50 protein-coding genes and 1 pseudogene (1 of these 51 running past the window's edge) are annotated in these 56,981 nt (G+C 68.2%); 21 read left to right on the forward strand and 30 right to left on the reverse strand.

Annotated elements, in window-relative coordinates; genetic code table 11:
• Positions 1–1,001, reverse strand: a 1,001-nt coding sequence (locus E5198_RS03585; RefSeq protein WP_136488651.1) for a PAS domain-containing protein, incomplete at its 3' end; no start/stop codon positions are given.
• Between the two features lie 350 nt (positions 1,002–1,351).
• Here E5198_RS03585 and E5198_RS03590 point away from each other — a divergent pair.
• Entirely contained in the window at positions 1,352–3,445 is a 2,094-nt protein-coding gene (locus tag E5198_RS03590) for a TonB-dependent siderophore receptor (protein WP_136488652.1), read from the forward strand.
• Between the two features lie 14 nt (positions 3,446–3,459).
• The gene (locus E5198_RS03595; protein WP_136488653.1) at positions 3,460–4,188 is read left to right on the forward strand and encodes a DUF4198 domain-containing protein; all 729 of its coding nucleotides are present in this window, start codon (positions 3,460–3,462) and stop codon (positions 4,186–4,188) included.
• Between the two features lie 49 nt (positions 4,189–4,237).
• Here E5198_RS03595 and E5198_RS03600 read toward each other — a convergent pair whose 3' ends face one another.
• The 4 genes from E5198_RS03600 to paaN form a co-directional block, all read right to left on the reverse strand.
• Complete coding sequence (locus E5198_RS03600; RefSeq protein ID WP_136488654.1) at positions 4,238–5,728, reverse strand: aldehyde dehydrogenase family protein; 1,491 nt, start codon at positions 5,726–5,728, stop codon at positions 4,238–4,240.
• A gap of 270 nt (positions 5,729–5,998) precedes the next feature.
• Positions 5,999–6,913 carry a transcriptional regulator FeaR gene (gene feaR / locus E5198_RS03605; RefSeq protein ID WP_136488655.1) on the reverse strand — a complete coding sequence of 305 codons (915 nt, stop codon included), beginning with the start codon at positions 6,911–6,913 and terminating at the stop codon, positions 5,999–6,001.
• Positions 6,914–6,961: 48 nt separating this feature from the next.
• Positions 6,962–7,555, reverse strand: coding sequence for a phenylacetic acid degradation protein PaaY (paaY, locus tag E5198_RS03610; RefSeq protein ID WP_136488656.1), 594 nt, complete (start codon positions 7,553–7,555; stop codon positions 6,962–6,964).
• A 68-nt stretch (positions 7,556–7,623) separates the two neighbouring features.
• Positions 7,624–9,306 (reverse strand): phenylacetic acid degradation protein PaaN, encoded by a 1,683-nt coding sequence (gene paaN / locus E5198_RS03615; RefSeq protein ID WP_136488657.1) that lies wholly within the window; start codon positions 9,304–9,306, stop codon positions 7,624–7,626.
• A gap of 421 nt (positions 9,307–9,727) precedes the next feature.
• Here paaN and paaF point away from each other — a divergent pair, with 421 nt between their 5' ends.
• From paaF to paaZ, 12 genes are all read left to right on the forward strand, one after another.
• Complete coding sequence (gene paaF / locus E5198_RS03620) at positions 9,728–10,501, forward strand: 2,3-dehydroadipyl-CoA hydratase PaaF (protein ID WP_136488658.1); 774 nt, start codon at positions 9,728–9,730, stop codon at positions 10,499–10,501.
• Between the two features lie 101 nt (positions 10,502–10,602).
• Positions 10,603–11,394 carry a 2-(1,2-epoxy-1,2-dihydrophenyl)acetyl-CoA isomerase PaaG gene (paaG, locus tag E5198_RS03625; protein ID WP_136488659.1) on the forward strand — a complete coding sequence of 264 codons (792 nt, stop codon included), beginning with the start codon at positions 10,603–10,605 and terminating at the stop codon, positions 11,392–11,394.
• Position 11,395: 1 nt separating this feature from the next.
• Positions 11,396–12,913, forward strand: a complete 1,518-nt coding sequence (gene paaH / locus E5198_RS03630) for a 3-hydroxyacyl-CoA dehydrogenase PaaH (RefSeq protein ID WP_136488660.1) — start codon at positions 11,396–11,398, stop codon at positions 12,911–12,913.
• Positions 12,906–13,379, forward strand: a complete 474-nt coding sequence (gene paaI / locus E5198_RS03635; RefSeq protein ID WP_136488661.1) for a hydroxyphenylacetyl-CoA thioesterase PaaI — start codon at positions 12,906–12,908, stop codon at positions 13,377–13,379. Before paaH ends, paaI begins: the two co-directional genes overlap by 8 nt.
• The gene (gene pcaF / locus E5198_RS03640; RefSeq protein ID WP_136488662.1) at positions 13,376–14,581 is read left to right on the forward strand and encodes a 3-oxoadipyl-CoA thiolase; all 1,206 of its coding nucleotides are present in this window, start codon (positions 13,376–13,378) and stop codon (positions 14,579–14,581) included. The genes paaI and pcaF overlap by 4 nt, the downstream gene beginning before the upstream one ends.
• A 122-nt stretch (positions 14,582–14,703) precedes the next feature.
• On the forward strand, positions 14,704–16,029 hold the full coding sequence (paaK, locus tag E5198_RS03645) for a phenylacetate--CoA ligase PaaK (RefSeq protein ID WP_136488663.1): 1,326 nt from the start codon (positions 14,704–14,706) through the stop codon (positions 16,027–16,029).
• 322 nt (positions 16,030–16,351) lie between these two features.
• Positions 16,352–17,344, forward strand: coding sequence for a 1,2-phenylacetyl-CoA epoxidase subunit PaaA (gene paaA / locus E5198_RS03650; protein ID WP_136488664.1), 993 nt, complete (start codon positions 16,352–16,354; stop codon positions 17,342–17,344).
• Between the two features lie 27 nt (positions 17,345–17,371).
• Entirely contained in the window at positions 17,372–17,653 is a 282-nt protein-coding gene (gene paaB, locus E5198_RS03655; RefSeq protein ID WP_090212460.1) for a 1,2-phenylacetyl-CoA epoxidase subunit PaaB, read from the forward strand.
• An 11-nt stretch (positions 17,654–17,664) separates the two neighbouring features.
• On the forward strand, positions 17,665–18,429 hold the full coding sequence (paaC, locus tag E5198_RS03660) for a 1,2-phenylacetyl-CoA epoxidase subunit PaaC (RefSeq protein ID WP_136488665.1): 765 nt from the start codon (positions 17,665–17,667) through the stop codon (positions 18,427–18,429).
• Positions 18,430–18,517: 88 nt separating this feature from the next.
• Complete coding sequence (paaD, locus tag E5198_RS03665) at positions 18,518–19,063, forward strand: 1,2-phenylacetyl-CoA epoxidase subunit PaaD (RefSeq protein ID WP_136488713.1); 546 nt, start codon at positions 18,518–18,520, stop codon at positions 19,061–19,063.
• A gap of 43 nt (positions 19,064–19,106) precedes the next feature.
• Positions 19,107–20,192, forward strand: a complete 1,086-nt coding sequence (gene paaE, locus E5198_RS03670; RefSeq protein WP_136488666.1) for a 1,2-phenylacetyl-CoA epoxidase subunit PaaE — start codon at positions 19,107–19,109, stop codon at positions 20,190–20,192.
• Positions 20,193–20,290: 98 nt separating this feature from the next.
• Entirely contained in the window at positions 20,291–22,327 is a 2,037-nt protein-coding gene (gene paaZ, locus E5198_RS03675) for a phenylacetic acid degradation bifunctional protein PaaZ (RefSeq protein WP_136488667.1), read from the forward strand.
• Positions 22,328–22,588: 261 nt separating this feature from the next.
• Here paaZ and E5198_RS03680 read toward each other — a convergent pair whose 3' ends face one another.
• A complete protein-coding gene (locus tag E5198_RS03680) occupies positions 22,589–22,945 on the reverse strand; it encodes a diacylglycerol kinase (protein ID WP_136488668.1) in 357 nt (118 codons plus the stop codon).
• A 229-nt stretch (positions 22,946–23,174) separates the two neighbouring features.
• Between E5198_RS03680 and ppk2 the strand changes: the two genes are divergently transcribed.
• The 5 genes and pseudogenes from ppk2 to E5198_RS21920 all read left to right on the forward strand — a co-directional run bounded on the left by ppk2 (position 23,175) and on the right by E5198_RS21920 (position 27,689).
• Entirely contained in the window at positions 23,175–23,981 is an 807-nt protein-coding gene (ppk2, locus tag E5198_RS03685; protein WP_136488669.1) for a polyphosphate kinase 2, read from the forward strand.
• 40 nt (positions 23,982–24,021) lie between these two features.
• Positions 24,022–25,743, forward strand: coding sequence for a SulP family inorganic anion transporter (locus E5198_RS03690; protein ID WP_168772468.1), 1,722 nt, complete (start codon positions 24,022–24,024; stop codon positions 25,741–25,743).
• Positions 25,744–25,891: 148 nt separating this feature from the next.
• Positions 25,892–27,220, forward strand: a complete 1,329-nt coding sequence (locus E5198_RS03695; protein WP_136488670.1) for a hemolysin family protein — start codon at positions 25,892–25,894, stop codon at positions 27,218–27,220.
• A 54-nt stretch (positions 27,221–27,274) separates the two neighbouring features.
• Positions 27,275–27,439 (forward strand): annotated as a pseudogene (locus tag E5198_RS21915) (archease); the annotation flags it as partial.
• Positions 27,440–27,545: 106 nt separating this feature from the next.
• Positions 27,546–27,689: an archease gene (locus E5198_RS21920; protein WP_256658967.1), complete on the forward strand. Its 144-nt coding sequence runs from the start codon at positions 27,546–27,548 to the stop codon at positions 27,687–27,689.
• Positions 27,690–27,701: 12 nt separating this feature from the next.
• Here E5198_RS21920 and E5198_RS03705 read toward each other — a convergent pair whose 3' ends face one another.
• On the reverse strand, positions 27,702–28,175 hold the full coding sequence (locus E5198_RS03705; RefSeq protein WP_136488715.1) for an ATP-dependent zinc protease: 474 nt from the start codon (positions 28,173–28,175) through the stop codon (positions 27,702–27,704).
• Between the two features lie 197 nt (positions 28,176–28,372).
• On the opposite strand from E5198_RS03705, the gene groL reads away from it, so the two are divergent.
• Both groL and E5198_RS03715 read left to right on the forward strand, forming a co-directional pair.
• Entirely contained in the window at positions 28,373–29,998 is a 1,626-nt protein-coding gene (gene groL / locus E5198_RS03710) for a chaperonin GroEL (protein WP_136488671.1), read from the forward strand.
• A gap of 4 nt (positions 29,999–30,002) precedes the next feature.
• Entirely contained in the window at positions 30,003–30,212 is a 210-nt protein-coding gene (locus tag E5198_RS03715; RefSeq protein WP_178084041.1) for a hypothetical protein, read from the forward strand.
• A 1-nt stretch (position 30,213) separates the two neighbouring features.
• On the opposite strand, the gene E5198_RS03720 is transcribed toward E5198_RS03715, so the two are convergent.
• The 23 genes from E5198_RS03720 to E5198_RS03830 all read right to left on the reverse strand — a co-directional run.
• Complete coding sequence (locus E5198_RS03720) at positions 30,214–30,651, reverse strand: lipocalin-like domain-containing protein (RefSeq protein ID WP_136488672.1); 438 nt, start codon at positions 30,649–30,651, stop codon at positions 30,214–30,216.
• Positions 30,648–31,505 carry an alpha/beta fold hydrolase gene (locus E5198_RS03725; protein ID WP_136488673.1) on the reverse strand — a complete coding sequence of 286 codons (858 nt, stop codon included), beginning with the start codon at positions 31,503–31,505 and terminating at the stop codon, positions 30,648–30,650. Before E5198_RS03725 ends, E5198_RS03720 begins: the two co-directional genes overlap by 4 nt.
• Positions 31,502–32,461 (reverse strand): VOC family protein, encoded by a 960-nt coding sequence (locus tag E5198_RS03730; protein ID WP_136488674.1) that lies wholly within the window; start codon positions 32,459–32,461, stop codon positions 31,502–31,504. Before E5198_RS03730 ends, E5198_RS03725 begins: the two co-directional genes overlap by 4 nt.
• Positions 32,462–32,481: 20 nt before the next feature.
• Complete coding sequence (gene iaaH, locus E5198_RS03735; RefSeq protein ID WP_136488675.1) at positions 32,482–33,930, reverse strand: indoleacetamide hydrolase; 1,449 nt, start codon at positions 33,928–33,930, stop codon at positions 32,482–32,484.
• Complete coding sequence (locus E5198_RS03740) at positions 33,927–34,688, reverse strand: aspartate/glutamate racemase family protein (RefSeq protein WP_136488676.1); 762 nt, start codon at positions 34,686–34,688, stop codon at positions 33,927–33,929. The genes iaaH and E5198_RS03740 overlap by 4 nt, the downstream gene beginning before the upstream one ends.
• Positions 34,689–34,702: 14 nt before the next feature.
• A complete protein-coding gene (locus E5198_RS03745; RefSeq protein ID WP_136488677.1) occupies positions 34,703–36,028 on the reverse strand; it encodes a M20 family metallopeptidase in 1,326 nt (441 codons plus the stop codon).
• A gap of 10 nt (positions 36,029–36,038) precedes the next feature.
• Positions 36,039–37,067, reverse strand: coding sequence for a ring-hydroxylating dioxygenase ferredoxin reductase family protein (locus tag E5198_RS03750; RefSeq protein WP_136488678.1), 1,029 nt, complete (start codon positions 37,065–37,067; stop codon positions 36,039–36,041).
• A gap of 291 nt (positions 37,068–37,358) precedes the next feature.
• Positions 37,359–38,762 (reverse strand): amidase, encoded by a 1,404-nt coding sequence (locus tag E5198_RS03755; RefSeq protein WP_136488679.1) that lies wholly within the window; start codon positions 38,760–38,762, stop codon positions 37,359–37,361.
• The gene (locus tag E5198_RS03760; protein ID WP_136488680.1) at positions 38,759–39,622 is read right to left on the reverse strand and encodes an alpha/beta fold hydrolase; all 864 of its coding nucleotides are present in this window, start codon (positions 39,620–39,622) and stop codon (positions 38,759–38,761) included. The genes E5198_RS03755 and E5198_RS03760 overlap by 4 nt, the downstream gene beginning before the upstream one ends.
• A gap of 61 nt (positions 39,623–39,683) precedes the next feature.
• On the reverse strand, positions 39,684–41,021 hold the full coding sequence (locus tag E5198_RS03765) for a Rieske 2Fe-2S domain-containing protein (RefSeq protein ID WP_136488681.1): 1,338 nt from the start codon (positions 41,019–41,021) through the stop codon (positions 39,684–39,686).
• Positions 41,022–41,356: 335 nt separating this feature from the next.
• Complete coding sequence (locus E5198_RS03770; RefSeq protein ID WP_136488682.1) at positions 41,357–42,808, reverse strand: NAD(P)(+) transhydrogenase (Re/Si-specific) subunit beta; 1,452 nt, start codon at positions 42,806–42,808, stop codon at positions 41,357–41,359.
• A gap of 1 nt (position 42,809) precedes the next feature.
• Positions 42,810–43,124 (reverse strand): NAD(P) transhydrogenase subunit alpha, encoded by a 315-nt coding sequence (locus E5198_RS03775; RefSeq protein ID WP_136488683.1) that lies wholly within the window; start codon positions 43,122–43,124, stop codon positions 42,810–42,812.
• A 36-nt stretch (positions 43,125–43,160) separates the two neighbouring features.
• Positions 43,161–44,285, reverse strand: coding sequence for a Re/Si-specific NAD(P)(+) transhydrogenase subunit alpha (locus E5198_RS03780; RefSeq protein ID WP_136488684.1), 1,125 nt, complete (start codon positions 44,283–44,285; stop codon positions 43,161–43,163).
• Between the two features lie 263 nt (positions 44,286–44,548).
• Complete coding sequence (locus tag E5198_RS03785; protein WP_136488685.1) at positions 44,549–45,307, reverse strand: SDR family NAD(P)-dependent oxidoreductase; 759 nt, start codon at positions 45,305–45,307, stop codon at positions 44,549–44,551.
• 197 nt (positions 45,308–45,504) lie between these two features.
• A complete protein-coding gene (locus tag E5198_RS03790) occupies positions 45,505–46,842 on the reverse strand; it encodes a Rieske 2Fe-2S domain-containing protein (RefSeq protein ID WP_136488686.1) in 1,338 nt (445 codons plus the stop codon).
• A 161-nt stretch (positions 46,843–47,003) separates the two neighbouring features.
• Positions 47,004–48,008 (reverse strand): AraC family transcriptional regulator, encoded by a 1,005-nt coding sequence (locus E5198_RS03795; RefSeq protein ID WP_136488687.1) that lies wholly within the window; start codon positions 48,006–48,008, stop codon positions 47,004–47,006.
• 324 nt (positions 48,009–48,332) lie between these two features.
• A complete protein-coding gene (locus E5198_RS03800; RefSeq protein WP_136488688.1) occupies positions 48,333–48,878 on the reverse strand; it encodes a cupin domain-containing protein in 546 nt (181 codons plus the stop codon).
• 78 nt (positions 48,879–48,956) lie between these two features.
• Positions 48,957–50,063 carry an alcohol dehydrogenase catalytic domain-containing protein gene (locus E5198_RS03805; RefSeq protein WP_136488689.1) on the reverse strand — a complete coding sequence of 369 codons (1,107 nt, stop codon included), beginning with the start codon at positions 50,061–50,063 and terminating at the stop codon, positions 48,957–48,959.
• A gap of 107 nt (positions 50,064–50,170) precedes the next feature.
• Entirely contained in the window at positions 50,171–51,442 is a 1,272-nt protein-coding gene (locus tag E5198_RS03810) for a DUF1329 domain-containing protein (RefSeq protein ID WP_136488690.1), read from the reverse strand.
• A 20-nt stretch (positions 51,443–51,462) separates the two neighbouring features.
• Positions 51,463–53,070 carry a DUF1302 family protein gene (locus E5198_RS03815; RefSeq protein WP_136488691.1) on the reverse strand — a complete coding sequence of 536 codons (1,608 nt, stop codon included), beginning with the start codon at positions 53,068–53,070 and terminating at the stop codon, positions 51,463–51,465.
• A gap of 62 nt (positions 53,071–53,132) precedes the next feature.
• Complete coding sequence (locus tag E5198_RS03820; RefSeq protein ID WP_136488692.1) at positions 53,133–55,508, reverse strand: RND family transporter; 2,376 nt, start codon at positions 55,506–55,508, stop codon at positions 53,133–53,135.
• A gap of 37 nt (positions 55,509–55,545) precedes the next feature.
• Positions 55,546–56,619, reverse strand: a complete 1,074-nt coding sequence (locus E5198_RS03825) for a YCF48-related protein (RefSeq protein ID WP_136488693.1) — start codon at positions 56,617–56,619, stop codon at positions 55,546–55,548.
• A gap of 213 nt (positions 56,620–56,832) precedes the next feature.
• Positions 56,833–56,981 carry the final stretch of a globin gene (locus E5198_RS03830; protein WP_372239864.1) on the reverse strand. Its footprint extends 241 nt past the window's final position, so only the last 149 of its 390 coding nucleotides appear in the window; its start codon lies beyond the right edge, outside the window; it ends in the stop codon at positions 56,833–56,835.

A 56,981-nucleotide genomic window follows, 5' to 3' on the forward strand; every position in this document is an offset into this window, starting at 1 on the left:
GCTTCCAGGCAGTCGGCGCGCGCCGGCGTCGGCCGCACTCCCGTCCACAGGCCGGCGCTGGCGGCGGCGCCAGCGGCCGCCGGCAGCTGCAGGGTGCGGCAGCAGAACTCGCCGCGCGCGGTCTGCACGCTGAGCGGAGCGCCCTGCTGCAGACGGCGCAGCAGGTTCTGGCTGTCGCCGCCGAGCAGCTCGGCGCAGCGCCGGCCGAGCAGCAGCTCGCGCGGCAGCTCGAGCAGCGCACAGGCCTGGTCGTTGGCGGCCAGCAGCGTGCCGTCCAGATCGAGGGCCAAGAGGCCCTGCCAGGGCGAGTCGAGGTACTGGCGGCGGCAGTGGAAGGCCATCACCAGTTGCTCGGGATGCAGGCTGGCGAACAGCCGGCTCTCGATCTGGCTGGCGGCCAGCATCAGGGTGGCGAGGTTGTCCTGCGGCTGCGCCATCAGGCCGACGCGGGTCAGGTCGAGCACCCCGACCACGCCGCCCTGCGGGTCGCGGATCGGCACCGAGGTGCAGGAGAACTGGCTGAGGCGGTCGAGGTAGTGCTCGCCGCAGTCGATCAGCGTCGGCCGCGCCTCGACCAGCGCGGTGCCGAGGGCGTTGGTGCCGCGCAGCGCCTCGCTCCAGCAGCTGCCGACGCGCAGGTCGTGCAGGCCGAAGCGCGCCAGTTGGGCGGTCTGCCCCTCGATGGCCAGCACGCGCGCCTCGCTGTCGCCGAGGATGATCAGCCCGCTGTCGCCGAGCTGGCGGGTCAGGTAGTCGAGCTGCGGGGTCGCGGCATCCAGCAGCAGGCGATTGACGGCGAGCACCTGCTCGGCGTCGGGCGCGGCGTCGCTGGCCAGCGCCGGCTCGTCGCAGCTCACGCCGAAGTCGAGGCTGCGCCGCCAGGAGGCGTCGATCTCGGCACGCAGGACGCCTTCGGGCAGTCGCCCGCCGGACCGCAAGGTCTGGCGGATCCTGCGCGAAGCCCCGATGAAGTCTTCTGTTGTTCTTGTCGACAGGGCCATGGGTACTCCAGCGAATCACGACTCGGAAGCCCGCCCCGGCAGGCGCCGGAGTGAGTGGAAACCACCCGCCGGCGCACCAGGTGTGGCCGGGGGAAACCATCGCCCGGGGAGCGGATGGCCGTCGTTCACTGCGCCCCCGGCGCCGGCAGGGCGCAGGGGAGCGGGCGGACAGCATTGCACGGCACCCCGTTGACGTAAAGGTCAACACGGTAGCCGTCCGGACTGCCCGAGTTGCAGCAAGTTCCGCGCCAGAGCGGCGATGCAGGGTGCGCGGAGCGGCACATCGACATTGCCTTTTATTTGATAATATTTATCATTAGATACATTATTACATCACCAAAGAGACCGCCATGCCGTTCACCCCACGCGCCGGACTGATGCTGACACTGTTCGCCAGCGCCCTCCCCGTCCACGCCGCCACCCCACTGGAGCTTGACAGCCTGACGATCGAGGACACCTGGGAAACCGCCGACGGCCCGGTGCAGGGCTATCGCGCCGGCCGCTCGGCCAGCGCCACGCGCACCGACAGCGCCATCGAGGAAATCCCCCAGGCGATCAGCGTGATCCCCGCCCAGGTGCTTGCCGACCTCGACAGCACCAGCGTGGAGCGCGCCCTGGACTTCGCCGGCGGCGTCGCCCGGCAGAACAACTTCGGCGGTCTGACCCTGTACGAGTACAGCGTGCGCGGCTTCGCCACCTCGGAGTTCTACAAGGACGGCTTCAGCGCCAACCGCGGCTACCCCAGCGCCCCGGACGCCGCCAACATCGAGCGCATCGAAGTGCTCAAGGGGCCGGCCGCCAGCCTCTACGGCCGCGGCGACCCGGGCGGCACGGTGAACATCGTCACCAAGAAGCCACAGGCCGAAACCTTCGCCCGCCTGCAGACCAGCGCCGGCAGCTGGGATCGCTACCGCACCAGCCTGGACGCCAACGCGCCGCTGGACGAGGCCGGCAATCTGCTCGGCCGTCTCAACCTGGCGGTGGAGGACAACGGCAGCTTCCGCGATCACGTCGACAACAGCCGCCAGTTCGTCGCCCCCAGCCTGGCCTGGCAGCTCGGTGCCGACACCCGCCTGCTGGTCGAGGGCGAGTTCTCGCGCAGCAACGTGGTGTTCGACCGCGGCATCGTCGCGCCGAACGGCCGGCTGGGCAGCGTGTCGCGCTCGACCTTCCTCGGCGAGCCAAGCGACGGCCACATCGACAACGACAACGACCAGCTGCAGGCCAGCCTCGAACATGTGCTCGACGACAACTGGCACCTGCGCCTGGCCAGCCACTACAAGACCGGGCGCATCGCCGGCTTCGCCTCGGAGAACCAGTCCCTGGCCGCCGACGGCCGCACCCTGACCCGGCGCTTCCGCGAGCGCGACACCACCTGGCACGACAGCATCAGCCAGCTGGAGCTGCACGGCCGCCTGGATCTCGCCGGCATCGAGCACCGCCTGCTGATCGGCGGCGAGTACGAGAACTTCCGCAAGAACGAACGGGTTACCGAGATCCGCCCGCGCAGCGCCATCGACATCTACCAGCCGGTCTACGGCCGTCCGCGCCCGGATGGTGCCCGCTCGGGCAGCGACTTCCACGAACGGGTGACCAGCCAGGCCCTCAACCTGCAGGATCAGCTCGACTTCGGCAACGGCCTGCACGGCCTGCTCGGCGTGCGCCTGGAGCGCTACGAGCAGACCATCGACAACCGGGTCAGCGGCAACAGCACTGACCAGCAGCAGGATGCCGTCACCTGGCGCAGCGGCCTGCTCTATCAACTGACCCCGCAGGTCGGCCTGTTCGCCAACGCCTCGACCTCGTTCAAGCCCAACAGCGGGCTGGACGCCAGTGGCCGCGCCTTCGACCCCGAGGAGGGCATCGGCTACGAGAGCGGCGTCAAGCTGGACCTGTTCGACGGCCGCCTCGGCGCCACCCTGGCCGCCTTCCATCTGACCAAGGAGAACGTGCTGACCGCCGACCCGGCCGACCCGAGCTTCAGCCACGCCGCCGGCGAGGCGCGCAGCCAGGGCATCGACCTGCAGTTCAGCGGCCAGTTGAGCGATGCCCTGCGCCTGATCGGCGCCTGGGCCTGGATCGACGCCGAGGTCACCAAGGACAGCAGCCTGCCCAGCGGCAGCCGCCTGCTCGGCGTGCCCGAGCACAGCGCCAGCCTGCTCGGCGTCTACGAGTTCCGGGACGGCTGGCTCAAGGGCGGCGATCTCGGCGCGGCGCTCACCCACGTCGGCACCCGCCTCGGCCAGAGCGGCAGCGACTTCGAGCTGCCCGCCTACACCACCGTCGACCTGCTCGCCCACTACCCGCTCGGCGAACGCGCACGGCTGGGCGTCAACCTCAACAACGTCTTCGACGAGAAGTACTACGAGCGGTCCTACAGCGCCCTGTGGGTCGCCCCCGGCGCACCGCGCAACCTGACCTTCAACCTGACACTCGACCTCTGACTAAGGAGTCCGCCATGCCCCGTACCCGCCACCTGCTGCTCGCCACCCTGCTCGGCAGCCTGATCGCCGGCCCCGTCGCCGCCCACGGCCTGTGGACCGAGCAGCGCCGCGGCCAGATCGAAACCATCTACGGCCACGGCGCCGAGGACAACGCCTTCAAGGCCGAGAAGATCAGCGGCGCCTGGGCCTTCGACCGCCAGGGTCGCCCGCTCGCCGTGGAGATCCAGCGCCTCGACGACCACGCCCGCCTCAAGCCCGCGGCCGCACCGGCGGTGCTCGCCGTGGCTCTGGACAACGGCGCCTGGTCGCAGACCCCGGAGAAGAAGTGGATCAATGCCGGGCGCAGCCAGGTGCCGGAATCGGTGCGCTCGCTGCACACCTGGAAGTACAGCCTGGCGATCCACGAGGAAGGCGCGCAGCTGCCGGACCTCGCCCCGCTGAAGATGGTCATCGTCCCCGAGCGCGACCCGCTCAGCGTCGGCGCCGGCCACAGGCTGCCGGTGCGCGTGCTGGTGGACGGCAAACCGGCCGCCGGCGTGAAGCTGATCGGCGACTATCGCTGCGCCCCGGACAGCGTCAGCGCGGAAACCGACGCCGAGGGTCGCGCCGAGGTGACGGTGCGCAACGAAGGCCTCAACGTCATCGCCGCCGAAGTCAGCCTGCCGGTGAAGGGCGACAAGGACATCGAGGAACGCGGCCTGTTCGCCTCGCTGACCTTCGTCGGCCAGGCCCATCACGAGTGAGCCCGCCTGCCGGCCCGCCACTGCACGGGCCGGCAGTCTCCAGCACCGATCAGTGCGCGATGCACACCGACTTGATCTCGGTATAGGCCTCGACCGCCGCGCGGCCGAACTCGCGGCCGACGCCGGACTGCTTGACCCCACCGAACGGCATGTTGGGGTCGAGCAGCACGTGGGCGTTGACCCACACGGTGCCGGCCTCGATGCGCGGCACCAGGTTCATCGCCTTGCTCAGGTCGTTGGTCCACAGGCTGGCGGCCAGGCCGTATTCGCTGTCGTTGGCCATGGCGATGGCCTCGTCCTCGTCGTCGAACGGCAGCACCGCGAGCACCGGGCCGAACACCTCGTCGCGGGCGATGCCCATGTCCTGGCGCACGTCGGCCAGCACGGTCGGCTGCACGTAGAAGCCGTCGAGCGCCGGCGCCTGGCCGCCGGTGACCACGCGGGCGCCCTCGGCGCGCGCCCTGTCGATGTGCTCGAGCACGCTCTGCTGCTGCTTGCGCGACACCAGCGGGTTGATCGCCGCGTCGGGGTCGAGGCCCGGACCGAGCGGCAGGCTGGCCACCGCGGCGCCCAGCTTGTCGACGAACTCGGCGTAGCGCGAGCGCTGCACGTAGAAGCGCGAGGCGGCGGCGCACACCTGGCCCTGGTTGAGCAGGCCGCCGAGCAGCGCGCCCTGCACCGCCTTGTCGAGGTCGGCGTCGGCCAGCACGATCATCGGGTTCTTGCCGCCCAGCTCGAGGGCGAAGCGGGTCATGTTCTGCATGGCGGCGATGCCGACGCCGCGGCCCACCTCAGTGGAGCCGGTGAACGACACCTTGCTGACCAGCGGGTGGCCGGCCAGGGCGTTGCCGATGCGGCTGCCGCGGCCGGTGACCAGGTTGAGCGCGCCGGCCGGCACGCCGGCCTCATGGGCCAGCTCGACCAGGCGCAGGGCCGACAGCGGCGTCTCGCTGGCCGGCTTGAGCACCACGGTGCAGCCGCAGGCCAGCGCCGGCATGGCCTTCCACAGGCTGATCATCAGCGGGAAGTTCCACGGGATGATGCCGGCCACCACGCCGACCGGCTCGCGGCGGGCGAAGGCGGTGTAGCGCGCACCCTGCGGCACCGGGATGGACACGTCGAGGGTCTGGCCCTCGATCTTGGTCGCCCAGCCGGCCATGTAGCGCATGAACTCGACGCTGGCGCCGACGTCGAGCATGCGCGAGATGTTGATCGACTTGCCCTGGTTGAGGGTCTCCAGCTGCGCCAGCTCCTCGCCGTGTTCCTCGACCAGCGCGGCGAAGCGCAGCAGGATGCGCTCGCGGTCGGCCGGACGCAGGCCGGACCACACGCCGTTCCTGAACGCGGCGTGCGCCGACTGCACGGCACGGTCGAGCAGCGCCTCGTCGGCCTCGGCGACCTCGGCGATGCGCTCTCCGGTGGCCGGGTTGACCACCGGGCTGCGCGGACTGTCGTCGACCAGCCACTGGCCGTCGATGAAGCAGCCGTGGCGGCGCTGGAGGAAGGCCGCAACCTGCGGCAGGACGTTGACGAGACTCATGCGGGTACCTCGATTCCGGAAATGCGCTGGCGCGCAGGAACGGACGGGCAGCCGCGGGCCGGCCCATCCTCATGGACGGGCCATTGTGCGCAGGCGTCGGCGGCGAAGCTGGTCCGTGCGTGCCAGGCACATTGCCGAGGCTGCCAGGCCGGCTGTACGGGCGAACTCATTCGCCATGGACCGCAGCGCGGCCCCGGAGGTTGCCCAAGGCAGGTCGGTGGCCTGCTTGGCGAATGAATTCGCCCCTACTAACGGACGCCAGGGCGACCGCTACTGGTAGCGCTTGCGGTACTCGCCGGGGGAAACGCCGAAGCGCGCCTTGAAGGCGCTGGAGAAGTAGCTGGCGTCGGAGAAGCCGAAGTCGTAGCCGAGCGCCGACAGCTTGAGTTCGCCGCCGCCATGGCGCAGCGCCTCGGCGCACAGGTCGAGGCGGCGGTTGCGGATGTACTGCGCCACCACCAGCTGGTGGCGGGCGAACAGCCGGTACAGGCCGCGCAGCGACACGCCGATCTCGCGGGCGATCAGCTCGGGGCACAGCTCGGCCTCGCAGATGTGCCGTTCGATGAACGCCTGGGCGCGGCGGAACAGCCGCGCATGCGGATCGTCGTCGCTGTCGCCGCCGGCCAGCGCCGGGCGCAGCAGGCTGACCAGCGCGTCGAGGGTCGCCTCGCTCTCCGCCAGGCTCAGCCCCTCCTGGCGCGCCGATTCGCGCACCAGGCCGTGGGCCAGCACCGCCACCGGGGTGTGCGCGGCGATCCGCGCGCAGCTGCGCACGCTGGAGAAGCGTAGGCTGCGCTCGACCACCTCGCGCGGCAGGATCAGGCTGAGCTGGCGCGAACCCTCGCCGTACTCGAACTCGCTGGGCCGCGCGGCGTCGATCAGGGTGATGTCGCCGGGGGCGAGGACGATGCGCTGGGTGTCCTGGGCCATCTGCGCGCGGCCCTCGAGCTGGAACACCGCGAAGTAGCCCTTGTCCTCGCCGGTGGCCAGTTCGCGCTCGGTACGGTACAGGCGCGCGTGGGCGATGTCGTTGAACGACATGCGCAGCGCGCCACCCTGGTACTGCTCGATGCGCCCGGCGAACTCCTCGCCCAGCGCCTTGGCGCAGAAGCGCCCGCACAGCTCGTTGACGCGCTGCAGCCAGCCGTCGAGCGCCTGGTCCACCGCCATGTGCTTCATGTTCATTCGCCACCTCCCGGCATGCCCAGCATATCGCACGCCAAGAATCGCCGGTCAGGATGCGCCCTTGGGCTTGACCTCGGAGGCCGGCAGGCTCGGCCGGTCGGCCTCCAGCTCGGCGAGCGGCGCGCACTCCTCCATCGCCTCGCGGCAGCGCTGCGCCAGTACCTGGTACTCGCGGGTGCCGGCCTGCTTCCAACGTACTTCCTTGTCGGTGAGCTGGCGGCTGACCCGCGCCGGCGCGCCCATCACCAGCGACTGCTCCTCGCAGGCGAAGCCGGCCTTGACGAAGGCGCAGGCGGCGACGATCGAGCGCGGCGCGATCTGCGCGTCGTCCATCACCACGGCGTTCATACCGACCATGGCGTCCTCGCCGATCTGGCAGCCGTGCAGCACCGCGCCGTGGCCGATGTGGCCGTTGCGGGCGACGCGGGTAACGCTTTCCGGGAAGCCGTGGATCACGCAGGTGTCCTGCAGGTTGGCGCCCTCATCGAGGACGATCCGGCCGAAGTCGCCGCGCAGGCTGGCCAGCGGGCCGACATAGCAGCCGGGACCGACGATCACGTCGCCGATCAGCACGGCGGTGGGATGGACGAAGGCGGTGGGATGGACCACCGGGGTGACCCCGGCGTAACGGTAGCAGGGCATGGGTATTCCTCTTCTTGTTGTTGTGCCCCCGTAGGGGCGAATTCATTCGCCCCTACGGGAAGGTCCGGTTATTCGACGGCGACGTGGCGGCGGCTCTGCACCACCACGAAGCGCCGCGCGACGAAGGCCGCGTCGGTCAGCGCGGCGTTGGCCGCCGGGTTGGCGCCGGTGCCGTGGAAGTCGCTGAATGCCGCCGACTGGTTGACGAACAGGCCGTTGTCCAGATTGACCGACAGCGCCACGCCGACATCCTGCGCCAGCTCCTCGGCCTGCGCCAGCACCGCCTCGTCGGTGGAGTACACCGCCAGGGTCAGCGCGCCCTTCTCGGCGAGGGTCTCGCGCACCAGCTGCAGGCTGTGCGCGGTGTCGTCGCTGGCGATGACGAAGCTGATCGGGCCGAAGCGCTCCTCCGCATAGGCTTCGCGCTGGCTGGCGTCGACCTTGAGCAGCAGCGGGGTGCACACGCGCGCCTCGGGGTACTCGGGATGCACGCGCGTCTCGCTGTCCAGCAGCACCTCACCGAGCGAGCGACAGGCGTCGATGCGCGCCAGGGTGGCCTCGGACTGGATGCAGCCGAGCACGCTGCAGGCGCGCTCGTTGTCAGACAGGAACTTGCTGACGGCGGTGGCCAGGGTCTGCGCCACCTCGTCGAAGCCGAGCACGCCCTCGGCGGTGCGGATACCGCCGCGCGGCACGTAGATGGCCTGCGGGGTGGTGCACATCTGCCCGGAGTACAGGCTGAGACTGAACGCCAGGTTGCGCGCCACCGCCTTGAGGTCGCTCACGCTGTCGATCACCACGCTGTTGAGGCCCGACTTCTCGGTGAACACCTGGGCCTGGCGGGCGTTGTCCTCCAGCCAGTTGCCGAAGGCGCTGGAGCCGGTGAAGTCGATCACCTTGACCCGCGGATCGAGGGCCAGCTGCTTGGCCACCGGCGCCTCCAGGGTATCCGGCACCAGGCTGACCAGCGCCGGGTCGAAGCCGGCCTCGGCCAGCACCTCTTGCGCCACGCGCACGGTCATCGCCACCGGCAGGATGGCGCCGGGGTGCGCCTTGACCAGCACCGGGTTGCCGGTGGCCAGGCTGGCGAACAGGCCCGGATAGGTGTTCCAGGTCGGGAAGGTCGAGCAGGCGATCACCAGGGCGATGCCGCGCGGTACGATGTGGAAGCGCTTGTCCACCACCAGCGGGTCGAGCTTGCCCTGCGGCTTGGTCCAGCGCGCCGTATCCGGCACCTCGCGCAGCAGCTTCCAGGCCTGGGCCACGGCCTCCAGGCCGCGGTCCTGGGAGTGCGGACCGGCGGCCTGGAAGGCCATCGGCAGGCCCTGGCCGGTGGTATGCACGGCGGCGTGGGCGATGTCGAAGCTCTGCGCGTTGAGGCGCTGGAGGATCTCCAGGCACACGCCGATCCACGCCCTGGGGCCGGCAGCGCGCCAGCTCGGCAGCTGCGCCTGCAGGTGGCTCAGCAGGGCGTCGAGGTCCGGCTGGTCGTAGGTGATGCCGAGGTCGAAGCCGTAGGGCGAGCGCTCGCCGCCGACGCGGGTCGAGGGCACCGGACAGTGCAGCTCGAAATGGCGGTCACGCAGCGCGGCGAAGTTGGCCGGGCCGGCGGCCGCGGCCTCCTCGCCGTAGGGACGCTGGCTTTCCGGATAGGGCGTCCAGTGGTCGCGGCTGGCGATGGCCAGGGTGGCGCGCTCGAGCAGCGGCTGGTGGCGGGCGAACAGGTCGAGTGCGGAGACGGTTGCGGGCACGGCGGCTTCCTCGTGGGGTGACGGGCCGGCCCGACAAACACGACATTTGTCTAATGCGCGGCCACTTTCTTGTATCACATCACCTTAACCGCGCCCGGCGGAGAAATCCATACGCCGGGCAAAGCCCTTGCAAATCAAGGAAATGGCAGTAAATCCGGCCTGTCAGGCGGCATTCCGGGCCGCCACGGGGCGCTATCGCCCACCCCTTCCGCTCGTCGGCCGGGGCACGCAAAGCGATAAAACAGACACGAGAAAGCAACTTTGCATTAGTTGATCTGTATCACTTTATGGGTATACTCGGCTCAAACGGCTGCCCCGTTAAAGTCCCGTCCTCCGCGCAGGAACGGGCCCCGGCAGCGACAACAATTCCAAGAACGAGCCCGGCGCCATCTGCCGGCGTGCACCGCGAGGATGTGCCTCCATGCCTCAGACCCTCAGCGTCCTGCCTCCCGAACAGGGCGTGCGCCTGATCACCCTGCAGCGCCCCGAGGCGCTGAATGCCCTCAACACCGAACTGCTCGGCGAACTCGCCGCCGAACTGGATGCCGCCGAAGCCTGCGCCGACACCCGCGCCGTGGTCATCACCGGCAGCCGCCGCGCCTTCGCCGCCGGCGCCGACATCAAGGAGATGGCCGAGCGCGACCTGGTCGGCATCCTCGAGGACCCGCGCCTGGCCCACTGGCAGCGCATCACCCGCTTCTCCAAGCCGCTGATCGCCGCGGTCAACGGCTTCGCCCTCGGCGGCGGCTGCGAGCTGGCCATGCACGCCGACATCCTCATCGCCGGCGAGGACGCCCAGTTCGGCCAGCCGGAAATCAACCTGGCGATCATGCCCGGCGCCGGCGGCACCCAGCGCCTGCTGCGCGCGGTGGGCAAGTCGCTGGCCATGCAGATGGTCCTCACCGGCGAGCCGATCGGCGCCCGCCGCGCCCTCGAGGCGGGCCTGGTCAGCGAGATCACCCAGCCCGAGCTGACCGTCGAGCGCGCCGTGGCCATCGCCCGCAAGATCGCCGAGAAGGCGCCGCTGGCCGTGCGCCTGGCCAAGGAAGCCCTGCTCAAGGCCGAGGACACCGACCTGGCCAGCGGCCTGCGCTTCGAGCGCCACGCCTTCACCCTGCTGGCCGGCACCGAGGACCGCAACGAAGGCATCCGCGCCTTCCAGGAAAAGCGCAAGCCGGCCTACAAGGGCCGCTGAGCGGTCCTTGTGCGACATGAACAGCAAGGGTCGCTGAGCGCGCCCGTCACGACCTGCACCGGGGCGCGCCGCGCGCCCTCCTCTAATAAGAGAGAGCCTTCATGAGCTTCGAACACATCCTCTTCACCATCGAGCAGGGCGTCGCCACCCTGACCCTGAACCGCCCGGCGCAGCTCAACAGCTTCAACGCGCAGATGCACAAGGAAGTCCGCGAGGCCCTCAAGCAGATGCGCCAGAATCCCGAGGCGCGCTGCCTGCTGATCACCGCCAACGGCCGCGGCTTCTGCGCAGGGCAAGACCTCAGCGACCGCAACGTGGCGCCGGGCGCCGCCATGCCGGACCTGGGCGAGTCGATCGAGAAGAACTACAACCCGCTGATCCGCACCCTGCGCGACCTGCCGATGCCGGTGGTGTGCGCGGTCAACGGCGTGGCCGCCGGCGCCGGCGCCAACATCGCCCTGGCCTGCGACATCACCCTCGCCGCCCGCTCGGCCAGCTTCATCCAGGCGTTCTGCAAGATCGGCCTGGTGCCGGACTCCGGCGGCACCTGGACCCTGCCGCGCGCGGTCGGCATGGCCCGCGCCAAGGCCCTCGCCCTGCTGGGCGACAAGCTCAGCGCCGAGCAGGCCGAGCAGTGGGGCATGATCTGGCGCTGCGTCGACGACGAGACCCTGCAGGACGAGGCGCTCAAGCTGGCCCGCCACCTGGCCGCCCAGCCGACCTACGGCCTGGCGCTGATCAAGCGCGCGCTGAACGCCAGCGCCAGCAACAGCTTCGACGAGCAGCTCGACCTGGAGCGCGACCTGCAGCGCCTGGCCGGGCGCAGCGAGGACTATCGCGAGGGCGTCGCCGCCTTCATGGAAAAACGCACCCCCGAGTTCAAGGGCCGCTGAAATGACCGCACTGAATAAAGACGCCGCCGTCGCGGTGATCGGCGCCGGCGCCATGGGCGCCGGCATCGCCCAGGTGGCCGCCCAGGCCGGCCATCCGGTCGCCCTGTTCGACACCCGCGAAGGCGCCGCCGCCCAGGCCATCGCCGGCATCGCCAAGCAGCTCGGCAAGCGCGTCGACGCCGGCAAGCTGGACGCCGCCGAGCGCGACACCGTGGTCGCCCGCCTGACCCCGGCCGCCCGCCTGGAAGATCTCGAAGGCAGCGCTCTGGTGGTCGAGGCCATCGTCGAGAACCTGGAGGTCAAGCGCGGCCTGTTCGCACAGCTGGAAGCGATCTGCGGCGACGCCTGCATCCTCGCCAGCAACACCTCCTCGCTGTCGATCACCTCGCTGGCCGCCACCCTCAAGCGCCCCGAGCGCGTCGCCGGCCTGCACTTCTTCAACCCGGCGCCGGTGATGGCGCTGGTGGAGATCGTCGCCGGCCTGGCCAGCGACAAGGCAGTGGTCGACTGCCTGTACGCCACCGCCAGGGCCTGGGGCAAGAAGCCGGTGCATACCAAATCGACGCCGGGCTTTATCGTCAACCGCGTGGCCCGGCCGTTCTACGCCGAGAGCCTGCGCCTGCTGCAGGAAGGCGCAGGCGACTGCGCCAGCCTCGACGCCCTGCTGCGCGACGCCGGCGGCTTCCGCATGGGCGCCTTCGAGCTGACCGACCTGATCGGCCACGACGTCAACTACGCGGTGACCTGCTCGGTGTTCGACGCCTACTACGGCGACTTCCGCTTCCAGCCCTCGCTGATCCAGAAGGAGCTGGTCGACGCCGGCCGCTTCGGCCGCAAGAGCGGCCGCGGCTTCTACGACTACGCCGAAGGCGCCGAGCGTCCGGCTCCGCAGAGCCTGCCGGCCGCCGCCAGGCCCGAGTGCGTGGTGGTGGAAGGCGACCTCGGCCCGGCCAGCGCGCTGATCGAGCGCATCGAAACCTGCGGCGTGCAAATCGTCCGCCGCGACGGCGCCGGCCTGATCCGTGTCGGCGAAGCGGTGCTGGCGCTCAGCGACGGCCGCCTGGCCGCCGAGCGCGCCCGCGACGAGGGCCTGCGCAACCTGGCCGTGTTCGACCTGGCCCTCGACTACGCCAAGGCGACCCGCCTGGCCGTGGCCTTCGCCGCCGGCAGCGACAGTGCCGCCCGCGAAGCGGTCGCCGGCCTGCTGCAGGCCGCCGGCCTCGAAGTCACCGAAGTGACCGACAGTCCGGCGCTGGTGGTGCTGCGCACCGTGGCGATGCTCGCCAACGAGGCCGCCGACGCCGTGCTGCAGGGCGTCGGCACTGCCGCCGACATCGACCTGGCCATGTGCGCCGGGGTCAACTATCCGAAGGGCCCGCTGGCCTGGGCCGACGCCATCGGCGTGGGCACCGTGCTGAGCGTGCTCGACAACCTGCAGCGCAGCTACGGCGAGGACCGCTACCGCCCGTCCCTGCTGCTGCGCCGCCTGCACTGCGCCGGGGAGCGTTTCCATGGCTGAGCATCTTCATAACGACGACAACGGCCAGCTGCCGCCGCAGGAACTGGCCGAGGCCTGCGCCGCCGCCATGTACGAGCGCGACCTGGCCGTGCGCCACCTCGGCATCGAGGTGCTGCGCATGGCGCCGGGCGAGGCCGACCTGCAGATGACCGTCAGCGAGATCATGATCCAGGGTCACAACAGCTGCCACGGCGGCTACCTGTTCACCCTCGCCGACTCGGCGTTCGCCTACGCCTGCAACAGCTACGACGACGCCTGCGTGGCGCTCGGCTGCAGCATCGACTACATCGCCCCCGGCCGCCTCGGCGACGTGCTCACCGCACGCGCCACCCAGGTCAGCCGCAGCGGCCGCACCGGCAACTACGACGTGCGCATCGAGAACCAGCACGGCCAGCTGATCGCCGTGTTCCACGGCAAGTCCTACAAGATCCGCGGCACCGTCCGCCAGCAGGAGAACCAGGCATGAGTGAAGCCCTGATCATCGACGCCATCCGCACCCCGATCGGCCGCTACGCCGGCGCGCTGTCCGCCGTGCGTGCCGACGACCTCGGCGCCGTGCCGCTGCGCGCCCTGATGGCCCGCAACCCGCAGGTCGACTGGACCGCCGTCGACGACGTGATCTTCGGCTGCGCCAACCAGGCCGGCGAGGACAACCGCAACGTCGCGCGCATGTCCTCCCTGCTCGCCGGCCTGCCGATCAACGTGCCGGGCACCACCGTCAACCGCCTGTGCGGCTCGGGCATTGACGCCATCGGCAGCGCCGCCCGCGCGCTGCGCTGCGGCGAGGCCCAGCTGATGATCGCCGGCGGCGTGGAATCCATGTCGCGCGCGCCGTTCGTGATGGGCAAGGCCGAGAGCGCCTTCTCGCGCTCGGCGGAAATGTTCGACACCACCATCGGCTGGCGCTTCGTCAACGCCATCATGAAGAAGGAGTTCGGCATCGACTCGATGCCGGAGACCGCCGAGAACGTCGCCGAGCAGTTCAACGTCTCGCGCGCCGACCAGGACGCCTTCGCCCTGCGCAGCCAGCAGAAGACCGGCGCGGCCATGGCGCGCGGCCGCTTCGAGCGCGAGATCGTCCCGGTGGAGATTCCCCAGCGCAAGGGCCCGGCCAAGGTCGTCGCCCAGGACGAGCACCCGCGTCCGGACACCACCCTCGAGATGCTGGCCAAGCTCGGCACGCCGTTCCGCGACGGCGGCAGCGTCACCGCCGGCAACGCCTCGGGCGTCAATGACGGCGCCTGCGCCCTGCTGCTGGCCAGCCCGCAAGCCGCCCAGCGCTTCGGCCTCAAGGCCCGCGGCCGCGTGGTGGCGATGGCCAGCGCCGGCGTCGAGCCACGCATCATGGGCATCGGCCCGGTGCCGGCCACCCGCAAGGTGCTGGAGATCGCCGGCCTGAGCCTGGCCGACATGGACGTGATCGAGCTCAACGAGGCGTTCGCCGCCCAGGGCCTGGCCGTGCTGCGCGAGCTGGGCATCGCCGACGACGACGCCCGCGTCAACCCTAACGGCGGCGCCATCGCCCTCGGCCACCCGCTGGGCATGAGCGGCGCGCGCCTGGTGACCACCGCGCTCAACGAACTGGAGGAGCGCCAGGGCCGCTACGCGCTGTGCACCATGTGCATCGGCGTCGGCCAGGGCATCGCCATGGTCATCGAACGCCTGTGATACCCGGCGCAGCGCGCCCCGCCCCGTGAGCGCGCTACGCTGATCGACGATTCGCAATAACAAGAAGAACGGGCGGCCTCGCCAGTCGCCCGTGGCTCCACACAAGAACAAAGAGAGACGCCATGAACGCCATGCACAATGCCTCTGCGCACACCGCCATCATCGACCCGATGGAAACCGCCAGCCTCGACCACCTGCGCGCTCACCAGCTCGAGCGCCTGCGCTGGACCCTGCAGCACGCCTACGACAACGTGCCGGTGTACCGCCAGAAGTTCGACGCCCTCGGCGTGCACCCGAGCGACCTGAAGTCGCTGGCCGACCTGGCCAAGTTCCCCTTCACCGGCAAGTCGGATCTGCGCGAGAACTATCCGTTCGGCATGTTCGCCGTGCCGATGGAACAGGTGTCGCGCATCCACGCCTCCAGCGGCACCACCGGCCAGCCCACCGTGGTCGGCTACACCGCCAACGACATCGACACCTGGGCCAACCTGGTGGCGCGCTCGATCCGCGCTGCCGGCGGCCGTCCGGGCGACCGCATCCACGTCGCCTACGGCTACGGCCTGTTCACCGGCGGCCTGGGCGCCCACTACGGCGCCGAGCGCCTGGGCTGCACGGTGATCCCGATGTCCGGCGGCCAGACCGAGAAGCAGGTCCAGCTGATCAAGGACTTCCAGCCGGACATCATCATGGTCACCCCGTCGTACATGCTGAACATCGCCGACGAGCTGGAGCGCCAGGGCATCGACCCGCACAAGCTGGCGCTGCGCCTGGGCATCTTCGGCGCCGAGCCGTGGACCGGCCAGCTGCGCGGCGAGCTGGAGAGCCGCCTGGGCATCCAGGCCATGGACATCTACGGCCTGTCCGAGGTGATGGGCCCGGGCGTGGCCATGGAGTGCGCCGACTGCAAGGACGGTCCGACCATCTGGGAAGACCACTTCTACCCGGAGATCATCGACCCGGTGACCGGCGAGGTGCTGCCGGACGGCCAGATGGGCGAGCTGGTGTTCACCTCGCTGTCCAAGGAAGCGCTGCCGATGATCCGCTACCGCACCCGTGACCTGACCCGCCTGCTGCCGGGCACCACCCGTGCCATGCGCCGCATCGACAAGATCACCGGGCGCAGCGACGACATGCTGATCATCCGTGGCGTCAACGTGTTCCCGACCCAGATCGAGGAGCAGGTGCTGAAAGTCAAACAGCTTTCCGCACAGTACGAGCTGCACGTGTATCGCAACGGCAACCTCGACGGCATGGACGTGCACGTCGAGCTCAAGCCCGAGTTCGAGCAGCTGGGCGACGCCGAGCGCAGCGCGGTGAGCCGCGAGCTGGCCCACCACATCAAGAGCAGCGTCGGCATCAGCACGCGCATCGAGCTCAAGGCGCCGTTCGCCCTCAAGCGCTCGGAAGGCAAGGCCTGCCACGTCTACGACAAGCGCAAGAGCGCCTGATCCGCATCACCCCAGAGCCCCGCTTCGGCGGGGCTTTTTTTCGCCTGCTGGAAGCCCGCTGCGCCGATCGTGCCCACGCTCTGCGTGGGCATGCCGCCACGGGCGCTCCAGCGCCCAGGGACGCGGAGCGTCCCGTCCCGGGCTCCCACGCCGGAGCGTGGGAGCCATCAGGCTCGGCGGCTCTGAAAACCCTCCCGCTCATCGCCAAAACGCACAAAGCGACACTGAAAATATTTTCTTGCATGTGATTTGTGTATCATATAAAAATACTCAACGCCCAGGCCCTGCCCTGCCTGCAACCCCGGCTGGAGAAAACAAGAAAATGTACGCACAACTCGTCGAAACCGGAGTCAAGCGCGTCAAGAGCCTCGAGGAGATGACTCCCGAGGAGCGCGCCTTCCAGGAACGCATCGATGCCGAGATCAAGATCGAGCCGAAGAACTGGATGCCGGACGCCTATCGCCAGACCCTGATCCGCCAGATCTCCCAGCACGCCCACTCGGAAATCGTCGGCATGCTGCCGGAAGGCAACTGGGTCACCCGCGCGCCGACCCTCAAGCGCAAGCTGCAGCTGATGGCCAAGATCCAGGACGAGGCCGGCCACGGCATGTACCTGTACAGCGCCATGGAGACCCTCGGCGCCGACCGCGACGAGGAGATCGACAAGCTGCACGCCGGCAAGGCCAAGTACTCGAGCATCTTCAACTACCCGACCCTGAACTGGGCCGACATGGGTGCGGTGGGCTGGCTGGTCGACGGCGCCGCCATCGTCAACCAGGTGGTGCTGCAGCGCACCAGCTACGGTCCCTACTCGCGCGCGATGATCCGCATCTGCAAGGAAGAGAGCTTCCACCAGCGCCAGGGCTACGAAATCCTCCTGACCATGATGCGCCACGGCAACCAGGCCCAGAAGGACATGGTCCAGGACGCCATCAACCGCCTGTGGTGGCCGGCGCTGATGATGTTCGGCCCGAGCGACGCCGACTCGCCGAACAGCGCCCAGTCGATGGCCTGGAAGATCAAGCGCATGAGCAACGACGACCTGCGCCAGCGCTTCATCGACCAGACCGTGCCGCAACTCGAATTCCTCGGCTGCACCGCTCCCGACCCGGACCTCAAGTGGAACGAGGAGCGCGGCCACTACGACTTCGGCCAGATCAACTGGCAGGAGTTCTACGACGTGCTCAAGGGCAACGGCCCGTGCAACCGCGAACGCATCGCCACCCGCCGCAAGGCGCTCGAGGATGGCAAGTGGGTCCGCGAAGCCGCCGTCGCCCACGCCGCCAAACGCCAACAAAAACAAAACGCTGCCTGATCGGCGCCTGAATCGGAGAACCCCGCCATGTCCGAATGGATCCTTTTTGAAGTCTTCGTCCGCTCCAAGCACGGCCTGAACCACAAGCACGTCGGCAGCGTGCACGCCGCCGATGCCAACATGGCCCTGGAGAGCGCCCGCGACCTGTACACCCGCCGCAACGAAGGCGTGAGCATCTGGGTCGTGCCCTCGGCGCAGATCACCGCCACCGCCGGCGACGAGAAAGAGCCGTTCTTCGACCCGTCCCAGGACAAGGTCTATCGTCACGCCAGCTTCTACGAGCTGCCCGACGAAGTCGGTCACATGTGAGGAAGCCGGTCATGACTGACAACAAGAACGACCTGATCGAATACCTGCTGCGCCTCGGCGACAACGCCATGATCAACGGCCAGCGCCTGTGCGAGTGGTGCGGCCACGCGCCGGCCCTGGAAGAGGAAATGGCGCTGATGAACGTCGCCCTCGACCTGGTCGGTCAGGCGCGCAACTGGTACGAGTACGCCGCCGAGCTGCTGGCCGATGGTCGCGACGCCGACCAGTTGGCCTTCACCCGCGACGAGCGCGACTTCCGTAACACCCTGCTGGTCGAGCAGCCCAACGGCGACTACGCGGTGACCACCGCCAAGCTGTTCCTGTTCGACGCCTGGCACCTGCACACCCTGCAGGCGCTGTCCGCCTCCAGCGACGAGCGCATCGCCGCCATCGCCGCCAAGGCCCTCAAGGAAGCGACCTACCACCTGCGCCGCTCCGGCGAGTGGGTCGAGCGCCTGGGCGACGGCACCGAGGAAAGCCGCCAGCGCATGCTCGCCGCCATCGACGAGCTGTGGCGCTTCACCGGCGACCTGCTGGCCGGCGACGAGATCCAGCAGCGCCTGGCCACCGCCGGCATCGCCGCCGACGCCGAGGCCGTGGCGAGCGCCTGGCAGGCCACCGTCGAGCAGGTGTTCGGCGCCGCCAGCCTGCCGGTGCCGCAGCCGGCCAGCTACTTCTACCTGGACGGCAAGCGCGGCCTGCACACCGAGCACCTGGGCATCCTGCTGGCGGAGATGCAGTTCCTGCAGCGCGCCTACCCGGGTGCGACCTGGTAAGCCCGGTCCGCAACCGACGATCCGCGGAGGAGCCATGAGCAAAGATTCCGAGCTCGACGCCCTGTTCGGCGGCAGCCCCGTCGCCGGCATGGGCAGCAGCGATCAGCCCTCCGGGCTGATCGCCTCCGACGGCGGCGCCCGCGAGGCGGACGAGTCCGACCTGCCGCGCGCCTGGCAGGTGCTGGAGCAGGTGATGGACCCGGAGGTGCCGGTGGTCAGCGTGATCGACCTCGGCATCATCCGCGACGTCGCCTGGGTCGACGGCCACCTGCAGGTGGCCGTGACGCCGACCTACTCCGGCTGCCCGGCCACCGAGCTGATCGAGAGCGAGGTGAGCAAGGCCCTGGAGCGCGCCGGCTTCCGCGCCCCGCGCATCGAGCGCCGCCTGGCGCCGGCCTGGACCACCGACTGGATCAGCGAGCAGGGCCGCGAGCGCCTGCGCGCCTTCGGCATCGCCCCGCCGTCCGGCAGCACCAGCAAGCGCAGCCTGCTCGGCGAGAAGGACGAGATCAGCTGCCCGCACTGCGGCAGCCACGACACCGAGGTGGTCAGCCAGTTCGGGTCCACCGCCTGCAAGGCCCTGTACCGTTGCCGCTCCTGCCTGGAGCCCTTCGACTATTTCAAGTGCATCTGAACGGCTCGCCCACCGCCGCGACGCGGGCCTGGAGAATAACAAGATGAGCAAGTTCCATACGCTGACCATCCGCGAAGTGCGCCCGGAAACCCGCGACACGGTGTCCGTGGCCTTCACCGTGCCCGCCGAGCTCAGGGACAGCTTCCACTACACCCAGGGCCAGCACCTGGTGATGCGCACCCAGATCGACGGCGAGGAAGTGCGCCGCACCTACTCGATCTGCAGCGCGGTGAGCGAGGACGACCTGCGCGTGGCGATCAAGCGCGTGGACGGCGGCCTGTTCTCCAACTTCGCCAACGACCAGCTCAAGGCCGGGCAGACCCTGGAAGTGATGCCGCCGGCCGGCCACTTCTCCATCCCGCTGGATCCGGCGCGCGCCGGCAACTACCTGGCAGTGGCCGCCGGCAGCGGCATCACGCCGATCATGTCGATCGTCAAGACCACCCTGGAAACCGAGCCGGACAGCCGCTTCACCCTGATCTACGGCAACCGCTCCAGCGCCAGCACCATCTTCCGCGAGCAGCTCGAGGACCTGAAGAACCAGTACCTCGACCGCCTCAACCTGATCTTCGTGTTCAGCCGCGAGCAGCAGGACATCGACCTGTACAACGGCCGCATCGACGCCGCCAAGTGCGACGCGCTGTTCGCCCGCTGGGTCGACGCGCCGAACCTCGACGCCGCCTTCATCTGCGGCCCGGTGGAGATGACCGAGTGCGTGCGCGACGCCCTGCGCCGCCACGACCTGATCAACGAGCGCATCCACTTCGAGCTGTTCACCGCCGGCACCCCGGGCGCCGCCGCCGAGAAGCGCGCCGCCCGCGAGGCCGCGGCCAGGACCTCCGGCGCAGTCAGCCACGTCACCGTGACCAGCGACGGCCGCAGCATGAGCTTCGACCTGGCGCGCAACACCCAGAGCCTGCTCGATGCCGGCAACGCCCACGGCATGGAGCTGCCCTACTCGTGCAAGGCCGGTGTGTGCTCCACCTGCAAGTGCAAGGTGGTCAAGGGCGAGGTGGAGATGGACGCCAACTTCGCGCTGGAGGACTACGAGGTGGCCGCCGGCTACGTGCTGTCCTGCCAGGCCTTCCCGGTCAGCGACGAGGTTGTGCTGGACTTCGACCAGCTCTGATTCCTCGTGCACTCCTGCGGCGCCCCCCGGCGCCGCGGGACAGAACAATCACGGGCGGCCATGACCGCCCGTTCTGCCTTGCTTCAGGAGATTCCCTGATGACCACCCTGCAAAGTTTCATCGGCGGCCGCTGGATCGGCGCCGACGCCGCCCAGGCGCTGAAGAGCGCCATCGACGGCCACATCGTCGCCCACACCCACGCCGACAAGCTCGACTTCACCGAGGCGGTGAGCTTCGCCCGCCAGAGCGGCACCCCGGCGCTGATGAAGCTGGACTTCCAGAGCCGCGCGCAGATCCTCAAGGCGCTCGGCAAGTACCTGATGGAGCGCAAGGAGCAGCTCTACGCGATCAGCCACCACAGCGGCGCGACCCGCGTGGACAGCTGGATCGACATCGAGGGCGGCGCCGGCACCCTGTTCGCCTACGCCAGCATGGGCACCCGCGAGCTGCCCTCCGGCAACCTGGTCCACGAAGGCCCGGCCATCCCGCTGGGCAAGCAGAACCACTTCGCCGGCACCCACATCCTGGTGCCGCGCGGCGGCCTGGCCGTGCACATCAACGCCTTCAACTTCCCGATCTGGGGCATGCTGGAGAAGTTCGCGCCGACCTTCCTCGCCGGCATGCCGTGCATCGTCAAGCCGGCCACCGCGACCAGCTACGTCACCGAGGCCTGCGTGCGCCTGATGCACGAATCCGGCCTGCTGCCCGAGGGCAGCCTGCAGCTGATCGTCGGCAGCACCGGCGACCTGCTCGACCGTCTGGAAGGCCCGGACGTGGTGACCTTCACCGGCTCGGCCGACACCGCCGCCAAGCTGCGCGTGCACCCCAACCTGATCCGCAACTCGATCCCGTTCAACGCCGAGGCCGACTCGCTGAACTGCGCGATCCTCGCCCCGGACGTGACCCCGGACGACGAGGAGTTCGAGCTGTTCGTCAAGGAAGTCGCCCGCGAGATGACGGTCAAGGCCGGTCAGAAGTGCACCGCCATCCGCCGCATCATCGTCCCCGAGAACCGCATCGACGCCGTCGCCGAGCGCCTGGCCGCGCGCCTGGCCAAGGTGGTGGTCGGCGACCCGAGCAAGGAAGGCGTGAAGATGGGCGCGCTGGCCTCCCACGACCAGTTCGAGGACGTCTCCGGCCGGGTCGAGGCCCTGCTGGCCAGCAGCGAGCTGCTGTTCCGCGGCGAGGCGCAGTTCGTCGGTGACCAGGTCGCCGAGGGCGCGTTCTTCGCCCCGACCCTGCTCAAGAGCCGCGACCCGCACGCCGCCGGCGGTGCCCACGACATCGAGGCCTTCGGCCCGGTCAGCACCCTGATGGGCTACGCCGAGATCGACGAGGCGCTGGCCCTGGCCGCGCGCGGCAAGGGCAGCCTGGTGTCCACCCTGGTGACCCGCGACCCGCGCGTCGCCGCCCGGGTGGTGCCGGCCGCCGCCGCCTGGCACGGCCGCGTGCACGTGCTGGACGCCGAGGCCGCCAAGGAATCCACCGGCCACGGCTCGCCGCTGCCGATGCTCAAGCACGGCGGCCCGGGCCGCGCCGGCGGCGGCGAGGAGCTGGGCGGCATCCGTGCGGTCAAGCACTACCTGCAGCGCACCGCGGTGCAGGGTTCGCCGACCATGCTCAGCGCCATCACCGGCGAGTACGTGCGCGGCGCCAAGGTCATCGAGACCGAGGTGCACCCGTTCCGTCGCCACTTCGAGGAGCTGCAGATCGGCGAGTCGCTGCTGACCCACCGCCGCACCGTCACCGAGGCCGACCTGGTCAACTTCGGCTGCCTGTCGGGCGATCACTTCTACATGCACTTCGACGAGATCGCGGCGAAGGAATCGCAGTTCGGCAAGCGCATCGCCCACGGCTACTTCGTGCTGTCGGCCGCCGCCGGCCTGTTCGTCTCCCCCGGCGTCGGCCCGGTGCTGGCCAACTACGGCCTCGACACCCTGCGCTTCGTCAGCCCGGTGGGCATCGGCGACACCATCCAGGCGCGCCTGACCTGCAAGCGCAAGATCGACCAGGGCAAGCAGTCCAGCCTCGGCACCCCGCAGGGCGTGGTGGCCTGGGACGTGGAAGTCACCAACCAGAACGGCGAGCTGGTCGCCAGCTACGACATCCTGACCCTGGTGGCCAAGCGCGGCTGAGCCCTTCGCAAGACTTCGCCGCGCCCCGCCGGCGCGGCGTCACTGCAGGACGGTTTGCGGCGCGGCCCAGGGCCGGCGCTCCGCCACAAGCGGGGCCCGTTCCTCGGCCCGCCCCAAGCCCCTCACGCTGCCGTCCGGCAGCGTTTCGGTTGGACTCCAGATCCGTCTCTCAGCGCCGGCCCCGTGCCGGCGTCTTTTTGTCCGCGCCGCCCGCCTGACACCTCGTTCGGCTTCCTGAATTCAGGAAGCCCTGCGCGCGCCTCAGCCCGCCAGCCAGTCCAGCGCAAAGGCCACTCCCACCACCACGGCGATACCGCTGGCCACCAGCGCCGCCCCGGCGGCGATGTCCTTGGCCGCACCGATCTCCGGATGGCGTTCAGGGTGCAGGTGGTCGATCAGGGTTTCCAGCGCGCTGTTGACCAGCTCGGCCACCAGCACCAGGCCCACCGCCAGCGCCAGCAGCGCCCACCACAGCGGCGCCGGTCGCGTCGCCAGCAGCACCGCCAGCACCGCCGCGGCGGCCAGCAGGTGGCTGCGCAGGCTGCCCTCGCGCTGCACCGCCAGGCGCAGCCCGTGCAGGGCGAAGCCCACGCGCCTGATGAACGGCTGTCCCTTCATCCCCATTCCTCCCCATGTCCCTGAATTTCAGGGTAGCCAAGCCGTGGCAGCCCCTGTGGCCAGTTCAATGCCGGTGCCCGGGCACCCAGCGGCAGGGCCCTTCCCGATGGACCGCGGCAGGCGACAAGCAGCCGCCCTCTCTCCGGCGCCCATTTCCACGAGCGGGCATCCTGGGCTTAACTGGCATGACGGGCAGCGGCTGCTGGCCGTAGTGGATGAGGAAGCCGATATGGGCAGGCAAGGCGATCAGCCGAAGCCGGGCGGTGCTCTGCCGCCGGTCTCGAAGAAGGCCTACAAGAAGGCCCTGCGCAAGCTGCAGGTCGAACTGGTCAAGCTACAGCACCACTTCATCGCATGCGACGACAAGATCCTGATCATCCTCGAGGGCCGCGATGCGGCCGGCAAGGACGGCACCATCAAGCGCATCATCCAGCACCTCAGCCCACGCGAGACGCGCGTGGTCGCCCTCGGTCGGCCCTCGGACCGCGACCGCTCGTCGTGGTATTTCCAGCGCTTCGCGCCGCACCTGCCGTCCGCCCAGGAACTCGTGCTGTTCAACCGCAGCTGGTACAACCGCGCCGGCGTAGAGCGGGTGATGGGCTTCTGCAGCGAGGCCGAATACGAGGAGTTCATGGGCTCGGTGCAGGAGTTCGAGAGCATGCTGGTCCGCTCCGGGATCAAGCTGTTCAAGTACTACCTCGACATCAGCAAGGAGGAGCAGAAGAGGCGCCTGGCGGAGCGCAAGGCGAACCCGCTCAAGCAATGGAAGTCCAGCCCGATCGACGACCAGGCGCTCAAGCAGTGGAAGGCCTACAGCCAGGCCCGCAACGAGATGCTGGCGCGCACCCATACCCTCACGGCGCCCTGGACCCTGGTGCGCGCCGACAGCAAGCGCCTGACCCGGCTCAACCTGATCAAGGACCTGCTCAGCCGGCTGCACTACGCCGGCAAGGATGAGCGCCTGCTGCGCGCCGACCCGGGGATCGTCTTCACTTACGCCTACTCGAACATCGGCGACGGCCAGCTGGAGCCCTGACCCGGGGCTCGCCTGCCGGCCACTGGCAGAGAGACGCAGCATGGGCAAAGCGCAACGCACAGGCTCCTCCCGCTGGCTGCAGCGCCTGGCTCCCGGGCTGGCCGCGCTGCTCGCCTACCGACGCAGCGATCTGCCGCGCGACCTGGTCGCCGGCGTGTCGGTGGCCGCAGTCGCCCTGCCGGTCGGCGTCGCCTATGCCCAGCTCGCCGGCTTCAGCCCGGTGGTCGGCCTGTATGCCAGCATCCTGCCGCTGCTGGTCTATGCCCTGTTCGGCACCTCGCGCCAGCTGATCGTCGGCCCCGACGCGGCGACCTGCGCGCTGGTCGCCTCGGCAGTGGCACCGCTCGCCGCCGGCGACGGAGCACTCTACCTGTCGCTGTCGGTCGCCCTCGCTGCGCTGGCCGGGCTGTTCTGCATCCTGGCCAGCTTCATCCGCCTCGGCGCACTGGCCGACTTCCTCTCCAAGCCGATCCTGGTCGGCTTCCTCAACGGAGTGTCCGTGCACATCCTCGCCGGGCAGCTGGGCAAGCTGGCCGGCGTGCCCGTCGATGCGCCCGGCGTGGTGCCGGCGAGCCTGCAGCTGCTGCGTCAGCACGCCGACTACCACTGGCCGACCCTGCTGGTCGGCCTGGGCGCCTTCGCCGTGCTGCTGCTCTCGCCACGTCTGCTGCCGCGCCTGCCGGCCGCCCTGCTGGCGCTGGTGGTCAGCGCCATGGTGGTCGCCGTCCTCGGCCTCGACCAGCTCGGCGTGGCGGTGGTCGGCGCGGTGCCGGCGGGCCTGCCGGAGCTGAAGCTGCCGCACATTCCCTGGGAGACGCTCGACGAGCTGGTGGCCGCCGCGCTGGGCGTGGCGCTGGTCAGCTTCTCCAGCATGATGCTCACGGCGCGCAGCTTCGCCGCCAAGAACCACTACGACATCGATGCCGACCGCGAATTCGCCGCCCTCGGCGCGGCAAACATCGCCGCGGCGCTGAGCCAGAGCTTCGCCATCAGCGGCGCCGACTCGCGCACCGCGATGAGCGACGCCGCCGGCGGCCGCACCCAGCTGACCGGGATCATCGCCGCGCTGTCGATCGCCGTGGTGCTGCTGTTCCTCAGCGAGCCCCTGCGTTTCGTGCCGATCGCCGCGCTGGCCGCGGTGCTGATCATGGCCTCGATATCCCTGCTCGACCTGCGCGGCCTGCTGCGCCTGTACCACTTCAGCCGGGTCGAGTTCGCCTTCGCCATGCTGGCCACCTTCGGGGTGATCTGGGTGGGCGCCATCAAGGCGATCCTGGTGGTGCTCATCCTCTCGCTGATCCGCTTCGTCATGCTCTCCTCGCGGCCGCGCATCGATGTGCTCGGCAAGGTGGAGGGCATCCCCGGGTTCCACCCGCTGGCCAACTACCCGCAGGCGACCACCTGGCCCGGCCTGCTGTTGCTGCGCTTCAATGCGCCGGTGGTGTTCTTCAACGCCAACTACTTCCGTCAGCAGGTGGAGCGCGCCGTCGAACGCGCCGGCGACGGCCTGCGCTGGCTGGTGGTGGACGCCATGCCGATCACCCAGTCGGATGTCACCGGCTACTTCGCGGTCGAAGGCCTGAAGGCGACCCTGCGCCAGAAAGGCGTGCAGCTGGTGGTCGCCGGGCGCTACAAAGAGATCGCCGAATGGCGCAAGGCGCACGCGCTGGAGAAGGACGACACCCTGTACTTCCCGACCATCCGCAAGGCGGTGAAGGCGTTTCTCGACCGTCAGGCGGATGGCGATGCCGGGCAGACATGAGCGCCGCGCGGGGGCCGCTGCGGGTCCGCACCCCGACCTTCCCAGCGAGGCCGACAGCGGCATCCCTGCTCCGGTCATGTCCCCGTCAGGCGCGCATGCTACCCTCCAGCGGGTATCCATTTTTCATGCGTAATGGCATGCACTCCCCATGAACTTCAGTCAAAGCCTGCTGCTCCTCGCGCTGCTCATCCTGGTCAGCGCGTTCTTCTCCCTCGCCGAAATCGCCCTGGCCGCCTCGCGCCCGGTGCGGCTGCGGCAGATGGCCGATGAAGGCAGCGTCAATGCCCTGCGGGTCATGCAGGTCCAGGAAAAGCCCGGTCACTACTTCACCGTGGTGCAGATCGGCATGAATGCGCTGGCCATCCTCGGCGGCATCGTTGGCGAGGGCATGTTCAGTCCGCTGTTCACCGAGCTGTTCGCGCTGCGCCTGGACGCGCAGCAGGCGGCCACCCTGGGCTTCGTGGTGTCCTTCATCCTCACCACCTCGCTGTTCATCGTCATCACCGACCTGATTCCCAAGCAGGTCGCCATGGCGGTTCCCGAACAGCTCGCCATCCGCGTCATCGGCCCGATGCGCATCCTCTCCACGCTGCTCAAGCCGCTGGTGCTGGTCTATGCCTGGCTGGTCGGCAGCCTGATCAACCTGCTCAAGCTGCCCAAGCAGCGCGACGACAGCGTCACCCCCGAGGACATCATGGCCATGACCCAGGCCGGCGCCCAGTCCGGCACCCTGGCGGCCAGCGAGCACCAGGTCATCGAGAACATCTTCGAGCTGGAAACCCGCACCCTGCCCAGCGCCATGACCCACCGCGAAGGCATCGTCTTCTTCCTGCGCGACGACCCCGATGCGCTGATCCGCTCGCGGATCGCCGACGAGCCCTACTCCGCCTACCCGGTCTGCGACGGCGACATCGACCACATCGTCGGCTACGTCACCATCAAGGACCTGTTCCAGCGGGTGCTGCACAACCAGCCGATCTCCCTCGAAGACCCCGCGCTGATCCGCAAGCCGCTGGTGGTGCCGGATCGCCTGACCCTGGCCGAAGTGCTCAGGCAGTTCCGCCAGGCCGGCGAAACCTTCGCCCTGATCGTCAACGAATACAGCCTGGTGGTCGGCCTGATCAGCCTCAACGACGTGATGAGCATCGTCATGGGCGACATGGTCTCGCCCTGGTACGAGGAGCAGATCGTCCGCCGCGACGAGAACTCCTGGCTGATCGACGGCGTCACCCCGATCCAGGACGTGCGCCGCGCGCTGGAGATCGACAGCGTGCCCCACGAGGACGAGTACGAAACCCTCGCCGGCTTCCTGATGACCATGCTGCGCCGCGTGCCCAAGCGCACCGACAGCGTGACCTGGGGCGGCTACACCTTCGAGGTGATGGACGTCGACAGCTACCGCATCGACCAGGTGATGGTGACCCGCACCACGCCGCAGGTTGCCGCGGAGGCTGCCGGCCCGGCGCACAAGGGCTGATTGGGCTACTCCATAGGTAGCGAGCTCATTTCCCTGTCGATCACGGAGCCGCCCATGCCCTCCCAGACCTTCCCCCACGAAGCCGACATCGGCGTGCGCGGCAGCGGCGCCACGCTGGAGGAGGCCTTTGCCGGCGCGGCTCTGGCCTTGACCTCCGCGATCTGCGACCCGGCCACCGTGCTGCCACGCAAGGCGCTGACCATCGACTGCGCCGCGCCGGACCTGGAGCTGCTGCTGGTCGACTGGCTCAACGCGCTGATCTACCGCATGGCCACCCGCCAACCTGCTGTTTTCGCGCTTCGAGCTGCAGATCGACGGCACGCGCCTGCACGCCACCGCCTGGGGCGAGACGGTGGACGTGGCGCGCCACCAGCCGGCGGCGGAGGCCAAGGGCGTATCGTTCTGCGAGCTGAAGGTGTGCCGGCAGGCGGACGGCCAGTGGCTGGCACAGGCGGTGGTGGATGTCTGAGGCCGCGCGGCGCTACCTGCCCTGAGCCTTGGCTGCCGGGCAGCTCGGCTTGTGGGTGAAGGTGCGCGAGACGTCCACCGCACCGAGGTGCTCCAGGGTGCGCCGGCCGATCAGCACCGGGTAGAGCATGTCGCCGCGATCGTTCAGGGAGAACTGCTCGTCGAGCAGCTGGCTGCCGATGCACATCCGCATCAGCACCACCGGGCGCCGCTCGGCACCGCCGGCGCCGCGCACCTTGATGTCGCGCTCGACGCGGCGCTCGAAGGGGATGCTCACCTGCTGGCCGGTGTCGCTGTCCTTGACCTCGACCTTGAAGCGCACCCACGGCTCGCCGTTCCTGTCGAAGCGCTCCAGCGCCCGGGCATCGAGCGACGAGGTCAGCGCGCCGGTGTCGAGCTTGCTCTTCACCGTGACGTTCTCCGGCAGCAGCCGGCCCTCCTCGACCCAGCCATAGATCTCCGGCGTCACCGCCTGCGCCATGGGCATGCCGGCCAGCAGCACCAGTGCTGCGGCGGCGAACGAACCTGTCAGTCTGCAAGGCACGGCGAATCCTCCTGATATGAGATGGCTCCAGTATGGCCCGCCAGGCGTGAACGATCCGTCAAGCCGGCCGGCGAACTCCCCGGCCCCTCGCTACGCTGATAGGACTTCGCCGCCGCACCACGATGAGGGAGGGTCCGCCCATGCCCCACACCAAGCTGCTGTTCCGCAACGCCGCGCGCGAGAAGGTGCTGCGCGGCGCCACCCAACTGGCCGACGCGATCCGCGTGACCCTGGGACCGAAGTCCAAGTCGGTGCTGATCCAGAGGAAGTGGGGCACGCCGACGGTGTGCAACGACGGGGTGACCATCGCCAAGCAGGTCGAGCTGGAGGATCCCGAGGAGAACCTCGGCGCGCAGATGCTGCGCCAGGCCGCCGAGCGCACCGGCGAGGCGGTCGGCGACGGCACCAGCACCGCCACCGTGCTGGCCCACGCGATCCTCGCCGACGGCGTGCGCAACGTGGTCGCCGGGGCCAGCGCCATCGACCTCAAGCGCGGCCTGGACCGCGGCCTGCAGGCGGCGGTGGCGTCGCTGAAGGCGCAGTCGCGTACCGTGCAGACACGCAAGGAGAAAGCCCAGGTGGCGGCCATCTCGGCGCACAACGACGCGCCCATCGGCGAACTGGTGGCCGACGCCCTGGAGCGGGTCGGCGGCGAGGGGGTGATCACCGTCGAGGAGTCGAAGACCACCGAGACGGTGGTCGACGTGGTCGAGGGCATGCGCTTCGACCGCGGCTACATCTCGCCCTACTTCATCACCGACGCCGACAAGATGCAGGCGGTGCTGGAAGACCCCTTCCTGCTGCTCTGCGACCACAAGGTCAGCCTGCTCAAGGAGCTGGTGCCGCTGCTCGAGCAGATCGCCAAGAGCGGCCGCCCGCTGCTGTTCATCGCCGAGGACATCGAGGGCGAGGCGCTGGCCACCCTGATCGTCAACCAGATCCGCGGCGTGCTGCGCGCGGTGGCGGTCAAGGCGCCGGGCTTCGGCGACCGGCGCAAGGAGATGCTGCAGGACATCGCCGTGCTGACCGCCGGCCAGGTGATCTCCAGCGAGCTGGGCCTGCGCCTGGAGCAGGCCGAGCTGCGCCAGCTCGGCCGCGCCAAGCGGGTGGTGGTCGACAAGGAGAGCACCACGCTGATCGGCGGCGGCGGGCGCAAGGAGGCCATCGAGGCGCGCATCGCGCAGATCCGCACGCAGATCGAGGCGGCGAGCAGCGACTACGACCGCGAGAAGCTGCAGGAGCGCCTGGCGCGGCTGGCCGGTGGGGTCGGGGTGATCCGCGTCGGCGCGCCCACCGAGGCGGAGATGAAGACGAAAAAAGATGCCCTCGACGACGCCATCGCCGCCACCCGCGCGGCCATCGAGGAAGGCATCGTGCCCGGCGGCGGCATGGCCCTGCTGCGCGCGGTGCCGGCGCTCGCCGCGCTGGAGGAGCAGTGCGCCGGCGACGAGAAGACCGGCGTGCAGATCCTCCGTCGCGCCCTGGAGGCGCCGACCCGCACCATCGCCGAGAACTCGGCGGTGGACGCCGGCGTGGTGGTGGCGCGCATCCTCGGCGAGGCCGGGCCGGTGGGCTTCGACGCGGCGACCAACCAGTACGTCGACATGTACGACGCCGGCATCGTCGACCCGACCAAGGTGGTGCGCATCGCCCTGGAGAACGCGGTGTCGGTGGCCAGCGTGCTGCTGCTCACCGAGGCGACCCTGACCGAGGTGCCCGGCAAGGACGAGCACGAACACGAGCCGCCCATGCCGGGCATGGAGTGACGCCATGGGCCAGGCCATCGCCGCGGCGCTGGACTGGCTCGCCGCCTACAACGCCGAGCTGCCGCCCACTGCGCGGCGAGGTCAACCTCGATGGCTGCGCTTCCTCGCCGCCCTGCACCAGCGCCTCGGGGTGAACATCCCCGAGGCCGACTACCAGCAGCTCACCACCCTGGATGTGCTGCTGGCCTACCTGCGCCGGCGTCTGGCGGAGTGACTCAGGCGCTGGCCGGCAACGCGCGGGTCCACACCAGCTTGGCGGTGCGCGCCTCCGGGGTGCCCTCCTCCAGGCGCGCGGTGAGCGACAGCACGCCGCCGTCCAGCACCGCGACGCGCTTCTGCGAGCCGCCTTCCCAGTTGGGGAACAGGCTGTGGCGCACGTGGTGGCGGACGGTGTCGCCCTCGACGTCGTAGGGCCCGGCGTAGGTCAGGTAGCTGCCGTAGGCGGCGGCCTTCTCGGCGTCGCTGGCCGACCACTGGCCGCCGGTGGTGAAGGCCTCGCGGTCCTTCCTGGCGATCACGCAGAACATGCCGTAGGGGCCGTACTCGATGAAGCCCTCCAGGTCGGTGCCCATCGGATGGACCACGCGGCCGTCGTCGTACAGCTGTTCCCAGGACAGGATGTTCCAGCGTCCGCGGATGGTTTCCTTGTTCATGCCTGGTTCTCCTCGCGGCCGGAACACAAAAAGTCGATGAGCAGTCGGGTGAAGTCGGCGGCCTTCTCGATCTGCACCCAGTGGCCGCACTCGCCGAACACGTGCAGCTGGGCGTGGGGGATCAGGCGGAGCAGCCGCTCGGAAGCCTCCAGCGGGATCACCTGGTCGTCGCGGCCATGGATGATCAGGGTCGGCTGCGGCAGCTGGCGCAGCGCTGCCTCGTCCACCGCGAGCAGCTCGATGCCCTGCTGGCGCGGCGCCGGGAACAGCTGGGCGAAGCGGCTCTGCACGTCGTCGCGGATGCTCGCCTCATAGCGCATGCGCACCAGGTCGTCGGTGATGATGCCGTGGTCCCAGGCGAACACCTGCATCAGCTCGCGCATCGCCTGCAGCGACGGCTGGTAGCCCCACACCTTGTCCAGCCCTTCGGTGAGCGGGAACGACAGGCCCGCCGAGCCCATCAGCACCAGGCGGCTGACCCGCTCGGGATGGCGCAGGGCGAAGGCCAGGGCGATGGCGCCGCCGAAGGAGTTGCCGACCACCGCCACCCTGGGGATGTCCAGCGCATCGAGCAGGCCGACCAGTTGCGCCACCCAGGCCTGCGGGTCGAGCGGACGGTCCATCGGGCAGCGGGTGTAGCCGAAGCCGAGCATGTCGGGGGCGATCACCCGCGCCTTCTCGGCGAGCGCCGGGATCACCCCGCGCCAGTTGGCCCAGGCGGTGACGCCGGGACCGGAGCCGTGGATCAGCAGGATGGCTTCGCCCTGGCCGCGGTCGTGGTAGTTGATCGTGCAGTCGCCGACCTGGAGGCTGTTGGCCACCTCCGGGGAGGCGCCGGTGTTGAGGGTCGTCATTGGCTCACCTTGGCGGTTTGGCTGTTGGTTACTACGGGGGCGCGCAGGCCGCGCTTGGACAGGTCCTTGAGAATCTGCCGGGCATGCTCGCGCTTGTCGGCCGGCAGCCAGGTGCGGTCGTGACCCCACAGGCTCATGCCGGACAGCTCTTCCACCTGCCAGTCGGGGCCGATGGTGCGTCCCGCCCAGCCCAGCTCGAGCATCCAGTCGTCGGGGTTCTTCAGGTAGAACGAGGTCATGTGGTCGTTGATGTGGCGGCCGAAGGTGACGCCGATGGAGTCGGGATTCTCCAGCGCCAGGTCATGGGCGCGGCCGAGGTCGTCGAAGTCGTTGTACTCGATCATCAGGTGGTACAGCTTGCGCGGTCCGCCGGTGTAGGCGATGCCCAGGGTGTGGTGGCGCGGGTTGACGTGGAGGAACTCGACGCGGAACGGCACGCTGGTGTAGTCGCTGAGGCGGAACTGCAGCACATCCTTGTACAGGCGGCACATCTCCTCGAACTTCGGCGTGATGAAGGCGACGTGGCCGAGGCCCAGCTCGCCGGTGCGGAAGCCGCCCAGCGGGCGGCCGGGGACGAAGGGCGTGGCGGCATCCTGCAGGCCCAAGGCGACCTCGACGCGGCAGCCGTCCGGATCGTTGAAGTGGAACAGGTCGTCCACTGCGCGCAGCTCGCACTCGGCGCGGCTGCCTTGGTGGGTCTGGTAGCCGGCCTCCTGCAGCGCCTGGCGTGCCTCGGCGAAGGCGGCCGCATCGCTGGCCTCCAGGCCCATGACCATCGAGGACTCGCCGTCGACGGCCTGCAGCACGAAGCGCTGGGCCTTCTCGTCCACGCGCAGCCGCGCACACGCGCCCGGCTGCACGATCTCGACCTGCATGCCGATGTGCTCGCCGGCCATCTTCAGCCACTCCGCCAGGTGCGGGGTGTGCACCACCACGTAACTCAGTGCCTTGATCATCTGTCTGTTCTCCAATGGTTTCAGGCGCGGGGGATGCGGCCCAGCACCGTTTCCAGGGCGATGCCGATGGCCAGCAGGCGGCGGTCGCTGCCGGCCGGGCCGTCCAGCTCCAGGCCGACCGGCAGGCCGCTGGTGGCGCCGAGGCCGGCCGGCAGCTGGATACCCGGCAGGCCGGCGCTGGCGGACGGCTCGGTGTTGCGGATCAGCCGCTCGAAGCAGGCCGGCTCGTTGACCTCGGCGCCGGCCAGCGGCGCCACCAGCGGGGTGGTCGGGAAGATGAAGGCGTCCAGCGCGTGGCGCGCGAACAGCTCGGCGTAGTGCGCCTGCAGCGCCGGACGGCCGCTGGCCATGGCCGCCGCGTACAGCGGCGCGGAGTCGACCAGGCCGTCGGCGCCGGGCACCCGGCCCGGCAGCACCAGCTGCTGGTAGATCGTCTGCACGTCCGGGCTGGCGATGCCGCGCGCCAGTTCGTCGATGCCGATGCCGGGGCCCTGCTCGCGCAGCCAGTCCTCCATCGCCGGGCGGGCCTCGTGGATCACCACCAGCGTGCCGATCGGCTGGGTGAGTTCCTGCAGGCGCTCCTCGCCAACCTCCACCTGGGTCACCCCGGCCGCGCGCAGCCGCTCCAGCGCCGCCTCGGCGACCGCGCGGGTGTCGGCGTCGAGGTCGCGCCAGAAGCCCGGTGCGATGCCCAGGCGCAGGCCGGCCAGGGTCACCGGCGGCAGCGCGGCCTCGCCGCTGATCAGGCCGTCGAGCAGGGCGACGTCGGCCATGCACAGCGCCATCGGCCCCACGGTGTCGCGGCTCGGCGCAATGGGGATTACCCCGCGCCCCGAGTAGCGGCCGTGGCTGGGGCGCAGCGAGGCGCAGCCGTTCAGCGCGCAGGGAATGCGCATCGAGCCGCCGGTGTCGGTACCCAGCGCGGCCAGCGCCATGCGCGCACCGAGGGCCGCCGCGCTGCCGGAGGACGAGCCGCCGGCGATGCGGGTGAAGTCGTAGGGGTTGCGCACGCCGAGCAGCTCGCCGGTGTTGAACGCCGGGTTGTAGCCGGTGGCGCCGAAGGCCAGCTCGTGCATGTTGGTCTTGCCCAGCACGATGGCGCCGGCCTCGCGCAGCGGACGCAGGCTCGGTGCGTCCTCGCCCGGCACGAAGTCGGCCAGCGCCGGGGTGCCGGCGGTGGCCGGCAGGCCGGCGGCGTGGATGTTGTCCTTGACCACGATGGGGATGCCGGCCAGCGGCTTGAGCGGCAGGCCGGCACGGCGCGCGGCGTCGGCGGCATCGGCGGCGGCCAGCGCGCCCTGTGCGTCGAGGGTGACGAAGGCGTTCAGCTCGCGGCCGGCCTCGGCGCGGGCGAGACAGGCCTCGACCAGCTGGCGGCTGCTCAGGCGCCCCGTGCGGAAGGCGTCGAGCGCCTCGGCGATGGTCAGGTCGGTGGCGCAGGCAGCCTGCGCGAACAGGGGCAGTTTCATCGGCAGCTCCCGGCAGCGGAGAAGGCATCGAAGGCGGCGTCCTTGAACGCCTCGGGACTCGGATAGGCGAGCTTGCTGTGCGTCAGGCCCAGATCGAGGAACAGCTCGCAGAGCTTGTAGGCGACCTGGCCGGGGTTGAGCACCGGCACCGGCAGGCGCTCGGCGAGGAAGGCGTGCGACTGGTGCATGGTGGTCGAGCCGAGCACGATCACGTCGGCGCCGTCCTCGGCGATGGCGCGCTGCGCCTCCTCGAGCAGGCGGCCGAACACCACTTCCTCCTTGCCCTGCAGCAGCGCCTCGGTGTCCGGGCGCACGTCGATGGCGCGGATCGACGCCAGCCGCGCCTCCAGGCCATATTCCTTGAGGGTCTTGCGGTACAGCGGGAACCAGCGTGGCCACATGGTCAGGATGCTGAACCTGTGGCCGAGCATGCTGGCCAGGTGGAAGGCGCCCTGCCCCGGCGCCAGCACCGGGACGCTCAGGCGCGCACGCAGCGCGGCGAGACCGGAGTCGCTGACGGTGTTGATGCACACCGCGTCGAAGCCCTCCGCCTCGGCCTGGAGGCCGGCGGCGATCACCGCCTGCTCCATGATCGCCATGTCGTAGTAGCTGTCAGCCAGGGTCAGCACCTGACCGGCGCCGACGAAGCTGACCTCGATGTCCGGGCGGATCAGCTCCGGCGGCAGCTGCGACTCCACCAGCGGGCGGGTCGCCTCGCTCATCGGCACCGGGAAGATCATCTTGATGCGCTTGCGCATCGTGGCGGCGCTCCTTACAGACCCAGTTCGTGGCGCGGGCGGGTCAGGGTGTCGATCAGCGCGTACATGATCTTCTTCGCGCAGGGGATCAGGTCGGGGACGTAGGTGGCGCCCATGCCGCCGAGGCCCTCGGCCACCGGCAGCGGCGCACCCTGCGCCGGCCACGGCCAGCCGATGCGCGCGGTGGGGATGCCCAGGCGGCGCAGCGCGGCGCCGTCGGTCTGCCCGCCGAGCAGGTCGGCCTGGCCGTGCGGGCGGTGCTCGATGTGCTCCCAGCCGCGCCGGGCCGACTGGATGATCCAGTTGTGCGGATCGGTGCTGCCGCCGGCAACCGAGCCGTACATCTCCCAGTCCAGCTCCAGCTCGGGACGCTGCGTCTGCAGCTCGCGGACGAAGGCGGCGAACTGCGCCTTCACCTCGGCCGGGCTGCTGCGCGGGTTGACCCGCACGTCGAAGAAGATCTCGGTGACCGCCGAGGGGAAGGCCGGGCGCTGCACATCGCCACCGCGCACCCCGGCGATCCAGCCGTGCGGCTTGATCTGCCCGGAGGTGTTGCGCTCGGCGTAGTCGATGATCCAGCGCTCCAGCTCCTGGATCACCGTGGCCGCCGGCACCACCGAGCTGCGAAAGCCCGGAATGTCGCGCGGCACGCCGGCATAGCCGAGGGTGCCGTGCACCCGCAGCTTGAACCAGGCCATGCCCGGTTCCTCGTGGTAGACCCAGTTCCACGGTTTCATGATCACCGCGAAGTCCGGCGAGCCGCCGCGGTTGAGCAGGTGAAACACGCCGTTGGACATGCCGGCGTGATCGCGCCCGGCGATGTCCACCGGCATGCCGCCGTCGGCCATGCCGACCAGCAGGTCGCCGACCAGCGGCACCCCGGCCTCGATCAGCGCGGTGGCCACCTCGGTGAGGGTGGCGACCATGCCCTTGGGGTTGGAGGCGCCGAGGCCGAACACCCAGTCGTCGATCATCCGCGCCGAGGGCTGCATGTCAGCCTCGGGCGCCTTGCCGGTGAGGATTTCCTGGCTCTCGTCGCCCTCCAGGTGGGTGTCGATCGGCGCGTAGAGCAGCACGCTGGCGCCGCCGCCGCTGCCGCGGCGCTCGGCCAGCACGTTGCCGCTGGTCGCGCTCATCGGCTGGTAGCGGGCGGACAGGCCGACCGACTCCAGGTGGCGGGCCATGAACTGGCTGGCCGCGCCGGCCGCGCCGGTCGGGCTGTGGATGTTGGTCAGGTCGAACAGCAGGTACTGCAGGCGCTTGGGGTCGATGCGCGCGCAGGCCTGCTCGTACCACATCATCTGCTCGGCCGAGAACGGCACGGAAACGGTCGGTTGCATGGGGATCTCCTCAGTGGCTGGCCACGAACTGTTCGCTGAAGATGTTTTGCGGCGCGACGCCCAGCTCGATCAGCCGTGCGGTGGCGGCGTCGATCATCGGCTGCGGGCCGCACAGGTAGGCGACGGTATCCGGGCTGACCACGTCGCCTTCGCGCAGGGCGCTGACCGGGCTGCCGTGGTGCAGGCCGGCGGTCGGCTCGCGGTCGACGCAGATGCGCGCCTCGAGGCTCGGCAGCCACTGCTGGCGCAGCTCGATGTCGTCAAGACCGAACAGCACCTCCGGGGTGGCGCAGCCGAAGCTGAGCAGCATCGGCGGCTTCTTGCCGCCGTTCTGGCGCAGGCTGTCGATCATCGACAGGATCGGCGCGAGGCCCGTGCCGCCGGCGACGAAGATGTGCGGCGCGCGCCTGTGCTCCTCGCGCAGGAAGAACGCGCCGTAGGGGCCGCGCAGGGTCAGCACGTCCTCGACCTGGGCCTTCTCCTCCAGGTAGCTGGACATCGCCCCGCCCGGCAGCAGGCGCACCAGCAGCTGCAGCCTGGGCAGGTCGGCCAGGGTGCTGGACGGCGAGTAGCTGCGCAGCACGCCGAAGCCGGGCACCTCGATCTGCACGAACTGGCCGGGGCGGAACTCCAGCCAGTCGCCGTCGGCAAGCTCCAGGGTCAGGCGCACCACGTTGACGGCGATGCGCTCGATGGAATCGATGAAGGCGTGCACCTCGCGGGCCACGCCGGCGCCGACCTCGCTGCCGTAGGGCACGCTGAAGGTGCAGTCCGACTGCGCCTGGCACAGGCACAGCAGGCGCTGGCCGGCGGCGTACTCGCTGGCCAGCAGCGACGAGCTGGCGCCGGGCCGGGTGCGCGCGTCGCCTTCGGCGAGCTGGGCCATGCAGCTGGAACAGCCGCCCGAGCGGCACTGGTAGAGCAGCGGAATCTCCGCCTCGATGGCGGCATCGAGGATGCTGGCCTCGGCGGGCACGGCGAAGCTGCGGCTGACGCCGTCGGCGAAATTCACGGTGACCTGGTGGATTGCGTCTTTCATGATCGGTTGCCTCCGTCTTACAGGCATCGGCGACCAGCAGCGGTGGCGTGCTGGGCACCCGGATTGGAAGGCGGCTGGAACGGCCCGCCCGGTTGCTGCTGACTTGCCCCGATCATAGGAAGCGACTCCCGGGCGGGCGCTCCCGCGAGTTACCGGCTTATCCCGCCAGTGCAAATTCCTGCTGCCGTGGTCGGATATCGCGCGGGGCAGCGACTGCGGGCGCGGCGGAAGGAATCGCGGGCAAAAAAAAAGCCCGTACCGAAACGGTACGGGCAAGAAGGGCAGTCCGTATCAGAAGCTGCCGGGACGAACCCTGTGCCAGTCGCTGACCTTCTGCAGCGCCATGCCGGCGCGGCACAGCACGCCCTCCCCGCCCTTGCCGGCGATGAACTGGCCGCCGATGGGCAGACCGCTGGTGGTGAAGCCGATCGGCAGGCTCAGGCACGGGTGGCCGGAGACATTGAACGGCGCGGTGAACTGGATCAGCCGGCGGTTGGCCTCCGGGTCCTGGGCCAGCGCGCCGAGCTGTGCGTGGGTCGGCGCGGCGAACGGCTGCACCGGCGCGAGCAGCAGGTCGACCTCGCTGAGCACGCACTCCAGCTCGCCGTGGAAGCGCTGGGCGTCGAGCAGCACGCGCTGGTAGTCCATGCCGGACAGCGCCCGCCCGCCGTCGATCAGCCGGCTCAGCGCCGGGCCGTAGTCGGCGGCGCGGCTCGGGTAGGTGGCGGCGTGCGCCACCGCGGTCTGCACGCCGCAGTGCCTCTCCCAGTTGGCGCTCACCGCGCGGGTGTCCGGCATTCGCACGCGCACCAGGCTGCCGCCGCCGGCGCGGATCATCGTCAGCACCTCGTCGAGCGCCTCGACGATCTCCTCGTCGACGCCCTCGCTCAGCCAGACCTCGTCGATGCCAACGCGCAGGCCGCGGAACGAGTCCTCGATGCCGGGAATCTCCAGGCACACGCTGGGCAGCGAGGTGGGGTCCAGCGGATCGTGGCCGGCGATGGTCGACAGCAGGAACAGCGCGTCGCGCGCGCTGCGGGTCATCGGCCCGACGTGGTCGAGGCTGGCGGCCAGCTCGAAGGCGCCGTGGCGGCTGACCCGCCCCCAGGTCGGCTTGAGGCCGGTCAGGCCGTTGGCCGCGCAGGGGAAGCGGATCGAGCCGCCGCTGTCGGTGCCCAGCGAGGCGTAGCACAGCCCGGCGGCGGTGGCCACGCCGCAGCCGCTGGACGAGGCGCCGGCCCAGTGCCCGGCGCCCCACGGATTGACCGGCGCGGCGAACGCCGGGTGGTGGGTGGCGAAGGCGCCCTCGGTCATCTGCAGCTTGCCGAGCAGCACGCTGCCCGCCTCGCGCAGGCGCGTCACCACGGTGGCGTCCTCCTGCGGAATGAACTCGCGGTGGATCGCCATGCCCGCCGCGGTGGGGATGCCGGCGGTATGGAACAGGTCCTTCACCGCCAGCGGGATGCCGTGCAGCGGGCTGCGGCACTGGCCGCGCATCAGCTCCTGTTCGGCCTGGCGCGCCTGCGCCATGGCCTGCTCGGCCGCCACGTGGGCGTAGCTGTGCAGCGCGCCGTCGAGGCGCTCGATGCGCGCCAGCTGGGCCTCGGCGACCTCGACCGGCGACAGCTTGCGCGTACGGATCAGCAGCGACAGTTCGTGCATCTCCAGGTAGTGCAGATCGCTGGCGGTATTCATACGTAGCCTCCGATGAAGGCCGTCGCCACGGCGTTGAATTCGTCCGGACACTCGCTCTGCAGGTGGTGGGCGGCGTTGCCCATGACGTGCAGGCGCGCGTCGGCGAACTGGTTGAGCATCAGCATCGGCACGTCGATGCCGCCGAACCAGTCGTGCAGCCCCCAGAGAATCAGCGTCGGTGCCTGCACCCGGGCGAACACCGCGATGAGATCCTCCCACTCGCCGAAGGCGCCGGGGGTCCTGAGCAGCTCGAGCAGCGCGGGATTGGCGCTGGCCTCGTAGCGCAGGCGCAGGGTCTCCTCGTCGAGCCTGGCGTCGTCGTGCAGCTCGTAGCGGCAGATCAGCTCGCGCATCTTGGCCAGGCTCGGTCCGCCGTCGGCCAGGTAATAATCGGAGAGCAGGGTCGCGGCGTGCTTGCTGAACAGCGGCAGCGGCTGCAGCACGCCGCGCGCCACTGGCTGCGAACCGATCAGCAGCAGGCGGCCGACCCGCTCGGGGTGGTCGACGGCGAGGCGGATCGCCACGCAGCCGCCGAACGACTGGTTGACCAGATGGGCGCGCGCGATGCCCAGCTCGTCCATGAAGCCCAGCAGCTTGCGCGCGTGCCAGCCGAGCGCCGGCCCTTCGATCGGCACCATGTCGGAGCCGCCGAACTGGGCGAAGTCGAGGAAGTAGCAGGTGTGGCGCGCGGCGAAGGCCTGCGCGCTCAGGCGGAAGTTGCTCCACGCGGTGCTGCCGGGGCCGCCTCCGTGGGTGAAGATCACCGGCAGGCGGTCGGCGGGGCCGTCGACCAGAAGGTAGTGCAGGCGCACGCCGTCCACCGTGACGAAACGGCTGGGGGGAAGGGCTAGGTTGTGCATCGGAATTTCCCTGCGGAAGGTGACATGACACGCCTCAGCGCGGCATGCCTGGGGTCGGATATCACTCGTCGACGATCTGCCGGACCTTGTAGCCGGGACGGTGACCGTCTGCGGTTTCCTTGAAGATCAGGCTGCTGTCCTTGATCGCGCCCTTTACACCGCGGCCGGGCTTAGCGATGCCGCGGTTCCAGCGCGAGGCCAGCTTGCGCCAACTGATCGGCGAGACGTCGGTGGCCACCAGTTGCTCATCGTCCCAGCCGGTACCGTCGGAATAGAAGTTCTGCATGGCCTCACGGGCGTACAGGTCGCAGTCGTTGAATCCGTGCAGGCACAGCGGCTTGTACATATGGTCGTAGCGGTACTTGAACTTCTTGCGGTCTTCGTCGGTGAGACACACGCGCACCAGGATTTCCCAGTACTCGTGCGTGTCGTCAGTGATCGGCACGTACCACTCGTACTGCGCCACGTGCTCTTCCGGCCAGTTCTCCACCATCAGCACGCCGGGCAGAACCACCGAGGTACGGTAGTGGCGACCCTTGAGGCCTTCCACCTTAAGGCCCAACTCCTGGTTCTCGAGGATCGGTGCCCACTTGTCGGTGAACAGCCACTGCATCAGCCCCCTGGGCCCGCCCTCCTCCTCGACCACGCTGATGCAGTCGTCGCCAGTCGGCACCAAGCCGAGCGGCAGCACCCAGTCCATGGCATGGACTATGGAGTTGTCCTTGTGCACCAGGATGTGCGCGTTGTCGAAACCATTCTCACAGGCAATCCGCCAGTTGCCGAAGCCGGTGCGGTGCATGCCGTGAACCACCGCATTGTCGTCCAGCACGCTGGGCGAGGCCGGCCACAGCGGGTGCGGGAACTGCTCGCTGCGCTCCGGGAAGCGAAACGGCAGATCATTGGCCAGCGGCGGAACGTCCTCTTCCGGGAAGTCGTCTTCGCGGACGAAGACGAAGATCATCCCGGCCACCTCATGCACCGGATAGGTGGTGATGCCAGTGGTGCCTATCAGCTTGTCGTCCGGGTTGGCGACGATGGTCGCCAGCTTGCCGCTTTCCAGATCGAAGGTGAAACCGTGGTACCAGCAGGAGATGGTGCTCTTGTTGAAACACATTGGCTTCTCGGACAGGCGCACGCCACGGTGCAGGCACTGGTCCTTGAGGGCGAACACCTTGCCGTCGACGCGGCGCAGGACGATCGGGATGCCGCAGATCTGGATGCCCTGGACCTGATCCTCGCCCAGCTCATGGGTGAACAGGGCCGGATACCAGTGGTTGATGAAGCCCCAGGCAGCGTCCTTGTACGGCTGGTATTGGCTCTGGGCCTTGGCGTTGTTGGCACGGGCATCGCTGATACCGTTCTTGACCTGGCGACGGCGGATGCTGGGCTGTTCGGACATTGGCACTCCTCAAAGGCAGACTTGACAGTGGTATCGCCTAATTTGGCAGCTGTAAAAATCATACTAAAAAGGGGGCGAACTCCTAGCACTCCAATGGCCGAAGCGGTTATCCCGGCAGCGCAAAATAAAGCGGGGGATTAACCTAATTCCTGTGCAATCAAAACGCACGCAGCCAACTAAGTAGACTGATTGGATGCTTTACGATCTTCAATTCCCTCACTTTGCTTTCAACTCTATCTCCATCAATCCGATGGAAAAGCAAAAAACGGTCGCCTGCTGCGACCGTGGAGGAAGGGCTGCACGAATAAATAAGATGTGCAGCAGGGCAACTCACATTACTCGACCGCCTTGAGCATGTCCTCGATGACCTTCTTGGCGTCGCCGAACACCATCATCGATTTGTCCATGTAGAACAGTTCGTTGTCCAGGCCCGCGTAGCCGCTGGCCATCGAGCGCTTGTTGACGATCACGGTGCGCGCCTTGTACGCCTCGAGGATCGGCATGCCGGCGATCGGCGAGTGCGGGTCGGTCTTCGCCGCCGGGTTGACCACGTCGTTGGCGCCGAGCACCAGCACCACGTCGGTCTGGGCGAACTCGGCGTTGATGTCGTCCATCTCGAACACCTGCTCGTAGGGCACCTCGGCCTCGGCGAGCAGCACGTTCATGTGCCCCGGCATGCGCCCGGCCACCGGGTGGATGGCGTACTTCACGGTGATGCCGCGGTGGGTCAGCTTCTCGGTCAGCTCCATCAGCGCGTGCTGGGCGCGCGCCACCGCCAGGCCGTAGCCGGGGACGATGATCACGCTGTCGGCGTTGCCGAGCATGAACGCGGCATCATCCGCCGAGCCGCTCTTCACCGGGCGCTGCTCCTGGCTGCCAGCCGCGGCGCTGGCGCCGGCCTCGGCACCGAAGCCGCCGAGGATCACGTTGAAGAACGAGCGGTTCATCGCCTTGCACATGATGTAGGAGAGGATCGCACCCGAGGAACCGACCAGGCTGCCGGCGACGATCAGCATCGAGTTGTTCAGCGAGAAGCCGATGCCGGCCGCCGCCCAGCCCGAGTAGCTGTTGAGCATCGACACCACCACCGGCATGTCGGCGCCGCCGATCGGGATGATGATCAGCACGCCGATCACGAAGGCCAGCGCCACCAGCACGGCGAACGCGGTCAGGTTGCCGGTGAAGGTGAACGCCAGGCCCAGGCCGAGGATCGCCAGGCCGACCGCCAGGTTCAGCCAGTGCTGGCCGGCGAAGGTCACCGGGGCACCCTGGAACAGGCGGAACTTCCAGCCGAACACCGAACCGCCGGCCAGCTTGCCGAAGGCGATCACCGAACCGGAGAAGGTGATGGCGCCGATGGCCGCACCGAGGAACAGCTCCAGGCGGTTGCCGGCCGGGATCGGGTCGCTGATCGCGGCGACGATGCCCAGCGACTGCGGTTCGACCACCGCCGCAATGGCGATGAACACCGCGGCCAGACCGATCATGCTGTGCATGAAGGCGACCAGTTCGGGCATCTTGGTCATCTCGACGCGCTTGGCCATGAGGGTGCCGGCCGCGCCGCCGAGCTGCAGGCCGACCAGCACGTAGGCGATGCCGGCGTCGCTGCCGGCCTGGGCGGCGAGCTTGTAGATCAGCGCCACGGTGGTGCACACGGCGATAGCCATGCCGGCCATGCCGAACAGGTTGCCGCGCTGCGAAGTGGTCGGGTGGGACAGCCCTTTCAGTGCCTGGATGAAGCACACCGAGGCGACCAGGTAGAGCAGGGTGATCAGGTTCATGCTCATCTCAGTGCGCCTCGGCCTGCGCCTTCGGCGTCTTCTTCTTGAACATTTCCAGCATGCGTCGGGTGACCAGGAAGCCGCCGAACACGTTGACTGCGGCCAGGGCCACGGCCAGGGTGCCCATGGTCTTGCCCAGGCCGGTTTCGGTCAGCGCGGCGGCCAGCATGGCGCCGACGATGACGATGGCGGAAATGGCGTTGGTCACCGCCATCAGCGGGGTGTGCAGCGCGGGGGTGACGTTCCACACCACGTGGTAGCCGACGTAGATCGCCAGCACGAAGATGATCAGGTTGTAGAGACCGTCGGAGATCGGGTCCATGGTTGTTGTCCTTGTAATTGGAGTCGCTGGGCGGAATCAGGCGGCGTTGCGGCGGACCAGCTGGCCGCCTTCGCACATCAGGCAGGCGGCGACGATGTCGTCTTCGCGGTTGAGGTGGAACTTGCCTTCGCCGTCGATGACCAGCTTGAGGAAGTCCAGCAGGTTGCGTGCGTAAAGCGCCGAGGCATCCGCCGGCACCAGCGCGGCCAGGTTGCTGTGGCCGACCAGGGTCACACCATGGCGCACCACCACCTGATCGGCGACGCTCAGCGGGCAGTTGCCGCCTTGGGCCGCGGCCAGGTCGATGACCACAGAGCCCGGCTTCATCGCGGCGACGGTGGCCTCGTGGAGCAGGGTCGGCGCCTTGCGGCCCGGAATCAGCGCGGTGGTGATGACGATGTCGGCCTGCCTGGCGCGCTCGTGCACCGCCTTGGCCTGACGCTCCATCCACGACGCCGGCATCGGCCGCGCGTAGCCGCCGACGCCCTCGGCGCACTCGCGCTCCTCGTCGGTCTCGAACGGCACGTCGACGAACTTGGCGCCCAGCGACTCGATCTGCTCCTTGACCGCCGGACGCACGTCCGAGGCCTCGATCACCGCACCGAGACGCTTGGCGGTGGCGATCGCCTGCAGGCCGGCGACGCCGGCGCCGAGCACCAGCACGCGGGCGGCCTTCACGGTGCCGGCGGCGGTCATCAGCATCGGCATGAAGCGCGGGTAGTGGTGGGCGGCCAGCAGCACGGCCTTGTAGCCGGCGATGTTGGCCTGCGAGGACAGCACGTCGAGGCTCTGCGCGCGCGAGGTGCGCGGCGCAGCCTCGAGGGCGAAGGCGGTGATGCCGTGTTCGGCCATGCGCGCGATGTTGGCGCTGTCGAACGGGTTTAGCATGCCGACCAGCACGGCGCCGGATTGCATCAGGGCCAGTTCGTCCGGGCTGGGTGCGGCGACCTTGAGCACCAGGGCGGCGCCGAGGGCCGCCGCGGCATCGCCGAGGTGGGCGCCGACGGCGGCGTAGGCATCGTCGGGGATGCTGGCGGCACCGCCGGCACCGCTCTGCACGATGACCTGGTGGCCCTGGGCGATGAGTTTCTTGACCGTTTCCGGCGTGGCAGCCACGCGGGTCTCCCCGGCGTGGGTCTCGAAAGGGATTCCGATCTGCACAGGCAAACCTCCATGGCAATATAACTTTCACCAGCAGCCTGAAGGGTTATTACGTTTATCTATTTTATATATCAGGGATTTCTCCGAAAGGCGCGAAAAAATGGACTCAGCGCGCCCCGAATCACAGATAAACAAATCCCCCACATAGGCCCCAGAGATCCGTCCATATAAGAACGCCCTCAATATGACCTACAATAGTGCTGCCGACTATTTAAAAGCGCCCTGGCACTTCGTTTTGCCAGGGCGCAGGACGGCACACGCAGTTACTCAGCCGACATACCACCGTCCACCGATAGAGTAGTGCCGGTGGTGTAGGAGGAATGGTCGGAAAGCAGCCAGAGCACTGCCGCACTGATCTCATGCGGCCGCCCGATACGATGCATGGGGACTCCGTCATCGTACATGTGCTCATCACCACCAGTGACGCGGTCGAAGCTAGGCGTCTTGATCGGCCCTGGGCAGATCGCGTTGACACGGATGCCACGGGTGGCATAGTCCAGCGCGGCCGCTCGAGTGGCGCCGACAATGCCGTGCTTGGCCGCCACATAGTAGGCGGTCTTGGGCATCGCCTTGAGGCCGAAGATCGAGGCATTGTTGACGATGACACCCCCACCGCTCTGCAGCATCGCGGCCGTCTCGTACTTCATCATGTACAGGATGCCCTTGAGGTTGATGTCGATGACATCGGAAAAATCCTCCACAGGCGTCTCGTGCACATCGTTGAACTCACGCTGCAGGCCGGCATTGTTGAACGCCCCGTCGACCCGGCCGTACTTCTCCATGGCCAGAGCCACTAAGGCCTCGCAGTCGGTTGCCTTAGAAACATCGGTCACACGGAACAAAGCCTGACCACCAGCAGCGACGATTTCCTCGACCAGATCAGCTCCTACCTTGGCGCTGCGGTTACCGATCACTACACGAGCTCCGGCCTTGGCCAGAGCCAGGCTGGCGTCACGACCCATGCCACTGCCGCCCCCAGTTACAATTACCACCTTATCCTGAAGTTCGTAAGACAGATTCATATAGCAAACCTCTCAAGGTAAATAGATATCATGAGCAGGCGAGCACCTTCCGAACCAATTCATCTGGCACTGCCAAACTCATTTCGATTATCGGCAGGAGAAACCCCGTTATCGCTCCGCTGAGTCCTGCGATTATCCCAATAGTGCAGGTTTCAGGATTACGCCCGCCCCAAAACAGGGTGGGGCGATCTGCTTGATCAATCTTCCTGGATCTTGCGTACTTTGTAGCCCGGACGGTGTCCGTCAGCAGTGTCCTTGAGGATCAGGCTGGTATGCTTCAGCGCGCCGCTGACACCCCGCCCCGGCTTGGCGATGCCACGATTCCAGCGCGAGGCCACTTTTCGCCAAGTGATTGGCGAAATATCGGTGGCGACCATCTGCTCGTCATCCCAGCCGGTGCCATCTGCGTAGAAGTTCTCCATTGCCTCGCGGGCATAGATATCGCAGTCGTTGAAGCCGTGTAGACACAATGGCTTGTACACACGCTCGTATCGATGCTTGTGCTGCTCAAGCTCCTCCTGCGTGTTACAAACCCGGACGATGACTTCCCAGTACTCGTGAGTGTCGTCAGTGATCGGGACGAACCATTCGATCTGGGTCATGTGCTCACCCGGCCAGTTCTCCACCGCCACCAGCCCCGGCAGGGTGATCGAGGTGCGATACGGCCTAGCATTCACCCCCGAAACCTTCAGGCCCAGCTCCTTGTTCTCTAGAACCGGTGTCCAGCGGTCGGTAGCCAACCATTGCAACATACCCTTGGGCTCGTTTTCGCCCTCAAGCGCCTCGATGCAATCGTCACCAGTCGGCAGCATTCCAAGCGGCAACACCCATTCCATCGCGTGGACGATGGTGTTGTCCTTGTGGAGCAACAAGTGGCCATTGTCGATGCCGTTCTCGCAGGCAATCCGCCAGTTAGTGTAGCCAGTGCGGTGGATGCCCAGAGCTACGGCGTTTTCGTCGAGCAGACTGGGTACCGCTGGCCATAGGGGGTGCGGATAACGCTCGCTGTTCTCCGGGAAGCGCAGCGGCAGATCGTTGGCCAGCGGCGGAACGTCCTCGTCCGGGAAGTCGTCTTCGCGGACGAAGACGAAGATCATCCCGGCCACCTCATGCACCGGATAGGTGGTGATGCCAGTGGTGCCTATCAGCTTGTCGTCCGGGTTGGCGACGATGGTCGCCAGCTTGCCGCTTTCCAGATCGAAGGTGAAACCGTGGTACCAGCAGGAGATGGTGCTCTTGTTGAAGCACATCGGCTTCTCGGACAGGCGCACGCCGCGGTGCAGGCACTGGTCCTTGAGGGCGAACACCTTGCCGTCGACGCGGCGCAGGACGATCGGGATGCCGCAGATCTGGATGCCCTCGACCTGGTCCTCGGCCAGCTCGTGGGTGAACAGCGCCGGGTACCAGTGGTTGATGAAGCCCCAGGCGGCGTCCTTGTACGGCTGGTACTGGCTCTGGGTCTTGGCGTTGTTGGCGCGGGCATCGCTGATGCCGGTCTTGACTTGGCGGCGACGGATGATCGGCTGGTCGGACATTGGAAACCCCCGGAAGGCTGACTTGGAGAGTGGGTACCGCCCTGTGCGGCACCCTTGATAGTCATCCTAAGAAGCAGGGGGCGGGCTGACGCTCCAATGACCGAGGGGGTTATCCCGGCAGTGCAAAAAAAGCGAACAGCTGGACGTCCGTGTCCGTGCGCTCAGCGCGCGAGGGTTTCCGAGGGGCTTTCGCCGAAGCGGCGCTTGTAGTCGGTGGTGAAATGACCGAGGTGGCTGAAGCCCCAGCGGAAGGCCACCGCGGTGACCGTGGTGCTGCCGGCGCTGCTCTGCTGCAGCTCCTCGTGCACGCGGCGCAGGCGCACCTCCTTCAGGTACAGCATCGGCGAGGTGTTACGGAAGCGCCGAAAACCGGAGAACAGCGAGCGACTGCTGACGCCGACATGCTCGGCCATCTCGACGATGGAGATCGGCTCGTGGGCATGCTCCTCGATGTAGCGCTCGACCCGCTTGACGAATGCCGGGGCGATCGACTGCGCCTGGTCGGCACACAGCTCGCTACTGTAGTTGTTGGACTGACAGGTCAGCAGCGCGGTGACCATCGCCTGCTCGAACTGCGCGGCAAGCAGCGGCGGCAGGCTGCCCTCATCGTGGGACAGGTTGTCGTAGATCCAGCCGACCATGCGCATCCAGCGCTGCCCTTCCGCGGTATCCAGCGGCATGTCCGGCTGGAACTCGACCGGCTTGGCCAGGGTGCGCCCGAGGTGCTGCTGACAGATGCGCTCCAGCAGGCTGCGATCGACGCGCATGATCAGCTTCTCGGTGCCCTTGCGATGGTGGATGCGGCACGGCAGGTGGGCGTTGATCACCGAGGCCTGACTAGGCGTCGAGCAAATCTGCCGGCTGCCGAACTCGATCACTTCCTGGCCTCGAATCGGCATCTGGATCAGCGCAAAATCATCGAACACGCTGGGGTCAATCGTAATGTCGCCGCCAAAGCTCATGCGCCCCACGCCAATGCCACCCAAGCGCCTGTAATATACGCGCATATCGACCTCAAGCTGGCTGCTTTGGCTGTGAAGACGGTTCTCGCAGAAAATGCGTTCGCCCCAGCTGCGCGCTTCTTCTAGATCCTGGGTGTGGCATATCTCGAACTTGGCCAGAACGGCGTCTGGGGGGGGAGCAGTGGGAAAAGCCAGATTTTGCATATTGGTTCAGCCTCTATCTTTATTGTTATAAGGCGCATGGTCGCTATTCATCGTCGGCCTCCTCACTTCAACTCGCTGAACGGGCACGCACGCCGTTCGGAAGTGATTCATCACGAAGCAAACGCCAAGCCAGGTCTGTTGCCTGATCATGCGCGGAGCCTCGAAACTGCCGGGAAAACCACGTAACACAACCGGCAGGATCGTGCTCATCCGTAGTTCAAAGCAAGAAAGAGACCAGCCGTGGCAAACCCTGTTTTTCAGCATGTTTGCTTACAGTTAAGCGTAAAACTCCCTGTTTTTGCCCGGCATTAGATCATTTTGAAATTACGCAACCGCCTGCCCGCGAATTGCGCCCACCATCACGAACAGCATGCGCGCCGGGCTGTTACCAGTGTTACGCCAGGCATGCCGGGTTCCCATCTGCACCACCACGTCGCCTCGGCGCAGCACCCTGGTGCACTCGTCCAGCTCTAGGGTGAGTTCGCCTTCCAGCAGCACGCCGTAGTCGATGGTATCGGAGCGATGGAAGCCGGGGGCGTCGGCCTCGAACAGCTCGCCCAGCCCAGGTAGCCGCTCGCACAGCTCGCGGGCGGCCGCCTGGGGATCGAAGTCCACCGGCATGGCCGAGACGGCGGGCGGAAAGGTGACGCGCATCGCGCAACTGCCGCCCGGCGCCGGCAGTACCGAAGGCGGCGGGCTGGTCGGGTCGACGGGATGTGCGGGAATGGGCCCGGGGGCGGTCTGCCAGATCAGTTCGACGGCAAAGCCGGGAAACTGGCGGAACTCGCCGACGCTGGGCAGCGGGCCGCTGCTGGCGACGATCGAGCGGCCGGCCTGATCGTGGCCAGTGATGATGCGCTGGGATTTCATGGCAATGATGCTCCGTGGTAGCGCAGACGCGGTCCGCTGGCTGACGCCGACGGCCCGCGTCGCCGCAGGGGCTGAAGGTCAGCCGTGGACGATGTGGAAGTTGGTGAAGCCGTTGGCCTGGCTCTGGATGTCCTCGAGCGCTTGGTTGAGCTGCGCCAGCGGGTAGGCACGCTCCTCGAGCAGCGCCAGGTCGAGGATGCCCGACTCGACCATGCGGGCCATCTCGTCGCCATCGGCAGTGGTGAACCACAGCGAGCCGATGTACTGCAGCTGCTGGCACATGAACGGATGAGGATCGATGGGGATCGGCCCGGCCACCCCGCCGATCTGCACGATGCGCCCGCCGCGGCCGACCGCGCCCATGGCGTCCACCGACAGCGCGGCCGGCGCCTTGGCGCCGAGGGTGTCGAGCATGGCGTCGACGCCGTCCGGCAGCAGCTCCAGCACCTGCTCGCGGATCGGCCGCGCGCCGATCGGCACGATCTCGACGCGCCGCGGGTCCAGCTCCTTGAGACGCTCCAGCGCCGCGCGGTCGCGGGCGGCGACCACCACCTTGGCGGCGCCGAAGGCCAGCGCCAGCAGGGTGGCGCCGACGCCGAGGGTGCCGCTGGCGCCGAGGATCAGGATGCTCTGCGCCGGGCGCAGGGCGGCCTTGCGGATCGCCGAGTAGGCGGTGCCGAGATAGCCGAAGCGGGTGGCCTGGGCGCACGACAGGTTGTCCGGCAGGCGCACCAGGTTGGTGGCCGGCGCGGTCATGTACTCGCCGTAACCGGCGTAGGGGTACTTCTCGAAGATCGCCTGCGAGCCGGAGCCGAAGCCGAAGTAGCCGAGGAAGGTGAAGGCCGCGCAACGCGGCGCTTCGCCCTGCTTGCAGTGGCGGCACTCGCCGCAGCCGATGCCGGGATTGACGTAGACGCGGTCGCCGGGCTTGAAGGAGGTGACCGCCGAACCGACCGCGGCCACGGTGCCGGCCGAGTCGAGGCCGAAGATCGCCGGCAGCGCCGGCAGCGGCAGGAACGGATACCACTCGGGGAAGTGGGTGGTGACGTTCTTCAGGTTGGGGATCACCGTGCTGGCTTCGACCGCGACCAGCACGTCGTGGGCGCCAGGCTGCGGGCGCGGTACCTCGTCGAGAACGAATTGCGCACCGATTTCGTGCAGGCGCGCGGCTTTCATGGTCTGCATATTGCTGCTCTCCGCTGGCCGGACGGCTGCTAAGGCCGCCGGACCGCTCTGTATGGAAGGGAGTAGCGGGACCGGCGCGAACCGGCCCCGCCAGGCGTGGCGCTAAATCAGCGGCCAACCCGCTGCAGGGTCTGCAGGGAGAAGTCGCTGGCCTTGGCGTCGAAATTGGTCCTCCACGACTTGGTGTCAATCATCGACAACGTCGCATGGTTGCGTTGGAAGTCGATGACCGCACTGGCAGTAAGCCGGATATCACCACCGTCGGCCATGTTTGAATAAGTATGAAACTCCATGAATTTCCAGAACTCGCCCTTTCGGTTGTAGGCTTCAACGTAATAGAACCGCGGGTACTTCACCTCCATGTACAAAACTTTCTTGCTGTACGGGTGCACCGACGGAGTAGTCGCCTCGATGACGTATACCTCGCGCGGCTCGAAGTTGTTGTTGTTCATGTTCCAGTAGGGCTCAGCGTCATCCATCACCGGATACTTCTCGGCGAAGCTCTTGCCGTCAGGATTCCACAGGCCGGTCTTGCTGTTGGCAACGGCGAGCACCCAGCGCTTGCCGAGCAGCTTGTACTCGGGGTACCAGCACGGCCGTGCATTGAAGCCATCCAGGTCATCCTGCAGTTGGTCGGAGGAGCCGACCGGGTCCATCCAGGCGCCGCCGGACAGCTGACGCACCCGGCGCACGGCGGGAATGTAGGCCCACACGCTGTTGACCTTGTCCGAGTCGTACATCACGGTATAAGTGCCGAGGCCCTTCATGTCAGAGGGCGACTTGAAGTACAGCAGCTGGCGACCACGCTCGCTACCGTCGCCCTCCACCGTCTGCTCGCTGGTCAGGCGGCCCTTCATGGTGTAGCGGCTGAACTCGGCGACCGGCTCGGCGTGCACGCCCTTCTTGCCGTCAATCAGCAGCTGCGTGAACTGCGGCACCTGGGAAACGTCGCCGAGCAACTGGCCGAGATGCCAGTTCCACACCAGCTTCTCCGCGGCCTGTGGGTCATTCATATCGACGTTCGGGAAGGGTGCGCCGGCTCCCCAATTGTCCACCCGGCAGGCTTCCTTGTTGAGCACGGCCTTGCCCTCGTTGGCCTGCGAGGCCTTGACCCAACGCGGATCGAGGGGCACTTCCTGGGATTTGGCCAGCGGCAGCTTCCAGCCGCTGTTGCGGATGCGCCATTCCATCTTCTCGGTGAGCAGGCTGGCGATGCTGTGGCCTTCGAAGGTGTCGTTCTTGACCTGGTCGAGGTTGGCGGCGGAAATCACCGTGCCGGCCGGCAGTTCGGCAGCGGCGGCGAGGCCGGACAGGCTGCCGGCCGCGGCGAGGAGACCGACCGTCAGGGTGTGGCGCAGGGGGAAGCGGAGTGCGTTCATGGGGGTCTCTCCGATGGGGATCAGAACAGGTAGGTCAGGCTGGTGTACAGCTGATCGCGGTTGTTGAAGTAGTCGAACAGCGTGGCGTTGTCGCAGGAGGCCGCCTGCGGGAAGCCGCATTTGTCGCCGTCGCGCGCATCACTGCCCCAGAAGGCGTCGTACTCGACCTTCCAGCGCAGCTTGCTGGACAGTTCGAAGGTGACCGAGGGCACGACGAAGCCGCCACCGTTGCTGAGGTCGGTGCCGACCACCAGGTTCGGACGGATGCGCCCGCTGTTGTAGCTGAGGTCGAAGATCGCGGTGGCGAGCACCGAGTGCTCCTGGACCTGGCCGCCCCAGCCGACGCTGTAGAGCAGCGCGTCGTCCTCGTCGTAGTTCTGCACCCACTTGTCGAACAGCTGCACCGAGAAGAACATCGGCTTCTCGGTGCCCAGCCAGTCCTGGGTGGCGGCGATGTTCTTGTCCATGCGCAGCATCAGCGCGACCACGTCCTTGGTGGTGTAGCCGTCGAAGCCGGGGGCTACGGCCTGGCTGATCAGGGTCGGCGGCGACTGCAGGATCTGGTAAGGCGCGTCCTTGATGTAGGCCACCTCGGTACTGAACACCGCGTCCGCCCACCCGGAGTAGCGGCTGGCGGTGAAGCCGAAGATGTCGACCATCGGGTAGATGATCTCGCCAGCCGGACCGCGGGTCTGATCGGTACCCTTGGTCTCCGCCCCGGACGGCACGCCTGGCATGCCGAACAATGCCAGGTTGTTGGAGGCATTGAGGATCGGCGACGGGTAGAAGGTCTTCAGGTAGGAGAACGAGTAGTTGGTGTCGCCGTACAGGCCGCTCCAGCGGATGCCACCAGTGACGTCGCGGTAGTCACCCTCGTCGTTCTCGAAGTTGTACGGGTCGATATTGCGGAAGTCGACGCCAGCGGTAGGATGGCTCGACCAGCGTCCGCCGTAGATGTCCAGCTCGGTGCCGATATCCTCCTTGCGGTCCCAACCCGGACGCACGAACACCTCCAGACCGCCGTCCAGCTCCGGCACGTCGATGTTCATCTTGGCGATGATGTTGGCCTTGCGCAGTTCCTCGTTGGCCGGCTCGAGGAAGCTGCGCCAGGTGTTGTCGAAACCGTGCACCAGGTCGTTAGCGGCGAAGAAGTCGGTCTCGCCCCAGGCGATCTGCTGCTTGCCGAGGCGGAACTGCAGGCGCTCACCGACCGGGAAGTCGACGTACAGCTCGCGGATCTCTTCATCGTTGTAGAGATCCATGATGTCGCCCTGGCCGTCGGCCTCGCGGTAGTTGTTGGCGCCCATCTCCTCGAGGTGTTCGAGGAAGTTGGTCTTCACCTCACGGGAGGCGCGCAGCTTGGCCACTACCGTCAGCGCGTCGGTGGCCTGCCACTCCAGATTGAGGCGCGCGGTGCTGCGCGCCATCGACAGCTTGCCCTTGTCGTCGTAGCCCGGGGTGTCCTCCCAGTTCTTCATGTTCCAGGACATTTCCTGGCGCAGGTAGCCGTCGTACTTGAAGCGGTCTTCGGCAAGGGTGGTCGAAGCGACCGTCGCCAGTGCGATCGCCAGCGCGAGCTTGTCCAGAGGGGTGCGCTGGAGCGCACCCACGATGCCGTGCTTGTTCATGTGTTATCCCCAGAGTGGTTGGCAGCGAGGAACCGATGGTTTCTTGTTTTTGTTATCCCGTCTCAGGCCGGCTGGAACGGGGCGGGTTGGACACTGGTCGCCGACTCCTGCGCGCGCTCACCGAAGATGAAGCGCGGGCGGGTGACATAGATCAGTGCGGGCATGACGAACAGCGCGGAGAACGCCGACACGCTCAGCCAGATGGCCATCAGCAGGCCCATCTCGGCCTGGAAGCGCAGCGAGGAAACCCACCACAGCAGGGTGGCGAGGATCAGCACGCTGGCGGTGACGATGACCCCCATGCCCGAGCTGTGCAGGGCTTGGCGGATGGCGTGTTCGGGGCTGCTGCCGATGGCGATCTCTTCCTTGATGCGGTCGGCGATGTAGAAGGCGTAGTCCACCCCCAGGCCGATACCGAGCGCTGCCACCGGCACGGTGTTGATGTTCATGCCGATGCCCTTCCAGGTCATGAAGGCGAAGGTCAGCATGTTGGAGATGATCACCGGAACCATGAACAGCATGCCGGCGACGCTGGAGCGGTAGACGATGGTGCACAGCACGGCGAGCACCAGCAGGGCCAGGGCGATCGCCTCGATCTGGCTGGACAGGATGATCTCGTTGACCGCGGCCATCACGCCGATCAGGCCGCCAGCCAGGTGCCACTGGCCCTCGCTCAGCGGATGGTTGGCGATGAACTCCTTGATGCGCGCCACAGCGGTGCGAATGGTCTCGCCCTGGCGGTCGCGGAACATCAGGGTGACCGAGCCGTTGGCGTACTGCTCGTCGGCGAAGCGCGAGATGTCGCCCGGCTCGGACACCGAGTCGAGCATGGCCATCAGGCTGCCGTTGAGGCTGCCGCTGTCGCCCAGCTCCAGGTAGCGCGGGTTGCCCTCGCGCAGGCTGGCGTTGACCTGCGGCAGCACGTCGGCGATCGACACCGAGCCACCGACCTCCGGCTGTGCCTCGATGAAGCGCTGGAAGCTGTTCATCGCCTGCAGGGCTTCGTTGCCCTTGATCAGGTCGGGACGGCTGTCGTCGCCGAGCACCACGAACATGCGGTCGACACCCTCGAAGCGCGCGTTGATCGCCGCCGAGTCCTGGTTGTACTGCGCCTCGGGCCAGAGGATCGGCGAGCCGGGGTTGGCGTCGCCGATCTTCAGGTTCAGCGAGTACAGGCCGGCACTAACCACCACCACCAGGCTGACGCCGAGCACCGCGTAGCGGGCCCGCGACAGGCTGACCGCCACGGCCAGGTCGAGCACCTTGCGCAGCGCCGGCAGGCAGTCGAGCGGGTGTGCCATGCCGTGCGGCTTGCGGATGAACGACAGCAGCACCGGGGTGAGGATCACCGCACTGACGGTCAGGGTCGACACCCAGACCACCGACAGCACGGTGAGCTTCTGCAGCATCGGGATCGGGCTCAGCGCCACCACCGCCATGCACGCGGCGTCGGCGATCACCCCCAGCATGCCGGGGCGGAACAGGTCGGCCAGGGCGATGCGCGCGGCGATCCGCGAGGTGTCGCTGCCCGGCGGCAGCAGCTCGATCTCGTCGTCGAAGCGGTTGACGATCTGCACCGAGTGCGACACCGCCCGCGAGGTGATCAGCATGGCCACCACGATCACCAGCGGCTCGAAGTGGATGCCCAGCAGGCGGCAGATGCCCAGCGCCCAGACCGCGCTGACCACGCCGGCCAGCAGCGGCAGGAACAACCCGCGCCAGGTGCGCAGCAGGACGAACAGCATGAACAGGGTCACCGCCAGGGCGGCCATGACCAGCTGGATGGTTTCCGGCAGGTAGTGGTTGACCCAGCCGTAGAGGATCGGGTCGCCGACCACGCGGATCTTCACGCTACCGTCGTCGACCTTGGCGATCAGCGCGCGCACCTCGTGGAACACCTTGCTGTAGTCGACCTGCTGGTCGATGAAGTCGACGGTGATCAGGGTGGCCTGCAGGTCCTTGGACACATAGGGACCGTAGACCATCGGGTTGCGCAGCACCGAGCGCTTCAGCTCGGCCATCGCCTCAGCGTCGGCCGGCAGGTCGGGCCACATCAGCGGGCGACTCTCGATGCCCGCGGTGGAGGCGCGCACTTCCTTGAGCTTCTTCGAGGCCAGCGAGGTGATCTGGTACTGGTTGACCGCCGAGACCTCGCGCAGGCCCAGGGTGACAGTACGTACCTTGTCCAGCACGGCGGTCTGGAAGATGTCGCCCTCCTCCACCTCGAACATGATGGTGACCATGTTCGAGCCGCCGAAGGTGTCCTTGAACTTCTCGTGGGTCTGCACGTACTCGTGGCGCGAAGGCAGCATGTCCTCGAACACCGTGCGCACCTCGATGCGCAGCGCGAACCAGCTGAGGATCAGGGTCAGGAACAGGAGGATGCCGGTCACCCAGACGCGGCGACGGATGCAGAATTCGGCTATGCGTTCGATCATGGTCGTATCTCGCAGAAGAGGGGCCTGGACAGGCGGTTCAGGGATTCACGGGCGACCACTGCCGGCCGTCCCAGCGGCCGACGTCGGCGCCGGCCAGCCAGATGCTCGAACCGACCGGTAGTGCGCGGGTGTGCCAGCCCAGGTTGCGTTCGTCGAGGGTGCCGGTCTGCCAGTACCAGGCCGCGCTGCTGCTGACCCAGCGGCGCGGCTCGCCGCTGCTCACCCAGCGGCCCAGCGCGCCGCTGGCGAACCAGCGGCTCTTGCCGGCGTCCCAGAGCACGTCGAACAGGTGGTCCTTGATGCCCAGGTCGACGCTGTCCCACTGCCGGCCGCCGTCGCGGGTGACCAGCAGGGCGCCTTCCAGGCCGACCGCCACGCCGTTCAGCGCGTCGCGGAACTGCACCGACATCAGCGAGGCCGGCACCGGGCTGGCGATCTCCTCCCAGCTCTGCCCCTGATCGTCGCTGAGCAGGATGCGGCCGAACTCGCCGACCACCAGCAGGCGGCCGCCGTCGAGGATGGCGACGTCGTTCCAGGCCACGTCCTCCTCCTCGCGCAGGCGCTGCCAGCTGTGGCCATGGTCGCGGCTGACCAGCAGCGCGCCCATTTCGCCGCTGGCGATGGCCAGGCCGCCCGGCGCGACGCGTACCCGGTTGAGCTTGTTGGCGACCTCCGAGCGCGGCACGTCCTGCGCCGCCTGCCAGCTCTGGCCGGCATCGGCGCTGTGCAGGATCACCCCGTCGTTGCCGACCGCCACCGCATGCTGGGCATCCCACACGGCGATGTCCTGCAGGGTGCGCTGGGTCGGGGTGGCCAGACGGCTGACCTTGCCGTCCTGGGCGATGGCGAGGATCTTGCCGCTGGAGCCGCTGACCCAGACATCGCCGGCTGGCGACAGAGCCAGACCGTAGAAGTGGTCGCGGCGCTCGAGCAGCGGCGGCGTCACGGTGGCGCCCACCGGCTGCGGTTTGATGAACAGGCCGGCCCACAGCAGGCCACCGATGATCGCCCAGGGCAGCACCGCCATGAGCAGCTTGACGCCCCGCTGGGCGACTCCCGGACGGGACACCGCCTGGGATGAGGCTTGATCGATATTGATGAGTGTTGACATGGGTCAAGTCCGCTAGATTGACGTCGACCCCACTCTATGTCCGCCCCGGTACCCCCACTATCCAGCCACCGCGCTGCTTGTCCCTTGGGCGCACATTAATGTGCATTCGTGCACTGCCCGGATAACCGGGTGCGCAGACAAAAAAAGGCCGAAGCCCCGCTGCGGGTCTTCGGCCCAAATCTCCCCCCATGGCGCCGGGAGCACCTGCCTGCCTCAGTAATACGATTTGATCAGCGCAATCCCCTTGCCCAGCACCTCGCGCCAGGCGCGCAGCTCATCGGCGCCAGCCTCCCGATCATGCTCCGCGACCGTCTGCAACAGTGCTTCCAGCCACAAGTCGTAGAGCTCCGGGCGGATGTCGA

This window comes from Pseudomonas sp. A-1 (assembly GCF_004801855.1).
Classification (GTDB): domain Bacteria; phylum Pseudomonadota; class Gammaproteobacteria; order Pseudomonadales; family Pseudomonadaceae; genus Geopseudomonas.

What these genes read in the sequence shown, in the direction of transcription:
- E5198_RS03590 (WP_136488652.1), top strand. Translation starts at nt 1,352, where the DNA reads ATGCCGTTCACCCCACGCGCCGGACTGATGCTGACACTGTTCGCCAGC.
- E5198_RS03595 (WP_136488653.1), top strand. Translation starts at nt 3,460, where the DNA reads ATGCCCCGTACCCGCCACCTGCTGCTCGCCACCCTGCTCGGCAGCCTG.
- E5198_RS03600 (WP_136488654.1), bottom strand. Translation starts at nt 5,728, where the DNA reads ATGAGTCTCGTCAACGTCCTGCCGCAGGTTGCGGCCTTCCTCCAGCGC.
- feaR (WP_136488655.1), bottom strand. Translation starts at nt 6,913, where the DNA reads ATGAACATGAAGCACATGGCGGTGGACCAGGCGCTCGACGGCTGGCTG.
- paaY (WP_136488656.1), bottom strand. Translation starts at nt 7,555, where the DNA reads ATGCCCTGCTACCGTTACGCCGGGGTCACCCCGGTGGTCCATCCCACC.
- paaF (WP_136488658.1), top strand. Translation starts at nt 9,728, where the DNA reads ATGCCTCAGACCCTCAGCGTCCTGCCTCCCGAACAGGGCGTGCGCCTG.
- paaG (WP_136488659.1), top strand. Translation starts at nt 10,603, where the DNA reads ATGAGCTTCGAACACATCCTCTTCACCATCGAGCAGGGCGTCGCCACC.
- paaH (WP_136488660.1), top strand. Translation starts at nt 11,396, where the DNA reads ATGACCGCACTGAATAAAGACGCCGCCGTCGCGGTGATCGGCGCCGGC.
- paaI (WP_136488661.1), top strand. Translation starts at nt 12,906, where the DNA reads ATGGCTGAGCATCTTCATAACGACGACAACGGCCAGCTGCCGCCGCAG.
- pcaF (WP_136488662.1), top strand. Translation starts at nt 13,376, where the DNA reads ATGAGTGAAGCCCTGATCATCGACGCCATCCGCACCCCGATCGGCCGC.
- paaK (WP_136488663.1), top strand. Translation starts at nt 14,704, where the DNA reads ATGAACGCCATGCACAATGCCTCTGCGCACACCGCCATCATCGACCCG.
- paaA (WP_136488664.1), top strand. Translation starts at nt 16,352, where the DNA reads ATGTACGCACAACTCGTCGAAACCGGAGTCAAGCGCGTCAAGAGCCTC.
- paaB (WP_090212460.1), top strand. Translation starts at nt 17,372, where the DNA reads ATGTCCGAATGGATCCTTTTTGAAGTCTTCGTCCGCTCCAAGCACGGC.
- paaC (WP_136488665.1), top strand. Translation starts at nt 17,665, where the DNA reads ATGACTGACAACAAGAACGACCTGATCGAATACCTGCTGCGCCTCGGC.
- paaD (WP_136488713.1), top strand. Translation starts at nt 18,518, where the DNA reads ATGGGCAGCAGCGATCAGCCCTCCGGGCTGATCGCCTCCGACGGCGGC.
- paaE (WP_136488666.1), top strand. Translation starts at nt 19,107, where the DNA reads ATGAGCAAGTTCCATACGCTGACCATCCGCGAAGTGCGCCCGGAAACC.
- paaZ (WP_136488667.1), top strand. Translation starts at nt 20,291, where the DNA reads ATGACCACCCTGCAAAGTTTCATCGGCGGCCGCTGGATCGGCGCCGAC.
- E5198_RS03680 (WP_136488668.1), bottom strand. Translation starts at nt 22,945, where the DNA reads ATGAAGGGACAGCCGTTCATCAGGCGCGTGGGCTTCGCCCTGCACGGG.
- ppk2 (WP_136488669.1), top strand. Translation starts at nt 23,175, where the DNA reads ATGGGCAGGCAAGGCGATCAGCCGAAGCCGGGCGGTGCTCTGCCGCCG.
- E5198_RS03690 (WP_168772468.1), top strand. Translation starts at nt 24,022, where the DNA reads ATGGGCAAAGCGCAACGCACAGGCTCCTCCCGCTGGCTGCAGCGCCTG.
- E5198_RS03695 (WP_136488670.1), top strand. Translation starts at nt 25,892, where the DNA reads ATGAACTTCAGTCAAAGCCTGCTGCTCCTCGCGCTGCTCATCCTGGTC.
- E5198_RS03705 (WP_136488715.1), bottom strand. Translation starts at nt 28,175, where the DNA reads ATGCCCATGGCGCAGGCGGTGACGCCGGAGATCTATGGCTGGGTCGAG.
- groL (WP_136488671.1), top strand. Translation starts at nt 28,373, where the DNA reads ATGCCCCACACCAAGCTGCTGTTCCGCAACGCCGCGCGCGAGAAGGTG.
- E5198_RS03715 (WP_178084041.1), top strand. Translation starts at nt 30,003, where the DNA reads ATGGGCCAGGCCATCGCCGCGGCGCTGGACTGGCTCGCCGCCTACAAC.
- E5198_RS03720 (WP_136488672.1), bottom strand. Translation starts at nt 30,651, where the DNA reads ATGAACAAGGAAACCATCCGCGGACGCTGGAACATCCTGTCCTGGGAA.
- E5198_RS03725 (WP_136488673.1), bottom strand. Translation starts at nt 31,505, where the DNA reads ATGACGACCCTCAACACCGGCGCCTCCCCGGAGGTGGCCAACAGCCTC.
- E5198_RS03730 (WP_136488674.1), bottom strand. Translation starts at nt 32,461, where the DNA reads ATGATCAAGGCACTGAGTTACGTGGTGGTGCACACCCCGCACCTGGCG.
- iaaH (WP_136488675.1), bottom strand. Translation starts at nt 33,930, where the DNA reads ATGAAACTGCCCCTGTTCGCGCAGGCTGCCTGCGCCACCGACCTGACC.
- E5198_RS03740 (WP_136488676.1), bottom strand. Translation starts at nt 34,688, where the DNA reads ATGCGCAAGCGCATCAAGATGATCTTCCCGGTGCCGATGAGCGAGGCG.
- E5198_RS03745 (WP_136488677.1), bottom strand. Translation starts at nt 36,028, where the DNA reads ATGCAACCGACCGTTTCCGTGCCGTTCTCGGCCGAGCAGATGATGTGG.
- E5198_RS03750 (WP_136488678.1), bottom strand. Translation starts at nt 37,067, where the DNA reads ATGAAAGACGCAATCCACCAGGTCACCGTGAATTTCGCCGACGGCGTC.
- E5198_RS03755 (WP_136488679.1), bottom strand. Translation starts at nt 38,762, where the DNA reads ATGAATACCGCCAGCGATCTGCACTACCTGGAGATGCACGAACTGTCG.
- E5198_RS03760 (WP_136488680.1), bottom strand. Translation starts at nt 39,622, where the DNA reads ATGCACAACCTAGCCCTTCCCCCCAGCCGTTTCGTCACGGTGGACGGC.
- E5198_RS03765 (WP_136488681.1), bottom strand. Translation starts at nt 41,021, where the DNA reads ATGTCCGAACAGCCCAGCATCCGCCGTCGCCAGGTCAAGAACGGTATC.
- E5198_RS03770 (WP_136488682.1), bottom strand. Translation starts at nt 42,808, where the DNA reads ATGAGCATGAACCTGATCACCCTGCTCTACCTGGTCGCCTCGGTGTGC.
- E5198_RS03775 (WP_136488683.1), bottom strand. Translation starts at nt 43,124, where the DNA reads ATGGACCCGATCTCCGACGGTCTCTACAACCTGATCATCTTCGTGCTG.
- E5198_RS03785 (WP_136488685.1), bottom strand. Translation starts at nt 45,307, where the DNA reads ATGAATCTGTCTTACGAACTTCAGGATAAGGTGGTAATTGTAACTGGG.
- E5198_RS03790 (WP_136488686.1), bottom strand. Translation starts at nt 46,842, where the DNA reads ATGTCCGACCAGCCGATCATCCGTCGCCGCCAAGTCAAGACCGGCATC.
- E5198_RS03795 (WP_136488687.1), bottom strand. Translation starts at nt 48,008, where the DNA reads ATGCAAAATCTGGCTTTTCCCACTGCTCCCCCCCCAGACGCCGTTCTG.
- E5198_RS03800 (WP_136488688.1), bottom strand. Translation starts at nt 48,878, where the DNA reads ATGAAATCCCAGCGCATCATCACTGGCCACGATCAGGCCGGCCGCTCG.
- E5198_RS03805 (WP_136488689.1), bottom strand. Translation starts at nt 50,063, where the DNA reads ATGCAGACCATGAAAGCCGCGCGCCTGCACGAAATCGGTGCGCAATTC.
- E5198_RS03810 (WP_136488690.1), bottom strand. Translation starts at nt 51,442, where the DNA reads ATGAACGCACTCCGCTTCCCCCTGCGCCACACCCTGACGGTCGGTCTC.
- E5198_RS03815 (WP_136488691.1), bottom strand. Translation starts at nt 53,070, where the DNA reads ATGAACAAGCACGGCATCGTGGGTGCGCTCCAGCGCACCCCTCTGGAC.
- E5198_RS03820 (WP_136488692.1), bottom strand. Translation starts at nt 55,508, where the DNA reads ATGATCGAACGCATAGCCGAATTCTGCATCCGTCGCCGCGTCTGGGTG.
- E5198_RS03825 (WP_136488693.1), bottom strand. Translation starts at nt 56,619, where the DNA reads ATGTCAACACTCATCAATATCGATCAAGCCTCATCCCAGGCGGTGTCC.